General features: G+C 66.9%; 52 protein-coding genes and 1 other RNA gene (1 of these 53 running past the window's edge). 35 read left to right on the top strand and 18 right to left on the bottom strand.

Features of this window, described 5'->3' with window-relative positions:
• The 4 genes from FFS49_RS03755 to FFS49_RS03740 form a co-directional block, all read right to left on the bottom strand.
• Positions 1–1,131 carry the 5' portion of a DegT/DnrJ/EryC1/StrS aminotransferase family protein gene (locus tag FFS49_RS03755; RefSeq protein ID WP_039366965.1) on the bottom strand. It extends 21 nt beyond the left edge of the window, so 1,131 of the gene's 1,152 nt are visible here — the first part of the coding sequence; it begins with the start codon at positions 1,129–1,131; its stop codon lies off the left edge, out of view.
• 133 nt (positions 1,132–1,264) lie between these two features.
• Complete coding sequence (locus FFS49_RS03750) at positions 1,265–1,636, bottom strand: EamA family transporter (RefSeq protein WP_011352303.1); 372 nt, start codon at positions 1,634–1,636, stop codon at positions 1,265–1,267.
• A 13-nt stretch (positions 1,637–1,649) separates the two neighbouring features.
• Entirely contained in the window at positions 1,650–3,326 is a 1,677-nt protein-coding gene (locus FFS49_RS03745) for a glycosyltransferase family 39 protein (protein ID WP_039366962.1), read from the bottom strand.
• Between the two features lie 123 nt (positions 3,327–3,449).
• Positions 3,450–3,824 carry an Mth938-like domain-containing protein gene (locus FFS49_RS03740; RefSeq protein WP_012328660.1) on the bottom strand — a complete coding sequence of 125 codons (375 nt, stop codon included), beginning with the start codon at positions 3,822–3,824 and terminating at the stop codon, positions 3,450–3,452.
• A gap of 315 nt (positions 3,825–4,139) precedes the next feature.
• Here FFS49_RS03740 and FFS49_RS03735 point away from each other — a divergent pair, with 315 nt between their 5' ends.
• From FFS49_RS03735 to FFS49_RS03710, 6 genes are all read left to right on the top strand, one after another.
• The gene (locus FFS49_RS03735; RefSeq protein ID WP_039366959.1) at positions 4,140–5,378 is read left to right on the top strand and encodes a pyridoxal phosphate-dependent aminotransferase; all 1,239 of its coding nucleotides are present in this window, start codon (positions 4,140–4,142) and stop codon (positions 5,376–5,378) included.
• A 53-nt stretch (positions 5,379–5,431) separates the two neighbouring features.
• Complete coding sequence (locus FFS49_RS03730) at positions 5,432–6,760, top strand: homoserine dehydrogenase (RefSeq protein ID WP_046545878.1); 1,329 nt, start codon at positions 5,432–5,434, stop codon at positions 6,758–6,760.
• A gap of 12 nt (positions 6,761–6,772) precedes the next feature.
• Entirely contained in the window at positions 6,773–8,224 is a 1,452-nt protein-coding gene (gene thrC, locus FFS49_RS03725) for a threonine synthase (RefSeq protein ID WP_047850776.1), read from the top strand.
• Positions 8,225–8,467: 243 nt separating this feature from the next.
• The gene (glp, locus tag FFS49_RS03720; protein WP_071334597.1) at positions 8,468–9,715 is read left to right on the top strand and encodes a gephyrin-like molybdotransferase Glp; all 1,248 of its coding nucleotides are present in this window, start codon (positions 8,468–8,470) and stop codon (positions 9,713–9,715) included.
• A gap of 19 nt (positions 9,716–9,734) precedes the next feature.
• Positions 9,735–9,992, top strand: coding sequence for a molybdopterin converting factor subunit 1 (gene moaD, locus FFS49_RS03715; RefSeq protein WP_105818551.1), 258 nt, complete (start codon positions 9,735–9,737; stop codon positions 9,990–9,992).
• A gap of 10 nt (positions 9,993–10,002) precedes the next feature.
• Entirely contained in the window at positions 10,003–10,479 is a 477-nt protein-coding gene (locus tag FFS49_RS03710) for a molybdenum cofactor biosynthesis protein MoaE (RefSeq protein ID WP_039366949.1), read from the top strand.
• Positions 10,480–10,547: 68 nt separating this feature from the next.
• Here the strand turns inward: FFS49_RS03710 and FFS49_RS03705 are convergent, their stop codons facing one another.
• Complete coding sequence (locus tag FFS49_RS03705; protein ID WP_039366947.1) at positions 10,548–11,108, bottom strand: group III truncated hemoglobin; 561 nt, start codon at positions 11,106–11,108, stop codon at positions 10,548–10,550.
• A gap of 248 nt (positions 11,109–11,356) precedes the next feature.
• Between FFS49_RS03705 and FFS49_RS03700 the strand changes: the two genes are divergently transcribed.
• Together FFS49_RS03700 and clpB are read left to right on the top strand one after the other, a co-directional pair.
• Positions 11,357–11,872 (top strand): Rrf2 family transcriptional regulator, encoded by a 516-nt coding sequence (locus tag FFS49_RS03700; RefSeq protein ID WP_071334594.1) that lies wholly within the window; start codon positions 11,357–11,359, stop codon positions 11,870–11,872.
• Positions 11,873–12,029: 157 nt separating this feature from the next.
• The gene (gene clpB / locus FFS49_RS03695; protein WP_046545871.1) at positions 12,030–14,627 is read left to right on the top strand and encodes an ATP-dependent chaperone ClpB; all 2,598 of its coding nucleotides are present in this window, start codon (positions 12,030–12,032) and stop codon (positions 14,625–14,627) included.
• A 103-nt stretch (positions 14,628–14,730) separates the two neighbouring features.
• Here clpB and FFS49_RS03690 read toward each other — a convergent pair whose 3' ends face one another.
• Both FFS49_RS03690 and FFS49_RS03685 read right to left on the bottom strand, forming a co-directional pair.
• Entirely contained in the window at positions 14,731–15,168 is a 438-nt protein-coding gene (locus tag FFS49_RS03690) for a YidB family protein (RefSeq protein WP_039366939.1), read from the bottom strand.
• Between the two features lie 88 nt (positions 15,169–15,256).
• Entirely contained in the window at positions 15,257–15,856 is a 600-nt protein-coding gene (locus FFS49_RS03685) for a helix-hairpin-helix domain-containing protein (RefSeq protein WP_105818550.1), read from the bottom strand.
• Positions 15,857–16,151: 295 nt separating this feature from the next.
• Here FFS49_RS03685 and FFS49_RS03680 point away from each other — a divergent pair, with 295 nt between their 5' ends.
• A complete protein-coding gene (locus FFS49_RS03680) occupies positions 16,152–16,619 on the top strand; it encodes a MerR family transcriptional regulator (protein WP_039366933.1) in 468 nt (155 codons plus the stop codon).
• Positions 16,603–17,037, top strand: coding sequence for a carboxymuconolactone decarboxylase family protein (locus tag FFS49_RS03675; RefSeq protein ID WP_071334593.1), 435 nt, complete (start codon positions 16,603–16,605; stop codon positions 17,035–17,037). The genes FFS49_RS03680 and FFS49_RS03675 overlap by 17 nt, the downstream gene beginning before the upstream one ends.
• A 19-nt stretch (positions 17,038–17,056) precedes the next feature.
• On the opposite strand, the gene FFS49_RS03670 is transcribed toward FFS49_RS03675, so the two are convergent.
• Positions 17,057–18,973, bottom strand: a complete 1,917-nt coding sequence (locus FFS49_RS03670; protein WP_105818549.1) for a sigma-54-dependent Fis family transcriptional regulator — start codon at positions 18,971–18,973, stop codon at positions 17,057–17,059.
• Between the two features lie 529 nt (positions 18,974–19,502).
• Between FFS49_RS03670 and FFS49_RS03665 the strand changes: the two genes are divergently transcribed.
• From FFS49_RS03665 to lipA, 6 genes are all read left to right on the top strand, one after another.
• Positions 19,503–20,561, top strand: a complete 1,059-nt coding sequence (locus tag FFS49_RS03665; protein ID WP_105818548.1) for an NAD(+)/NADH kinase — start codon at positions 19,503–19,505, stop codon at positions 20,559–20,561.
• A 59-nt stretch (positions 20,562–20,620) separates the two neighbouring features.
• A complete protein-coding gene (locus FFS49_RS03660; protein ID WP_105818547.1) occupies positions 20,621–21,397 on the top strand; it encodes an SDR family NAD(P)-dependent oxidoreductase in 777 nt (258 codons plus the stop codon).
• Between the two features lie 77 nt (positions 21,398–21,474).
• On the top strand, positions 21,475–22,458 hold the full coding sequence (locus FFS49_RS03655; protein WP_105818546.1) for a thiamine pyrophosphate-dependent dehydrogenase E1 component subunit alpha: 984 nt from the start codon (positions 21,475–21,477) through the stop codon (positions 22,456–22,458).
• Between the two features lie 54 nt (positions 22,459–22,512).
• Entirely contained in the window at positions 22,513–23,517 is a 1,005-nt protein-coding gene (locus tag FFS49_RS03650; RefSeq protein WP_089440244.1) for an alpha-ketoacid dehydrogenase subunit beta, read from the top strand.
• 4 nt (positions 23,518–23,521) lie between these two features.
• A complete protein-coding gene (locus FFS49_RS03645) occupies positions 23,522–24,637 on the top strand; it encodes an acetoin dehydrogenase dihydrolipoyllysine-residue acetyltransferase subunit (protein WP_105818545.1) in 1,116 nt (371 codons plus the stop codon).
• Positions 24,638–24,639: 2 nt separating this feature from the next.
• Entirely contained in the window at positions 24,640–25,605 is a 966-nt protein-coding gene (lipA, locus tag FFS49_RS03640; protein WP_105818544.1) for a lipoyl synthase, read from the top strand.
• A gap of 11 nt (positions 25,606–25,616) precedes the next feature.
• Here lipA and FFS49_RS03635 read toward each other — a convergent pair whose 3' ends face one another.
• The 8 genes from FFS49_RS03635 to trxA form a co-directional block, all read right to left on the bottom strand.
• Complete coding sequence (locus FFS49_RS03635) at positions 25,617–26,978, bottom strand: MATE family efflux transporter (RefSeq protein ID WP_046197067.1); 1,362 nt, start codon at positions 26,976–26,978, stop codon at positions 25,617–25,619.
• Between the two features lie 2 nt (positions 26,979–26,980).
• Positions 26,981–28,813, bottom strand: coding sequence for a UDP phosphate-alpha-4-amino-4-deoxy-L-arabinose arabinosyl transferase (locus FFS49_RS03630; protein WP_105818543.1), 1,833 nt, complete (start codon positions 28,811–28,813; stop codon positions 26,981–26,983).
• A gap of 144 nt (positions 28,814–28,957) precedes the next feature.
• A complete protein-coding gene (locus FFS49_RS03620) occupies positions 28,958–29,218 on the bottom strand; it encodes a type B 50S ribosomal protein L31 (protein ID WP_006753671.1) in 261 nt (86 codons plus the stop codon).
• A 157-nt stretch (positions 29,219–29,375) separates the two neighbouring features.
• On the bottom strand, positions 29,376–30,209 hold the full coding sequence (locus tag FFS49_RS03615) for a M90 family metallopeptidase (RefSeq protein WP_071334585.1): 834 nt from the start codon (positions 30,207–30,209) through the stop codon (positions 29,376–29,378).
• Positions 30,210–30,247: 38 nt separating this feature from the next.
• Positions 30,248–31,804 (bottom strand): MFS transporter, encoded by a 1,557-nt coding sequence (locus FFS49_RS03610; protein ID WP_105818542.1) that lies wholly within the window; start codon positions 31,802–31,804, stop codon positions 30,248–30,250.
• A complete protein-coding gene (locus FFS49_RS03605; RefSeq protein ID WP_039360302.1) occupies positions 31,801–32,301 on the bottom strand; it encodes a MerR family transcriptional regulator in 501 nt (166 codons plus the stop codon). The genes FFS49_RS03610 and FFS49_RS03605 overlap by 4 nt, the downstream gene beginning before the upstream one ends.
• 131 nt (positions 32,302–32,432) lie before the next feature.
• Positions 32,433–33,695 (bottom strand): transcription termination factor Rho, encoded by a 1,263-nt coding sequence (gene rho, locus FFS49_RS03600; protein WP_006478662.1) that lies wholly within the window; start codon positions 33,693–33,695, stop codon positions 32,433–32,435.
• Positions 33,696–33,888: 193 nt separating this feature from the next.
• Entirely contained in the window at positions 33,889–34,215 is a 327-nt protein-coding gene (gene trxA, locus FFS49_RS03595) for a thioredoxin TrxA (RefSeq protein ID WP_006402348.1), read from the bottom strand.
• A gap of 405 nt (positions 34,216–34,620) precedes the next feature.
• Between trxA and ffs the strand changes: the two genes are divergently transcribed.
• The 10 genes from ffs (at position 34,621) to FFS49_RS03545 (ending at position 44,209) form a co-directional block, all read left to right on the top strand.
• Positions 34,621–34,719, top strand: an RNA gene (gene ffs / locus FFS49_RS03590) — signal recognition particle sRNA small type.
• A 127-nt stretch (positions 34,720–34,846) separates the two neighbouring features.
• Positions 34,847–37,222 (top strand): DNA polymerase III subunit gamma/tau, encoded by a 2,376-nt coding sequence (locus FFS49_RS03585; protein WP_105818541.1) that lies wholly within the window; start codon positions 34,847–34,849, stop codon positions 37,220–37,222.
• A 92-nt stretch (positions 37,223–37,314) separates the two neighbouring features.
• The gene (locus tag FFS49_RS03580) at positions 37,315–37,641 is read left to right on the top strand and encodes a YbaB/EbfC family nucleoid-associated protein (protein ID WP_006482124.1); all 327 of its coding nucleotides are present in this window, start codon (positions 37,315–37,317) and stop codon (positions 37,639–37,641) included.
• A 31-nt stretch (positions 37,642–37,672) separates the two neighbouring features.
• Positions 37,673–38,269, top strand: a complete 597-nt coding sequence (gene recR, locus FFS49_RS03575) for a recombination mediator RecR (RefSeq protein ID WP_006478665.1) — start codon at positions 37,673–37,675, stop codon at positions 38,267–38,269.
• A 48-nt stretch (positions 38,270–38,317) separates the two neighbouring features.
• The gene (locus FFS49_RS03570; RefSeq protein WP_039360293.1) at positions 38,318–39,523 is read left to right on the top strand and encodes a CaiB/BaiF CoA-transferase family protein; all 1,206 of its coding nucleotides are present in this window, start codon (positions 38,318–38,320) and stop codon (positions 39,521–39,523) included.
• 222 nt (positions 39,524–39,745) lie between these two features.
• Positions 39,746–40,507, top strand: coding sequence for a 5'/3'-nucleotidase SurE (surE, locus tag FFS49_RS03565; RefSeq protein WP_105818540.1), 762 nt, complete (start codon positions 39,746–39,748; stop codon positions 40,505–40,507).
• Positions 40,504–41,436, top strand: a complete 933-nt coding sequence (locus FFS49_RS03560; protein WP_105818678.1) for a protein-L-isoaspartate(D-aspartate) O-methyltransferase — start codon at positions 40,504–40,506, stop codon at positions 41,434–41,436. Before surE ends, FFS49_RS03560 begins: the two co-directional genes overlap by 4 nt.
• 5 nt (positions 41,437–41,441) lie before the next feature.
• Positions 41,442–42,329 (top strand): peptidoglycan DD-metalloendopeptidase family protein, encoded by an 888-nt coding sequence (locus tag FFS49_RS03555; RefSeq protein ID WP_039360286.1) that lies wholly within the window; start codon positions 41,442–41,444, stop codon positions 42,327–42,329.
• A gap of 11 nt (positions 42,330–42,340) precedes the next feature.
• Positions 42,341–43,429 carry an RNA polymerase sigma factor RpoS gene (gene rpoS, locus FFS49_RS03550; protein ID WP_105818539.1) on the top strand — a complete coding sequence of 363 codons (1,089 nt, stop codon included), beginning with the start codon at positions 42,341–42,343 and terminating at the stop codon, positions 43,427–43,429.
• Positions 43,430–43,432: 3 nt separating this feature from the next.
• On the top strand, positions 43,433–44,209 hold the full coding sequence (locus FFS49_RS03545; RefSeq protein WP_039360281.1) for a 3'-5' exonuclease: 777 nt from the start codon (positions 43,433–43,435) through the stop codon (positions 44,207–44,209).
• A gap of 33 nt (positions 44,210–44,242) precedes the next feature.
• Here the strand turns inward: FFS49_RS03545 and FFS49_RS03540 are convergent, their stop codons facing one another.
• On the bottom strand, positions 44,243–45,097 hold the full coding sequence (locus FFS49_RS03540; protein WP_105818538.1) for an endonuclease/exonuclease/phosphatase family protein: 855 nt from the start codon (positions 45,095–45,097) through the stop codon (positions 44,243–44,245).
• A gap of 223 nt (positions 45,098–45,320) precedes the next feature.
• Here FFS49_RS03540 and rlmD point away from each other — a divergent pair, with 223 nt between their 5' ends.
• The gene (gene rlmD, locus FFS49_RS03535; protein WP_083417770.1) at positions 45,321–46,718 is read left to right on the top strand and encodes a 23S rRNA (uracil(1939)-C(5))-methyltransferase RlmD; all 1,398 of its coding nucleotides are present in this window, start codon (positions 45,321–45,323) and stop codon (positions 46,716–46,718) included.
• 61 nt (positions 46,719–46,779) lie between these two features.
• Here the strand turns inward: rlmD and FFS49_RS03530 are convergent, their stop codons facing one another.
• On the bottom strand, positions 46,780–47,478 hold the full coding sequence (locus tag FFS49_RS03530; RefSeq protein ID WP_039360273.1) for a Bax inhibitor-1/YccA family protein: 699 nt from the start codon (positions 47,476–47,478) through the stop codon (positions 46,780–46,782).
• Between the two features lie 249 nt (positions 47,479–47,727).
• Here FFS49_RS03530 and ndk point away from each other — a divergent pair, with 249 nt between their 5' ends.
• The 8 genes from ndk to FFS49_RS03485 form a co-directional block, all read left to right on the top strand.
• Positions 47,728–48,153, top strand: a complete 426-nt coding sequence (ndk, locus tag FFS49_RS03525) for a nucleoside-diphosphate kinase (protein ID WP_006478674.1) — start codon at positions 47,728–47,730, stop codon at positions 48,151–48,153.
• A 55-nt stretch (positions 48,154–48,208) separates the two neighbouring features.
• On the top strand, positions 48,209–49,348 hold the full coding sequence (rlmN, locus tag FFS49_RS03520) for a 23S rRNA (adenine(2503)-C(2))-methyltransferase RlmN (RefSeq protein ID WP_046545853.1): 1,140 nt from the start codon (positions 48,209–48,211) through the stop codon (positions 49,346–49,348).
• Positions 49,349–49,512: 164 nt separating this feature from the next.
• Complete coding sequence (locus FFS49_RS03515) at positions 49,513–50,538, top strand: helix-turn-helix domain-containing protein (protein WP_105818537.1); 1,026 nt, start codon at positions 49,513–49,515, stop codon at positions 50,536–50,538.
• Between the two features lie 112 nt (positions 50,539–50,650).
• Complete coding sequence (gene ispG, locus FFS49_RS03510; protein WP_039360263.1) at positions 50,651–51,955, top strand: flavodoxin-dependent (E)-4-hydroxy-3-methylbut-2-enyl-diphosphate synthase; 1,305 nt, start codon at positions 50,651–50,653, stop codon at positions 51,953–51,955.
• A gap of 16 nt (positions 51,956–51,971) precedes the next feature.
• Positions 51,972–53,312, top strand: coding sequence for a histidine--tRNA ligase (hisS, locus tag FFS49_RS03505; RefSeq protein WP_039360260.1), 1,341 nt, complete (start codon positions 51,972–51,974; stop codon positions 53,310–53,312).
• A 55-nt stretch (positions 53,313–53,367) separates the two neighbouring features.
• Complete coding sequence (locus FFS49_RS03500) at positions 53,368–53,997, top strand: tetratricopeptide repeat protein (protein ID WP_039360256.1); 630 nt, start codon at positions 53,368–53,370, stop codon at positions 53,995–53,997.
• 41 nt (positions 53,998–54,038) lie between these two features.
• The gene (bamB, locus tag FFS49_RS03495; protein WP_039360253.1) at positions 54,039–55,184 is read left to right on the top strand and encodes an outer membrane protein assembly factor BamB; all 1,146 of its coding nucleotides are present in this window, start codon (positions 54,039–54,041) and stop codon (positions 55,182–55,184) included.
• 247 nt (positions 55,185–55,431) lie between these two features.
• On the top strand, positions 55,432–56,090 hold a 659-nt coding region (locus FFS49_RS03485), incomplete at its 3' end, for a GTPase (RefSeq protein WP_137950995.1).

Raw genomic sequence — 56,090 nt, 5'->3', positions numbered from 1 at the left:
AATCTGGTTGATGGCGTCGACCACGCGACGCACGTCGCCTTCCGTCATCTGCGTGAAGAGCGGCAGCGTGACGGTCGACGCGCCGTACCGTTCGGCGTGGGGGAACATGCCCTCCTTGAAGCCGCGTGCACGGTACAGCGTAAAAAGATGGATCGCCGGGTAGTGGATGCCCGTGCCGATGCCGCGTTCCTTCATCTGCGCCATGAACTCGGCGCGCGTGATCGTCAGGCGCTCGAGCGGCAGCGTGATCAGGAACATGTGCCAGTTGCCGTTCTCGAATTCGGCGATCGGCAGGCCGACGCCGAGCTTCACGGCTGCACTGCCGTCGAATTCGGCGAAGTATGCACGCGCCAGCGCGCGGCGCTGCGCGGTGAAGCGTTCGATGTGCGGCAACTGGCCGAGGCCGACGCGCGCGGCGACGTCGGTCAGGTTGTACTTGCCGCCGAGCACGTCGCAGTCCATCCCGTCGAAGCCCGTGCGCGTGATGCCCTGCAGCCGGTACTTCTGCGCGAGCGTCGCTTCTTCCTCGTTGTTCAGCACGAGCGCGCCGCCTTCGATCGTCGTCAGGTTCTTGTTCGCGTGGAAGCTGAACGACACGATGTCGCCGATCGCGCCGATGCGCTTGCCGTTCCACGTCGAGCCGAACGCCTGCGCCGCATCCTCGATCACGCGCAGCTTGTGTGCGCGTGCGATCGCGTACAGGCGGTCCATGTCGACCGGCAAGCCGGACAGGAACACCGGAATGATCGCCTTCGTGCGCGGCGTGATCGCCTGCTCGAGCTTGTCGAGGTCGATGTTGCGCGTGACGGGATCGATGTCGGCGAACACGGGCGTCGCGCCCGTCTCGAGGATCACGTTGCTGGTCGAGACCCACGACGCCGGCGTCGTGATCACTTCGTCGCCGGCGCCGACGCCCGCGATGCGCAGGCCGATCTCGAGCGTGCAGGTGCCCGAATTGAACGCGCGGACCGGACGGCCGCCGCAGTACTCGGACAGCGCCGCTTCGAATTTCTGGCACTGCGGGCCGGTGGTGATCCAGCCCGAGCGCAGTACGTCGACGACGCCCTGGATGGTTTCCTCATCGATCTCGGGGCGGGTGAACGGCAGAAACGGAGCGGTAGTCTGGCTCATGTACGCTTTGGCCTGTAATGGCGTGTAATAAAAGGGTCGGGCGATCCGTCCGAAACCGGCATTAAACACCGGTTGGCCGATTCGCACCGTGATTTTTTGTAGGCGGACGCTTAATGTGCACGGCGGGGCGTGCTCAGCTGCGCGCGAGCACCAGCACACCGATCAGGATGATGCCGATGCCGACGAGCCGCTGGACCGACAGCACTTCGCCGAACAGGTACCAGGCCGCGAACGCATTGACGACGTAGCCGAGCGACAGCATCGGGTACGCGATCGACACGTCGACCCGCGACAGCCCGACGATCCAGACCACGACGCTCAGCACGTAGCAGCCGAGGCCGCCGATGATCGGCAATTGGGTCGCGATCTTCAGGCCGACCGGGATGATGTTCGCACGGCTGAATTCGAAGTGTCCAACGGCGTTGACGCCGGCTTTCAGCAGAAGTTGCGCACAGGCGTTGAGCATCACGCCGGTGATGATGCAGACGAACGAAACGGGATTCATGCAGCGGGCGTCCTTACGATTGCGGTTTCTCGACGATCACGCGGCGGTTGTCGCGTGCAATCACGCGCATCGGCACGCCTTGCTTGACCAGGGCGTCGTATTGTCCGGGCGGCATGATCGCGAGCGCATGGGTTTCCTGCTTCCAGCGCGTGATCCACTCGTCGACGGTCGGAATCCACTTGTTCGGCTCCATCGAGATCCCGAACGCGAGCTCGTCCTGGCGCTGGACCATGATCGTCGTGTGGCCCATATAGAACGGGAACGTGTGATCGAGCATCTCGATCGAGTAGAACGGCGTGTCGGCCGGCAGTTTCGCCAGCTCGGCGCGCACGGCCGGCGCGAGGAGCGCGCCCGAGCTGTAGCGGCCGAATTCGTCGTGGCCGGTGCCGCCGATCGTGCCGAACGCGAGCCAGGCGGCGCCGAATGCGGCGAGCGCGGCAGCCACGCCCGTGCGGCGGTTCAGCCAGGCGGCCGCGAGCGTCAGCACGGCTGCGACCGCGAGGCCCGCGTACAGCCACATCTGGAAAGCGCGGTACAGCGCGTTCGGCGTGCGGGCATCGCCCTGGTACGCAAGGAAGATGACCCCGAACGCCGCGACGACGAGGAACACGAGATAGCCGAGCAGGTGGCGGCGGAACCGGTCGGCGCTCATCAGCGGCAGGTACGCGCCGATGATCAGTGCGAGCGCCGGCGCGACCGGCAGCACGTACGAGATCAGCTTCGAGTGCGACGCGCTGAAGAACAGGAAGATGAATGCGCTCCAGATCAGCAGCACGAGCATCGGCGAGAAGCCGTTCGGCTGGCGCGGCATCCGCAGCGCATGGCGAATGCTCTGCCACGCGACCGACAGCCACGGCAGGAAGCCGACCAGCAGCACGGGCACGAAGTAGTAGAGCGGGCCCGGGCGGTTCTGTTCCGGGGTCAGGTACCGGCGGAACTGCTGGACGATGAAGAAGAAGTTGAAGAACTCGGGGTTGCGCTGCTGGACGAGCACGAACCACGGGGTGACGATCGCGAAGAAGATCACGAGGCCGCTCACCAGGTACAGGCGCTTCCACAGCGCCCAGTCGCGCGCGATCAGCGTGTAGAGCACGAGCACGGCGCCGGGCAGGATCAGGCCGACGAGGCCCTTCGACAGCACCGCGAACGCCATCGCGGCCCAGCATGCCCACATCCAGCCCCGTGCGGCGGCCGGGCGCAGCCCGGGCCGCTGCGCGAGCAGCAGCGAGCACAGCGACAGCGCCATCCAGAATGCGAGCCCCATGTCGAGCGCGTTGAAGTGGCCCATCAGGTTCCAGTACGGCGCGCTGGCGAGCACGACGGCTGCGAGGAAGCCCGACAGCGGGTTGAACAGGCGCGCGCCGGTGTAGCCGACCAGCAGGATGCCCGCGAAGCTCGCGACGGCCGTGTAGAGGCGCGCCTGCCATTCGCCGATGCCGAACCACGCGAACGTGAGCGCGTTCAGCCAGGTCTGCAGCGGCGGCTTCTCGAAATACTTGTAGCCGTTGTAGCGCGGCGTGATCCAGTCGCCGGTGACGAACATCTCGCGCGCCATTTCCGCGTAGCGGCCTTCGTCGCTCGGGATCAGGTGGCGCAGCCCGAGCGGCGCGAACCAGACGATCGCGAGTGCGACGACGAGGAGGACGAGCGTGATGCGATTGAGCGGTAGCCTCGACGGCGTATCGTTCATGGATTTTCAGCCTGTTGGTTATTGTGACGGGCCGCCGGCGGGTTGCGCCGGGGGCGGGCGGCCCGGCCGGACCGATCCGGGGATCGACCCGCTGCGCCGGCCCGAGTTTTACCGCATCGGGGATTAACGTTCAATTAAGAGCGCGGCGGCGACTTTGCGGCCCTCGGCCATCAGGATGTTGTAGGTGCGGCAGGCGGCCTGGAAATCCATCGTCTCGACGCCGATCCGCTTCGCCGTGAGCGCCGCGACGAGCCGCGGGTGCGGAAAGCGCAGCCGCGCGCCGCTGCCGAAGATCACGAGTTCGGGTGTCGGGTCGAGCAGCATCGCGAAATGCTCCGGCGCGAGCGCGTCGAACGACGACACGGGCCACGCCTGGACCGGCGCGCCGGGCAGCACGATGACGCTCGTTTCATGGCGTTCGAGATTGACGTCGACATAATCGGGGCCGTAGCCGGTGACGGTGTTGAGCGCGCCGCTCGTATCCTGGTGCAGTTTCAAATCGGTATTCCGCGGTTCCGTAGGGGAATGTATCGCAGGGCCACACGGGCCCGGATGGCCGGTTTCGCTTGCCCGAGCACGCGGGACGCCTGAAGGCGCGGGCCCGGCGCGGCCATGGTGCATTGCGAAAGTCAGCCAAAATCCGCTAAATTATAACTTTTTGGTCGCCCCCGGGCGCCAATTGCGTCGCGCGTCGCCACAAGCCGCGCCCGACCGCCCGCTTTTTCCCAGTCTAGACAGCGCGCACAGACCGGCCGCTCTCCAGTTTTGATCCCGTCCCCCCGGCCGCAAGGCCAACCCAGGAACCGTGTCGTCGTGAAACCGATTCAGAAGTCGAACAAGCTGCTCAACGTCTGCTACGACATCCGTGGCCCGGTGCTCGAGCACGCGAAGCGCCTCGAGGAAGAAGGCCACCGCATCATCAAGCTGAACATCGGCAACCTCGCGCCGTTCGGTTTCGACGCGCCGGACGAGATCATCCAGGACATGATCCGCAACCTGCCGACATCGTCCGGCTATTCGGATTCGAAGGGCGTGTTCTCGGCGCGCAAGGCCGTGATGCACTACACGCAGGAAAAGGGCGTCGTGGGCGTCGGGCTCGACGACATCTACATCGGCAACGGCGCGTCCGAGCTGATCGTGATGGCGACCCAGGCGCTCCTGAACGACGGCGACGAAGTGCTGCTGCCCGCGCCCGACTACCCGCTGTGGACGGCGGCGGTCAGCCTGTCGGGCGGCACGCCGGTGCATTACATCTGTGACGAACAGAACGCGTGGATGCCCGATCTCGACGACATCCGCCGCAAGATCACGCCGAACACGAAGGCGATCGTCGTGATCAACCCGAACAACCCGACGGGTGCGCTTTATTCGGACGAATTGCTGCTCGAGCTGCTCGAGATCGCGCGCCAGCATGGGCTGATCGTGTTCGCCGACGAGGTGTACGACAAGATCGTCTACGACGGCCTCGAGCACACGGCGCTGGGTTCGCTGTCGGAGGACGTGATCACCGTCACGTTCAACAGCCTGTCGAAGAGCTATCGCTCGTGCGGCTACCGCGCGGGCTGGATGGCCGTGTCGGGCCTCGGCGGCGACAACCGCCGGCACGCGAAGGATTATCTCGAAGGGCTCGGCATCCTGTCGTCGATGCGCCTGTGCGCGAACGTGCCCGGGCAGTTCGCGATCCAGACGGCACTCGGCGGCTACCAGAGCATCAACGAGCTGATCGTGCCGAGCGGGCGCCTGTACAAGCAGCGCGAGCTCGCGTACGACATGCTCACGTCGATCCCGGGCGTGACCTGCGTGAAGCCGCAGGCCGCGCTGTACATGTTCCCGCGCCTCGACCCGAAGCTTTATCCGATCCAGAACGACCAGCAGTTCATTCTCGACCTGTTGCTCGAGGAACGCGTGCTGCTCGTGCAGGGCACGGGCTTCAACTGGGTCGCGCCGGACCACTTCCGCGTGGTCTTCCTGCCGAACCTCGACGACCTGACCGATTCGATCAACCGGATCGCACGCTTCCTCGACGGCTACCGCAAGCGCCATTCGGCCTGAGCGGCACGGCCACACGGCACTCACTCATTCTTACTCATTCGATCACACGCAGCATGGAACCGATCAAAGTTGGCCTGTTGGGCTTCGGCACGGTGGGCAGCGGCACCTTCACGGTGCTGGGCCGCAACCAGGAAGAAATCAAGCGACGCGCGGGGCGCGGCATCGAGGTGACGCGCATTGCGGTGCGCAACCCGGCCAAGGCGCTGGCAGCGCTCGGCGGCGACGCCGGCGCCGCGCAGATCACCGACGATTTCAATTCGGTCGTCGATGATCCGTCGATCGCGATCATCGCCGAGATGATCGGCGGCACGGGCATCGCGCGCGAGCTCGTGCTGCGCGCGATCGCGAACGGCAAGCACGTCGTGACGGCCAACAAGGCGCTGCTCGCGGTGCACGGCACCGAGATCTTCGAGGCCGCGCGTGCGAAGGGCGTGATGGTCGCGTTCGAGGCGGCCGTCGCCGGCGGCATCCCGATCATCAAGGCGCTGCGCGAAGGCCTGACCGCGAACCGCATCCAGTACATCGCGGGCATCATCAACGGCACGACCAACTACATCCTGTCGGAAATGCGCGATCGCGGGCTCGACTTCGCGACCGCGCTGAAGGCCGCGCAGGAGCTCGGCTACGCGGAAGCCGATCCGACCTTCGACATCGAAGGCGTCGACGCCGCGCACAAGGCGACGATCATGAGCGCGATCGCGTTCGGCGTGCCGGTGCAGTTCGAGCGTGCGTACGTTGAAGGCATCAGCAAGCTCGACGCGACCGACATCCGCTACGCGGAAGAGCTCGGCTACCGGATCAAGCTGCTCGGCATCACGCGCCGCGCCGAAAACGGCATCGAGCTGCGCGTGCACCCGACGCTGATCCCGGAGAAGCGCCTGCTCGCGAACGTCGAAGGTGCGATGAACGCGGTCGTCGTGCACGGCGACGCGGTCGGCACGACGCTGTACTACGGCAAGGGCGCGGGCGCGGAGCCGACCGCATCGGCCGTGGTTGCGGATCTCGTCGACGTCACGCGCCTGCACACGGCTGACCCGGAGCATCGCGTGCCGCATCTCGCGTTCCAGCCGGACAGCCTGTCGAACACGCCGATCCTGCCGATCGAGGAAGTGACGAGCGGCTATTATCTGCGCCTGCGCGTTGCCGACCAGACCGGGGTGCTCGCCGCCATCACGCGCATCCTCGCCGAATCGGGCATCTCGATCGACGCGCTGCTGCAGAAGGAGTCGGAGCAGGTCGACGGTGCGAACGGCGAAACCGACATCATCCTGATCACGCACGAAACGGTCGAGAAGAACGTCAATGCGGCGATCGCGCAAATCGAGAGCCTCGCGACGGTCGTGTCGAAGGTGACGAAGCTGCGCATGGAAGCGCTGAACTGAGCTGAGGACGACATGAACTACATCTCCACGCGCGGCGCCGGCATCGGCGAGCGCCACACGTTCTCCGACATCCTGCTCGGCGGTCTCGCGAAGGACGGCGGGCTCTACCTGCCGGCGGAATATCCGAAGGTGTCCGCCGACGAGCTCGCGCGCTGGCGCGCGCTGCCGTACGCGGATCTCGCGTTCGAGATCCTGTCGAAGTTCTGCGACGACGTGCCGGCCGACGACCTGCGCGCGCTCACGCGCCGCACGTACACGGCCGACGTGTACCGCAACACGCGCCATGGCGAGAACGCGTCCGACATCACGCCGCTGAAGACGCTCGGCACCGAGAACGGCGCGCCGATTTCGCTGCTCGAACTGTCGAACGGCCCGACGCTCGCGTTCAAGGACATGGCAATGCAGCTGCTCGGCAACCTGTTCGAGTACACGCTCGCGAAGCACGGGCAGACGCTGAACATTCTCGGCGCGACGTCCGGCGACACGGGCAGCGCAGCTGAATACGCGATGCGCGGCAAGGCCGGCGTGCGCGTGTTCATGCTGTCGCCGCACAAGAAGATGAGCGCGTTCCAGACGGCGCAGATGTTCAGCCTGCAGGACCCGAACATCTTCAACCTCGCGGTCGAAGGCGTGTTCGACGACTGCCAGGACATCGTGAAGGCCGTGTCGAACGATCACGCGTTCAAGGCGCAGCAGAAGATCGGCACGGTCAACTCGATCAACTGGGCACGCGTCGTCGCGCAGGTCGTGTACTACTTCAAGGGTTACTTCGCGGCCACCCGGTCGAATGACGAGCGCGTGTCGTTTACGGTGCCGTCGGGCAACTTCGGCAATGTCTGCGCAGGCCACATCGCGCGGATGATGGGGCTGCCGATCGCGAAGCTGGTGGTCGCGACCAACGAGAACGACGTGCTCGACGAGTTCTTCCGCACGGGCGCGTATCGCGTGCGCAGCGCGGAGAACACCTATCACACGAGCAGCCCGAGCATGGACATCTCGAAGGCATCGAACTTCGAGCGCTTCGTGTTCGACCTGCTCGGCCGCGATCCGGCGCGCGTGATGCAGCTGTTCCGCGACGTCGAGGAGAAGGGCGGTTTCGATCTCGCGGCGAGCGGCGATTTCGCGCGCGTCGCCGAGTTCGGCTTCGTGTCGGGCCGCAGCAGCCACACGGACCGCATCGCGACGATCCGCGACGTGTTCTCGCGCTACGACACGATGATCGATACGCACACGGCCGACGGCGTTAAGGTCGCGCGTGAGCATCTCGACGCGGGCGTGCCGATGGTCGTGCTCGAGACGGCGCAGCCGATCAAGTTCGGCGAGACGATTCGCGAGGCACTCGATCGCGAAGCTGAGCGTCCGGCTGCATTCGACGGGCTCGAGGCGCTGCCGCAGCGTTTCGAGGTCGTGAAGGCCGATGCGCAGCAGGTGAAGGACTTCATCGCCGCCCATACGGGCGCATGACGCATGGCCGGGCCGCGGGCCCGGCTGCGCAGGACGGCCGGAACGCCGATTCGTCGAACGGATCGGGGTTCCGGCCGTTTCGTTTGGCAATTGCCAAGCGGCGGTCGTCGCAACTCGTACGAAACAAGTGTCAGACCGGCGCGTTCGCGCCGATCACAGTTTCCGCATGACCGCCATATCGCGCGCCTGCGCGACGGCGTCGCTACAATGACGTATTGAATCCAACGATCCCCGATTCCATCGATGTCGAACCCGAATCCCGCGGCGCCGCGCGCGCCGATGCTGTCGACCGCCGAGGCGCTCGCCGCGCTGCTCGATGCCGCGAAGCCGTTGCCCGGCGCCGAAACCGTCGCCACGCTCGACGCGCTCGGCCGCGTGCTGGCGGCCGACGTGAGCTCGCCGCTCGACGTGCCGCCGATGCATACGAGCGCGATGGACGGCTATGCGGTGCGCGTCGCCGACCTGCTGCATGGCGAGCGGCGCTTGCCGGTGTCGCAGCGCATTCCGGCCGGTCATCCGGCCGCGCCGCTCACTGCCGGCACGGCCGCGCGGATCTTCACCGGCGCGACTGTGCCGCCCGGTGCCGATGCCGTCGTGATGCAGGAACAGACGTCGGCGGACGGCGATGCGGTCGAGATCCTGCACACGCCGAAGGCCGGTGAATGGATCACCGCGCAGGGCGCGGATATCCGGCAGGGCTCGGTGATCCTGCCGGCCGGCACGCGGCTCACGCCGCAGGCGCTCGGCCTGGCCGCCTCTGTCGGCTGCGCACAACTGGCGGTTGCGCGGCGGATTCGCGTCGCGGTCTTCTTCACCGGCGATGAACTGACGATGCCGGGCGAGCCGCTGAAACCCGGCGCGATCTACAACTCGAACCGGTTCACGCTGCGCGGGCTGCTGGAGCGGCTCGGCTGCCACGTGACCGACTACGGGATCGTGCCCGATTCGCTCGCCGCGACCCGCGACACGCTGCGCGCGGCCGCGCGCGATCACGACGTGATCCTGACGAGCGGCGGCGTGTCGGTCGGTGACGAGGACCACGTGAAGCCGGCCGTCGAGGCCGAAGGGCGGCTCGCGCTTTGGCAGATCGCGATGAAGCCCGGCAAGCCGCTTGCGTACGGCGCGGTGCGCCGCGGCGACGATCGCCCCGACGCGCACTTCATCGGGCTACCCGGCAACCCGGTGTCGAGCTTCGTCACGTTCCTGCTGTTCGTGCGGCCGTTCCTGCTGCGCCTGTCCGGCGTGCGCGACGTCGCGCCGCGCGCGCTGTCGCTGCGCGCCGACTTTTCGCAAAACAAGGGCGACCGGCGCAACGAGTTCCTGCGTGCGCGCGTCAACGCGGCCGGCGGCCTCGATCTGTTCCCGAACCAGAGCTCGGCGGTGCTGACGTCGACGGTGTGGGGCGACGGCCTCATCGACAACCCGCCGCAGCACGCGATCAGCGCCGGCGAGACCGTGCGTTTCATTCCGTTTTCCGAACTGCTGTCGTAACGCGACGGCTCTCCGAACCATGAAGATTCAACTGAAATTTTTTGCAAGCGTCCGCGAGGCCCTGGGTGTCGCCGACGAGCAGGCCGACGTGCCGGACAGCGTCACGACCGTGGGCGACGTGCGCGCGTGGCTGCGCGTGCGCGGCGGCGCGTGGGCCGAGGCGCTCGCGGACGGGCGCGCACTGCGCATGGCGTGCAACCACGAGATGACCGACCCCGACACGCGGCTCACCGAAGGCTGCGAAGTCGCGTTCTTTCCGCCGGTCACGGGCGGTTGAGGCGCTGGCGATGGCAACGGTACGAATCCAGACCGAAGACTTCGACCTGAACGTCGAGGTCGCGGCATTGCGCGCACGCAACCCGAAGATCGGCGCGCTCGCGTGCTTCGTCGGCACGGTGCGCGACTTGAACGAAGGTGATTCGGTTGCCGCGATGGCGCTCGAGCACTATCCGGGGATGACCGAGAAGGCGCTCGAGAAGATTGCTGCCGAGGCCGGCCGGCGCTGGCCGGGCATCGACGTCGCGATCGTGCATCGCGTCGGCACGCTCCTGCCGCTCGACCAGATCGTGATGGTCGCAACGGTCGCGTCGCACCGCGGCGATGCGTTCGCGTCGTGCGAGTTCGTGATGGACTACCTGAAAACCGAAGCGCCGTTCTGGAAGAAGGAAACCACGCCGGACGGCGAGCGCTGGGTCGATGCGCGCAGCACTGACGATGCCGCGCTTGCGCGCTGGGGGATCGAATCGGGCAATACGCGGCGCTGAGCGCGGCGTCCGGGTAGCATGTGGCGCGATGCCGCATGCGCACAAGCGTCGCGCGCGCCGGCTACCCGTTATGCGTCCGGATCGCTGCTGCGCCCGATGATCTTCGTCGGAAACGGCTCGCCGCGAGCGCGCGACGGCAACGCGTGCGGATCGTCGCCTGCATCGCGACGGCGCGGCGCGATCGCGTCGAGCAGCGCCTGCTGCTCGGGCGGAATCCGATAGTCCCAGCCGAACCGGCTCAACTGGAGGCTCTGCGCGATCCGCAGCGCCGGCTCCATGAAGCGGATCGCCGCAGGCGGCGCGTAGCGCGCCTCGACGGTCTTCAGGAACAGCGACAGCCAGCGGCTGAAATGGGCCGGCTCGATCCCGTCGAGCGGCTGGTGCGCCTGCTGCACGTTGCCGCGATAGCCCTTGGTGCCGAGCACGAGGCTGGACCAGAACGTGACCATCTTCGGCAGATGGTCGTCCCAGCGGCCGGCCAGCTTTGCGTCGAACACCGGCCCGAGCAGCGGATCGGCGCGCACGCGGTCGTAGAACGCGTAGACGAGATCGCGGATGTTCTCTTCGGTCGGCTCGGTGTCGCGAGGACGGGCCGGTGCGGTATCGGGCGAGGCGGGCAGGACGGTCATGGCAAAAGGGCCGGCAGAAATAGACAACGACAGGGGCGGCGCGGGCATCGAGTAGGACGCCGATCGAATTTTGACGCAAAATAGCGTCCAACACCCCTGAAAAACCTGTAAATGTCACGCATCTTATTGCACGCGCGCCATCGCGGCAAGCCGGGGCCACGGAGCAGGGCCGCCGACCGGCCCCGCGCGCATCCCGATCGGCCCGGCTCGCGTAATCGGGGCACGATTGATCTTTTCCGTATTCGCCCATGAGACTCACCGACTACACCGACTATTCGCTGCGCGTAATGCTGTACCTTGCCGTGCGCGGCGAGGGGCTCGCTACGATCCAGGAGATCTCGGACGCCTACGGCATCTCGAAGAACCATCTGATGAAAGTCGTGCAGCAGCTCGGCGAGCTGGGGTGGGTCGACACCGTCCGCGGCCGCAACGGCGGGCTGCGGCTGTTCCCCGAATCGCTGCAACTGACCGTCGGCCAGGTCGTGCGTGCGACCGAGAGCGATTTCGCGCTGGTCGGCTGCTTCTCGGCCGACGGCGAATCGCGCGGCTGCGTGATCGAGCCGCACTGCCGGCTGAAGGGCGTGCTGGCGGCCGCGCGCGATGCATTTTTCGCCGAACTCGATCGTCACACGCTCGGTGAACTGGTCGAACCGGCTTCGCCGCTCGCCGCGTTGCTCGGCATCCACCCGGTCGTGCGCGTGCGCGCCGAGCCTTCGCCGGAAGACGCACCCGCGTCCGTCGAGCCGCCGTCGACGGCCGGCTGATACGCGCTCACCGCGCTTCTCGATCCGGCCGTGGCCCGTCCCGGGGCCGCCTCGAGGATATCCATCGATTTTTGCGCTGAATCAACCCGAATTTCGCTTGAAAGCCGCATAACCATCCTCATCTTGGTGTTAATCGAAAATTGGAGGTCTCGACTAAATGAGAATCGACAAGCTCACCACCAAGTTCCAGGAAGCACTCGCGGACGCGCAAAGCCTCGCGGCAGGCCGCGACAATCAATACATCGAACCCGTTCACGTCCTCGCGGCGCTGGTCGCGCAGCAGGACGGTTCCGCGCGCTCGCTGATGTCGCGCGCGGGCGTTCACATTCAGGCGCTGCAAGGCGCGCTGAACGAGGCCATTTCGCGCCTGCCGCAAGTGACGGGCACGGGCGGCGACATCCAGATCGGCCGTGAACTGGCCGGGCTGCTGAACCAGGCCGACAAGGAAGCGCAGAAGCTCAACGACACGTTCATCGCGAGCGAGATGTTCCTGCTCGCCGTGTCCGACGACAAGGGCGACGCCGGCAAGCTCGCACGCCAGCACGGCCTCACGCGCAAGGCGCTCGAAGCCGCGATCGCCGCGGTGCGCGGCGGCTCGCAGGTGCACAGCCAGGACGCGGAAAGCCAGCGCGAGGCGCTGAAGAAATACACGGTCGACCTGACCGAGCGGGCCCGTGCGGGCAAGCTCGATCCGGTGATCGGCCGCGACGACGAAATCCGCCGTTCGATCCAGATCCTGCAGCGCCGCACCAAGAACAATCCGGTGCTGATCGGCGAGCCGGGCGTGGGCAAGACCGCGATCGTCGAAGGGCTCGCCCAGCGGATCGTCAACGGCGAAGTGCCCGAGACGCTGAAGGGCAAGCGCGTGCTGTCGCTCGACATGGCCGCACTGCTCGCGGGCGCGAAATATCGCGGCGAGTTCGAGGAGCGCCTGAAGGCGGTGCTCAACGACATCGCGAAGGACGAAGGCCAGACGATCGTCTTCATCGACGAAATCCACACGATGGTCGGCGCGGGCAAGGCCGAAGGCGCGATGGATGCGGGCAACATGCTGAAGCCGGCGCTGTCGCGCGGCGAGTTGCACTGCATCGGCGCGACCACGCTCGACGAATACCGCAAGTACATCGAGAAGGATGCCGCGCTCGAGCGCCGCTTCCAGAAGGTGCTCGTCGACGAGCCGAGCGTCGAGGCGACGATCGCGATCCTGCGCGGGCTGCAGGAGAAGTACGAACTGCACCACGGCGTCGACATCACCGACCCGGCGATCGTCGCCGCGGCCGAGCTGTCGCATCGCTACATCACCGACCGCTTCCTGCCGGACAAGGCCATCGACCTGATCGACGAAGCCGCTTCGAAGATCAAGATGGAAATCGATTCGAAGCCCGAAGAGATGGACAAGCTCGACCGTCGTCTGATCCAGCTGAAGATCGAGCGCGAAGCCGTGAAGAAAGAGCAGGACGAAGCGTCGCAGAAGCGCCTGCAGCTGATCGAGGAAGAGATCGAGCGTCTCGGCCGCGAATATGCGGACCTCGAGGAAATCTGGACCGCCGAGAAGGCCGCGGTGCAGGGCAGCGCGCAGCTGAAGGAAGAGATCGAGAAGGTGCGTGCGGACATCGCGCGGCTGCAGCGTGACGGCAAGCTGGAGAAGGTTGCCGAGCTGCAGTACGGCAAGCTGCCGCAGCTCGAGGCGCAACTGAAGCAGGTCACGCAGGCTGAAGAGCAGGAGCAGCACAACCCGACGCGTCCGCGTCTGCTGCGCACGCAGGTCGGCGCCGAGGAAATCGCGGAAGTCGTGTCGCGTTCGACCGGTATTCCGGTGTCGCGGATGATGCAGGGCGAACGCGAGAAGCTGCTGCACATCGAGGAAAAGCTGCATGAGCGCGTGGTCGGCCAGCACGAGGCGATCAGCGCGGTGGCCGATGCGATCCGCCGTTCGCGCGCGGGTCTCGCCGATCCGAACCGTCCGTACGGCTCGTTCCTGTTCCTCGGTCCGACCGGTGTCGGCAAGACCGAGCTGTGCAAGGCGCTGGCGTCGTTCCTGTTCGATTCGGAAGAGCACCTGATCCGCATCGACATGAGCGAATTCATGGAGAAGCACAGCGTCGCGCGGCTGATCGGCGCGCCGCCGGGCTATGTCGGCTACGAGGAAGGCGGTTACCTGACGGAAGCCGTGCGCCGCAAGCCGTACAGCGTGATCCTGCTCGACGAGATCGAGAAGGCGCATCCGGACGTGTTCAACGTGCTGCTGCAGGTGCTCGACGATGGCCGCATGACGGACGGGCAGGGTCGCACGGTCGACTTCAAGAACACGGTGATCGTGATGACGTCGAACCTCGGCTCGCAGGTGATCCAGGCGATGACGGGTTCGCCGCAGGAAGAGATCAAGGACGCCGTGTGGCTCGAGGTGAAGCAGCATTTCCGCCCCGAGTTCCTGAACCGGATCGACGACGTCGTCGTGTTCCATGCGCTCGACCGCAGCAACATCGAGTCGATCGCGAAGATCCAGCTCGCACGCCTGCACGACCGGCTCGCGAAGCTGGACATGGCGCTCGACGTGTCGGAAGCGGCGCTCGAACAGATCGGCAAGGTCGGCTACGATCCGCTGTTCGGTGCGCGTCCGCTGAAGCGCGCGATCCAGCAGGAGATCGAGAACCCGGTCGCGAAGCTCATCCTCGCGGGCCGCTTCGGTCCGAAGGACGTGATTCCGGTCGACGTCCAGGACGGCAAGTTCGTGTTCGACCGCGTCGTTCACTGATCGCAGGCCTCCGGCCGCCGCCCGGTTTGCGCCGGGCGCGCAAAAGCAAACACCCCGCCTCGGCGGGGTGTTTGCTTATGAAGCGTCGCAACGACGCAGCGCGTCAGCCCTGCTTGTTGCCGCCGAACATGCCGGCGATCTGCGACAACGAGCCGAGCACGTTCGACGGGTCGACCTGTGCCTGGCCATCGGCCGGCACCGCGCCGTCCGGCGTCGCGTGGTTGACGACGTGCGGCAGCACTTGCGCGAGGACGGTCGAGGCCGTCGACGGATCGACACCGAACTTGCTCGCAAGCGCACCGATCGCATCCGAGCCCAGCACGTTCTGCAGGGTGTCCGGCGAGATCGGCTGGTTCTGGCCGGTGCCGACCCACGAGCCGATGATGTCGCCGGCGCCGCCGGCCTTGAACTTCTCGATCAGGCCATTCAGGCCGCCCGGCTGGTTGTTGATGAATTCGAGCGCGGTCGTGATCAGCGCGCTTTGCGAGTTGCCGCCGGCCTGGCCGCCGAGCAGACCGCCAACGATGTCGAGGAGACCCATGGTTCTTCACCTTTACCGATAAGGGCGCCACGTCGTGGGCGCCCGTTGAACGAATGCCGCGCGCACGCCGTCGCGCGCGCGGCGCACATCAGGCGCCCGACGCCGCGGCGGCGGAGGCTGCCTTGTCCTTCTTGCTTTTCTTCTTCGAACCCTTCGTCGCTTTTGCCGACGAGGCCGCGGCCGGTGCGCTCGCACCCGCGTCGGCGGATGCCGCCGCCGCTGCGGCCGCTTTTTCCTTCTTCGTCGTGCGCTTGGCCTTGGCCGGCTTCGCCGCCGCATCCGGCGCGCTTGCCGCCGGTGCCGGTGCGGTGGCCGTCGTGCCGGCCGTCGCGGTCGTGGACGTCGACGCGGTGCCGGCCGACGTCGTTGCCGAGGTCGTCGCAGCCGGCTTCGACAGCTTCACGCCCTTCGGTGGCGTCGACGAGCCGCCGATCGTCAGGCCATTTTCCTCGAGATGCCCGACCGATTTCGTGCCGAGGCCCTTGACGCGATTCGCGAGATCGTCCGCGTCCTTGAACGGGCCGTTCTTGGTACGTTCGTCGATGATCGCCTTCGACTTCACGGGCCCGAGACCCTTCACGGATTCGAGCGCGGCCTGGTCAGCCGTGTTGACTTCGACGGCTGCGGCAAGCCCTGCGGCGAGCGACAGCGATAGCGCGACGAACAGCATCAGCAGCTTTTTCAGCATGGCAAAGGCTCCCTGGTTCTGACGGATGAATGGCTGTTGCAACGGACGGCGGGCGACGCCCGGCCGGGCGTCGCCGTTAAGCATAGGACAAATGCGTGCCCTTTTTAAGACAGGCTGACCGAATCTTGCTGAAGGCTTGCGACGCTGTAAAGACCGAAACCTTCGCCGGGTGGCGGTTTTGACCATTCTTTACGGTGTCGCCGGGGTGTCGCCGAGTGTCGCTGAAGATCGCCGCACTGGCTGTTCGACAGGGCTTGACTTAGAGTGAACTCTAACTCCTAACCTTGTTCCTGCCATGTCGAAAACCGTGACCCAACCTTCCTCCGCCTCCGCCGGCCCGCTGACGATCGGCCAGGTCGCCGAAATGACCGGCCTGTCGACGCATACGCTGCGGTACTACGAGCAGGCCGGCCTGCTGCGCGCGATTTCGCGCACGGCGGCCGGGCACCGGCTCTATGCACCGGCCGACCTTGACTGGCTGGCCTTCGTGATGCGCCTGAAGGCGACCGGCATGCCGATCGCGCAGATGCAGGCGTTCGCGGCGCTGCGCGCGCAAGGCGAGTCGACCTTCGGTGCGCGGCGCAGCCTGCTCGTCGCGCATCACGACGCAGTGCGCGCGCATATCGCGGAGCTGCAGGCGAGCCTCGATGTGATCAGCGACAAGATCGTGAACTATGAGGCACAGGAGCGGGATATGGCTCGACGGGCAAGACCTTCTCACTCTCTATCGGAACAGGACGGACACAATGGAACGACTCGTTGAAGACCGCTACACGCGCGGCTGGAACAAACTGAAGGAAATCGACGGCGAAGTGGGCGAGCGCGTGATCGCGGCGCTCGCGCCGATCGCGCCGGATTTCGGGCGGCTCCTGGTCGAGTTCAGCTTCGGCGACATCTATAGCAGGCCGCAGCTCGACCTGAAGGCGCGAGAAATCGCGACGATCGCGGCGCTGGCCGCGCTCGGCAATGCGCAACCGCAGCTGAAGGTGCATATCGAGGCCGCGCTGAACGTCGGCTGCACGCGCGACGAGATCGTCGAGGTGTTCATGCAGATGGCCGTGTACGCGGGGATGCCGGCCGCGCTCAACGCGCTGTTCGCCGCGCACGAAGTGTTCACGCGGCGCGATGAAGCGGCCGGCAACGCGGCAGACGCGAACGAAGCGGCCGGGCAGCCCGCATGACGAAGTGCCCGCCGGCGCGTCACGCGCGGTGCGGCGCGACGATCCGGTGCTTCGCGATGCGCCGGTACAGCGTCGCGCGCGAGATGCCGAGCGCCAGCGCGGCCGCGTCGGGCCGCCAGCGATGCGCGGTGAGCGCCGCGACGATGCGGCTGCGTTCGTCGTCGGGCAGCGTGCCGGGCGACGTGCCGCCAAGCTGCGTGGCGATATCGGCCGGTAGATCTCGCCGCGTCACGCACGCAGCGTCGCACACCGCGCACGCATAGCGCAGCACGTTGCGCAATTGCCGCACGTTGCCGGGCCACGGATACGCGGCGAGCTGTTCGGCGAGCGTCGCATCGAGCGTCAGCACGTGGCCCGTGGCCTGCGCTTCCTCGGCGAATACGGCGGCGATCACGTCGCGCACGTCGGCACGCTCGCGCAGCGGCGGCAGTTCGAACGTCGCGCCACTCAGCCGGTAGTACAGATCCTCGCGGAACGTGCCGTCGGCCACCATGCGCGCGAGATCGCGGTGCGTCGCGCAGATCACGTCGAGATCGACGCGTACGGGTGTATCGCTGCCGAGCGGCACGACTTCGCCATCGGCGAGCACGCGCAACAGGCGCGTCTGCAGCGCGAGCGGCATGTCGCCGATTTCATCGAGGAACAGCGTGCCGCCGTCGGCGAGCGCGATCTTGCCGCGCGCGCCGTGCTTGCGTGCGCCGGTGAACGCGCCGGCCGCATAGCCGAACAGTTCGCTCTCGATCAGCGCCTCCGGGAGCGCGCCGCAGTTGACCGCGACGAACGGCCGCGTACGCCGCGCGCCGGCATCGTGGATCGCGCGCGCGAATACTTCCTTCCCCGCACCGGTTTCGCCGAGCACGAGAATCGGCAGCCGCTTGCTTGCGACACGCAGCGCGAGCTCGGCCTGCTGCGCGATATGCGCATCGCTGCTTTGCAGAAACGGCGTCAGCGCGCCGACGTGGCGTTGCGCGCTTCCCGGGCGGCGCGAGGCCGTTCCGGGCTCGCGGCCGGTGCGCCGTAGCGGCGCACGCAGCCGCGCATAGAGCGGCGCGCCGGTCGCGCGCAGCCGCAGCGCGACGATCGCATCGAGCCGCGCGGCATCGCGCAGCGGCATTTCGGTCGCGTCGAAGATCTCGTCGATATGGCGCGGTTCGCGCAGTGCCGGCAGTGCGTCGCGCGCCTGCCGGTTCGCGGCGACGATGTTGCCGCATTCGTCGAACGCGATCAGCCACTCGGGTTGCGCTTCGACGTAGTGACGATTCGGATGACCAAACAGGATCCAGTGCTGCGCGGTGCTGTGCACGAAGTAGCCGTCCTCGATCAGCGCCGCGCTCTGCCGCACGAGCTGATAGACGAGACGCTGGCTGTCGCGGCCGTCGGGCGAATGAACGGCCGACGCGTCGAGCACGCCGATCAGCTCGCCAGCCGGCGAGAAGATCGGTGCCGCGCTGCAGGTGAGCGTCGTGAAGGCCGCACGAAAGTGATCGGTCTTGTGCACGGTGATCGGCGCGAGATCGGTCAGTACGTTCGCGACGCCACAGGTGCCTTCCTCGCTTTCCGACCAGCACGAGCCGATGTGCAGCCCCGCATGGCGGAAGTCGTTGCGGCGCTCGCGGTCGATCCGGTAGTCGATCGTCACGCCGTGCGCGTCGGTCAGCATCACGCAGTAGTCCGCGACGCGGATCATGTCGTGCAGCCGCGTCAGGCACTGGCCCGACGCGCGCAGGAAGGCCTCCTCCTTGTCGCGTACTTCGCGGAGCTCGGCCGCGGTCAGCACGCGCGGGCCGATCGATGAAGCGGGGTCGAGCCTGTAACGCTCGAGGGACCGCTGCCACGAGGACACGAGGCGCGTGGAGTCGGCCGGCGCGGGCAGGCGTCCGGCGAGCGCACCCAGCACTCGGTCGGCGTGCTGGGCCTGGGGGACGGCGTAGGGCATGGTCGGCTCCGGTTCCGTACGGCGGGGATGCGATGTTCTTGTAGCACATCCCGTTCGACGGATCACACTGCATCGCAGCACGCGGCGGGCCTGAGACGTTCGTCTCACGGTATCGCGGGCTGTCTCGTGTCGTTGAGACGCGTGCATGGGCGACTGGTGGAGATCGTCCGGCATGACGCGGCCTGCGCGGCGCCGCGACAGGGCGGGGTTTGCAGGCAGGGCGGTGCGCTTGCACCGGCGTCACGGCGGCCGTTTCGTCGTATCGACGCCGTGAGACGAGCGGGCCGAACGGCCGCGCACTTCGCCCTTCCGGCAACGAATCCGAAACACCGGCATCCCCGCCGCGTCAGCATTCACAAGGGTTTCACGTTCATCGCAGGCATGGTGGCACGCCGCTTGCAGAGATCACGGGCAAGTCGGCGCGGCTGCGTCGACGACGATCCGCCGCCCGGCGATGGCAGCGGACGAGACAGGCAGGACCTCGGCACGCCAACGCGCCGCGGCCGGCCAACTGGATGGAGACGAACCCGTGACGATGCCCGTTACCGTCGGCGTGATCGCGAACCCCGCATCGGGGCGCGATATCCGCCGCCTCACGACGCATGCCTCCGTGTTTCCGACGGCGGAGAAGGCGAACATGGTCGTGCGCCTGCTGGCCGGCCTCGGCGCGATGGGTGTCGAGCGCGTGCTGACGCTGCGCGACCGTACGGGCATTGCGACGCTGCTGCTGCGTGCGCTCGACACGCACCGTGCGGTCGCGCCGCACGAGCGCTGGCCCGAGGTCGAGTTCGTCGACCTGCCGATCACCGACAGCGTCGCCGATACCCAGGCCGGCGCCGCGTACCTGCACCGGATGGAAGTCGCGCTGATCGTCGTGCTCGGCGGCGACGGCACCCATCGCGCGGTTGCCGCGCACTGCGGCGCGACGCCGCTCGTCGCACTGTCCACCGGCACCAACAACGCATTTCCCGAACATCGTGAAGCCACCGTCGCCGGCGTTGCGGCAGGCCTCGCCGCGACCGGCGCCGTGCCGGCCGACGTCGCGTTCACGCGCAACAAGCGGCTCGTCGTGCGCTGCGTGGCGGGCGCGCAGCCGGGGCGCGAGGAGATTGCGCTCGTCGACGTGTGCGCCGCGCGGCAGCGCTTCATCGGCGCCCGCGCGATCTCGGGGTCCGACGACATCGATTCGCTCTACCTGACGTTTGCGGAGCCGGACGGGATCGGCCTGTCCGCGCTCGGCGGCGCGTGGGCGCCGCTCGAACGCAGTGCGCCGCACGGGCTCGCGATGCGCTTCGCGGCCGAAGGCGAGACGGCCGGCACGCCGCTCGTCGCGCCGATCGCGCCGGGCCGCGTCGATCGCGTCGTGATGCGCAGTTGCGAGCGGCTCGAGCCGGGTGCGTGGCAGACGATTCCGTTCGAGCACGGCACGCTCGCGTTCGACGGCGAGCGCGAGATCGAGGTCGCGCGCGGCGATCGCTACGAGATCTCGCTCGACTGGCGCGGGCCGCTGACGGTCGACGTCGGCCGCACGCTGCGCTACGCGTCGTCACGCCAGTTGCTGCGCGATGCAGGCGACTGGCGCTATTGACGCCCCGCTTTACCGCGTGACATTTCGGCATCCACAACGATCGACAAGGAGACATCGCCATGACAGCCCCACTCGAAGGACAGGTCGCCATCGTCACGGGCGGCGCGCGCGGCATCGGCCGCGGCATTGCCCTGACGCTTGCCGGCGCGGGCGCCGACATCCTGCTGGCCGACCTGCTCGACGACGCACTCGACGCCACCGCGCGCGAGGTACGCGCGCTCGGCCGCCGGGCGGCGGTTGCGAAGATCGACGTCACGCAGGCCGCGCAGGTCGACGCGATGGTTGCGCAGGCGCTCACCGACCTCGGCCGGCTCGACATCCTCGTGAACTGCGCGGGCGTGATCAGCATTCATCCGGTTGGCGAGCTGACCGAGCGCGACTGGGATTTCGTGATGGACGTGAACGCGAAGGGCACGTTCCTCGGCTGCCGCGCGGCGCTCGCGCCGCTGAAGGCGCAGGGCCGCGGGCGGATCATCAACGTCGCGTCGATCGCCGGCAAGGAAGGCTTCCCGAATCTCGCGCACTACAGCGCGTCGAAATTCGCGGTCGTCGGCTTCACGAACGCGCTCGCGAAGGAGGTCGCGCGCGACGGCGTGACCGTCAACGCGATCTGCCCCGGCATCGTGCGGACCTACATGTGGGACCGGTTGTCCGACGAATGGAAGGCCGACGGCGAATCGGTCGAGGCGTCGTGGCAGCGGCACCAGTTGACGCTGATTCCGCAAGGCCGCGCGCAGACGCCGGAAGACATGGGCCGGCTCGCGCTGTTCTTCGCGACGATGGACAACGTGACGGGCCAGGCCGTGAACGTCGACGGCGGCTTCACGTTCCACTGACGGCCGCGGGCCGTGAAATCCGTCGCCACGGCCCGGCCGCGGCGGCATTCGCAGTCAGACCTACTCAGGAGACACACATGACCGCTTTGACACAGCTCAGCAGGGACACGCTGCTGGACGCCTACCGGCTGATGCGCACGATCCGCGAATTCGAGGAGCGCCTGCACGTCGAATTCGCGACCGGCGAGATTCCCGGCTTCGTTCACCTGTATGCGGGCGAGGAGGCGTCCGCGGTCGGCACGATACTGCACCTCGGCCTCGACGACTACGTCGCGACCACGCACCGCGGCCACGGCCATTGCATCGCGAAGGGCGTCGACGTGCACGGGATGATGGCCGAGATCTACGGCAAGAAGACGGGCGTCTGCCACGGCAAGGGCGGCTCGATGCACATCGCCGACCTGGCGATGGGGATGCTCGGCGCAAACGGGATCGTCGGCGCGGGCGGACCGCTCGTCTGCGGTGCGGCGCTCGCGGCGAAGCACAGGAAGACCGGCGGCGTCGGCGTGTGCTTCTTCGGCGACGGCGCGTCGAACCAGGGCGTGATCTTCGAATCGATGAACCTCGCGTCGGTGTGGCGGCTGCCCGCGATCTTCGTGGCCGAGAACAACGGCTATGCGGAAGCGACGTCGTCGAGCTGGTCGGTCGCGACCGACAACATCGCCGATCGCGCGAACGGGTTCGGGATGCCGGGCGTGATCGTCGACGGCTTCGACTTCTTCGCGGTGCACGAAGCGCTCGGCGAGGCCGTCGAGCGTGCGCGCAACGGTGGCGGGCCGACGCTCGTCGAGGTGAAGTTCACGCGCTATTTCGGCCACTTCGAAGGCGATGCGCAAACCTATCGCGCACCCGGCGAAGTGCAGAAGCTGCGCGACGAGAAGGACTGCCTGAAGCATTTCGAAACGCGCGTCGTGCGGGCCGAAGCGCTGACGACCGCCGACCTGCGCGCGGTCGATGCCCAGGTGAAGGCGCTGATCGACGATGCGGTCGCGCAGGCCAAGACCGCGCCGGTACCCGACGCGGCCGACCTGCTGACCGACGTCTACGTGTCGTACCCGTGAGCGCCGCCTGACACTGCGGCCGACACGGCGAACCGAACATTCCAGGAGACAGACATGGCAAGGAAGATCACTTATTCGCAGGCGATCAACGAAGCGCTCGCGCAGGAAATGGCGCGCGACGACAGCGTGATCGTGATGGGCGAGGACAATGCAGGCGGCGCGGGCGCGCCGGGCGAGGACGACGCGTGGGGCGGCGTGCTCGGCGTGACGAAGGGCCTGTTCCACAAGTTTCCGGGCCGCGTGCTCGATACGCCGCTGTCCGAGGGCGGCTACATCGGCGCGGCGGTCGGCGCTGCCGCGTGCGGGATGCGGCCCGTCGCGGAGCTGATGTTCATCGATTTCATGGGCGTGTGCTTCGACCAGATCTTCAACCAGGCCGCCAAGTTCCGCTACATGTTCGGCGGCAAGGCCGTGACGCCGGTCGTGATCCGCGCGATGTACGGCGCAGGCCTTCGCGCGGCCGCGCAGCATTCGCAGATGCTCACGTCGCTGTTCACGCACATTCCGGGGCTGAAGGTCGTGTGCCCGTCGACGCCGTACGACGCGAAGGGGCTGCTGATCCAGGCGATCCGCGACAACGATCCCGTGATCTTCCTCGAACACAAGCTGCTCTATACCCGCGAAGGCGATGTGCCGGAGGAGTCCTATGCGATTCCGTTCGGCGAAGCGAACGTGATGCGCGACGGCGACGACGCGACGATCGTCACGTACGGCCGGATGGTGCATCTTGCGATGGACGCTGCCGCGAAGCTCGCGAAGGACGGCATCCAGGTCGACGTGATCGACCTGCGCACGACGTCGCCGCTCGACGAGGACACGATCCTCGAAAGCGCGGAGCGCACCGGGCGCGTGGTGGTCGTCGACGAGGCGAACCCGCGCTGTTCGATCGCGACCGATATCGCCGCGCTCGTTGCGCAGCGCGCGTTCCATGCATTGAAGGCGCCGATCGAACTCGTGACCGCGCCGCATACGCCCGCGCCGTTCGCAAGCGTGCTGGAAGACCTGTATATCCCGTCCGCCGATGCGATTGCGCAGGCGGTCCTGAAGACGAGGAGCTGACACGATGTCGATTCACATGATCACGATGCCCAAGTGGGGGCTGTCGATGGAGCAGGGGCAGGTCAACGGCTGGCTGAAGTCGCTCGGCGAACGCGTGACGAAGGGCGATGAAGTGCTCGACGTCGAGACCGACAAGATCTCGTCGGGCGTCGAATGCGCGTTCGACGGCACGCTGCGCCGGCAGGTCGCGCAGGAAGGCGAGACGCTGCCGGTCGGCGCGCTGCTCGGCGTCGTCGCGGCCGCCGACGCGAGCGATGCCGACATCGACGCGGCGATCGCCGAATTCCAGCGCGATTTCGTGCCGAGCGCGAGTTCCGACGAAGCCGCGGGCCCGCAGCCCGAAAAGGCGCAGATTGGCGGCCGCACGATCCGCTTCCTGAAGCTCGGTGACGGTTCGGGCACGCCTGCGGTGCTGATCCACGGCTTCGGCGGCGACCTGAACAACTGGCTGTTCAATCACGCGGATCTCGCCGCGCACCGGCCGGTGTGGGCGCTCGATTTGCCCGGTCATGGCGAGTCGGGCAAGGCGGTCGAGACGGGCAGCCTCGACGAGCTGGCCGACGCGGTGCTCGCGCTGCTCGATGCGAAGGGCATCGACAAAGCTCACCTGATCGGCCATTCGATGGGCGGTGCAGTCGCGATGACGGCGGCCGAGCGCGCGCCGCAACGCGTCGCATCGCTGACGCTGATCGCGAGCGCCGGGCTCGGTACCGACATCAACCGCGCTTACATCGACGGCTTCGTTGCGGGCAACAGCCGCAACACACTGAAGCCGCACCTCGGCGCGCTGTTCGCGGACAACGCGCTGGTCACGCGGCAGCTCGTCGAGGATCTGGTCAAATACAAGCGGCTCGAAGGCGTGCAGGCCGCGCTCGAGAGGATCGCGAATGCCGCGTTCGACGGCGCCGCGCAGCGGCGCGTGTTCCGCGACCGGCTCGCGACGCTTGCGCCGCGCACGCTCGTCATCTGGGGCGAGCGCGACCAGGTGATTCCGGCGCAGCACGCGCAGGGTTTGCCGGAAGGCGTGCGGGCCGAGGTGATCGCCGGCAGCGGGCACATGGTGCAGATGGAGGCGGCCGCCGACGTGAACCGCCTGATCGTCGCGTTTCTCGGAGACTGACGATGGCCGCCGCGCTCGAACGACCCAGCCTCACGGCGCTCGGCCAGCCGGGCGCGAGAAGCCGTGACAAGCTCGCGCGCATTCCGGTGCGCGTCGAGCCCGCGGCCGGTGCGTCGTTGCCGAAGCCGCCGTGGCTGCGCGCGCGGCCGATGATGAGCGCGGCGGTCGCCGACGTGGCGGCCGTGTTGCGCGAGCATCGGCTGCACTCCGTCTGCGAGGAGGCGATGTGCCCGAACATCGGCGAATGCTTCGCGCAGCGCACGGCGACCTTCATGATCATGGGCGGCCTGTGCACGCGGCGCTGCCCGTTCTGCGACGTTGCGCACGGCCGTCCCGAGCCGCTCGACGCCGACGAGCCCGCGCGGCTGGCGGATGCGGCCGCGGCACTCGGGCTGCGCTACGTCGTGATCACGTCGGTCGACCGCGACGACCTGCGCGACGGCGGCGCCGCGCATTTCGCCGCGTGCATCGCGGCGGTGCGCGCGAGCGTGCCGGGCATCGGCGTCGAAGTGCTGACACCGGACTTCCGCGGCCGCGTGACCCGCGCGCTCGATGCGCTGTCGACGGCCTGGCCCGACGTGTTCAACCACAACATCGAGACCGTGCCGTCGCTGTATCGCGCGGCGCGGCCGGGCGCCGACTATCGCGGCTCGCTCGAACTGCTCGCGCAGGCGAAGCGGGCACGGCCGGGACTGGTGACGAAATCGGGGTTGATGCTCGGGCTCGGCGAGTGCGACGACGAAGTGCGCGACACGCTGCGCGACCTGCGTGCGCATGACGTCGACGTGCTGACGCTCGGCCAGTACCTCGCGCCGTCCGCGCACCATCTGCCGGTGCGGCGATACGTCAGCCCGGACGCGTTCGCCGCGTGGCGCGACGAGGCGCTGTTGCTCGGTTTCAGGGAAGTCGTCGCCGGCCCGCTCGTGCGATCGTCGTATCACGCGGCCGACGTGCTGGAGGAGACGTAGCGGGCAGTGCGTCAGGCGGACGTGGAAGCGGCGGCATGCGCATGACTGACGCGGCGCAGGTACAGCACGAGCCCGGCGCCCGCGAGCATCAGGCTGATCGTGTTCGCGAACCAGAAGCCACGCGCGCCGGTCAGCCACGCGGGCGCGATCCCGCCCACGTCGAAGCCGAGCACGTAGCCGCCGCTGAGCCCGACGCCCCACAGCGCGACCGCGTAGATCACGGTCGGCACGACCGCGACCTTGTACGCGCGCAGCACGAACGCCGACGTGACCTGCAGCGCGTCGAAGACGTGGTAGCACGCGACGATCGCGACGAGCGGCATCGCGGCCGCGGCGACGGCCGGGTTCGGCGTATAGCCGCCGATGATCAGCGGGCGCAGCACGAACACGAGCAGGCCGTAGGTCGCGGCGATGCCGCACGCGAAGATCACGCTGTGGCGGCCGAGCAGCCGGGCTTCCTCGGGGCGTCCGGCGCCGAGCGCGCGCGCGACCAGCGTCGACGCCGCCACGCCGATCGACAGCGGCGTCATGTACAGCACCGCGCCGATGTTGCCGGCGATCTGGTGGCCGGCGAGCGTCGTCGTGCCGAACTGCGCGATGAACAGCGCCATGCACGTGTACGACGTGACCTCGATCAGGTACGACAGGCCCATCGGCACACCGAGTTTCAGGATCGCCTTCTGGCGTTCCCAGACCGGCCAGCAGAAGCGCGAGAAGATCGCGAGCGGCGCGAACACGTCGAGCTTCGCGAGCAGCGTGTAGCCGATCAGCGCGAGCGCCCAGTTGATCAGCGTGCTCGCGAGCCCGCAGCCGGGGCCGCCGAGGGCCGGCACGCCGAACCCGCCGAAGATGAACCACACGTTCAGCGGAAACTTGAGCAGCAGCGCGCCGATCTGCAGGATCATCGCGAGGCGCGGCTTGCCGGCCGCGTTGGTCAGCGCGTTGTAGATGCGGAAGACGAGGCTGGCGGGCAGCCCGTAAGACAGGATGCGCAGGTAGTCGACGGTGCGGTCGTGCAGCGCGGCGGGCGTGTGCGCGACGCGCAGCAGCGGTTCGGGAAAATGCAGCAGGAGAAAGCCGGGCACCGCGAGCAGCAGCGCGAGCCACAGCGCCTGGCGCACTTCCTCGCCGATCTCGGCATAGCGGCGCGCGCCGTACAGCTGCCCGGTGATCGGCTGCAGCGCCGACAGGATGCCCGTCAGGCCGATATAGATCGAAATGTAGATCGACGAGCCGAGCCCGAGTGCGGCCAGATCGACGGCCGAATAGCGCCCGACCATCGCGGTGTCGATCACGCCGAACGCGATGATCGCAAGCTGGCCGACGAGCACCGGCCATGCGAGACCGACGATCCGGCGGATGTCGCCGAACATCGTCAATCGGCCGGCTGGCGGCGCGGCGGACGCCGCTTGACGGGCGTCTTCGGCCGTTCGATGCGCTCGTACAGGCGGAAGCGCTCGTCACGGTCGGCGGCGCGGCGGCCTTCCCACACGAGACGCCACACGTATTGCGACATCGAGCTCGGCTCGCCGAAGTCCGAGCGGTCCTGGCGCAGGATCACGTCGCAGTCGCCGGAAAAGTCAAAGCGCATGTTGCCGAAATACGCGAAGGTCGCGATCTGCGCGTCGCCGAGCCGCACCGGCGAGATGCACTCGTAGTCGGACGGCAGGTGCACGGCGATCTGCTGCGCGACGTCGCGATAGGTCCGGCCGTAGTTGACGATCGGCAGCCACAGCGTCATCAGCAGCACCCACATCAGCGTGGTGCCCGCACCCGACAGCACGACGCTGCGCCACAGCACTTTCGGCTGCCGCGAGATGCGCCAGCGCACGAGGAAGCACCAGCACACGGTGGCGATCACCGCGCAGATGAACGACAGGATCTTGAAGTGCGGCTCGTAGCCGGGCACGAGGCGGGCGAGGTTGCGCGCGAGCGGATGCGGGAAGCCCGTGAGCGAGGCGAGCCACACGAGCCACACGAAGGTGCCGAGGATCGTGAAGCTCAGCACCGCGAACCAGTCGATCGCGTTGATCGCGCCGCGCTTGAGGGTCGGCAGCGCGAACGTCGCGAGTACCGCGAGCGGCGGCAGCAGCAGCATGTACATGCGGTTCGACTGCTGGCTCTGCAGAATCACGAGCGCGACGAGCGGCACGGCGACCGACAGCGGAATCGCGACGTGCGCACGGCGGCGCATGCCGGCCCAGCTCCACCATGCCCAGATCGCGAGCGGCCATGCGGGCCACGTGAACAGCGGGAGGTTCTTTGCCGCATAGCCGAGCACGGCGGTCGGCGGCCCCGAAAAGCGCATCAGGCTGCCGTGGATCCACTGGTTGAAGAACCATGCGGCGTCGTCGGGCGCCGCGACGAACGCGGCCAGCGGCCACAGCGCGAAGATCGCGGCCGCGAGCGGTACGCCGACCAGCGGCAGGCGCAGGTTGCGCATCTCGGGCGTGACGAGCCACAGCACGGCCGTGCCGGCGAGCAGGGCGACGACCAGGACCGGATTGCCGGACAGTGCGACGAGGCCCATCGCGAGGCCCCACCACAGCGCGCCCTGCATCGGCTTGTCGATGCTGCGCACGATCCCGTACACGAGCATCGCGATCCACGCGAACTCCGCAAGCTGCGGCGTCGTTTCATGCCCGCGCTCCGCGAGGCCGAAGCAGGCGACGAGCACCAGCAGCGCGCCATCGGCGAGCGTGCGGCCGTAGTCGCGCGGCTCGGGCTCGCCGCCGAATGCGTATTTGAACGGCTGGACCTCGGCACGCCGGCCGAGCAGGTAGGCCGCGTACCAGACGAATGCGCACGCGACGCAGAACAGGATGCCGGTATCGACGCGCGACGCGTTGCTCGCGTCGACCCACGGGCCGAGGCCGCGGATCGACAGCGCGCCGAGCCAGTAGCCGAGCGGCCCGTCGGTCGTGATGAACTTGCCGACCAGGTTCGGCAGCAGCCAGTCGTGCCAGCCGCCCTTGGCCATCGTCCACATCACGCCAAAGCCCGCCGCGTCCTCGTTCTTCCACGGGTCGCGGCCGAACAGGCCGAACGCGGCGTAGACGAAGCAGAGCGTGAGCAGCAGCCAGCGCGGTAGCGCGCGCGTGGCGGAGGCGGTGAGACGGACGACAGGCTTCATGCAGATGAGCGATTTGTTATGGGCGGGTGGCCGGCGCGGATGCGCGCGGTCGAGCCGGTTTCGAGCATCCGGCATTGTAGACGCGCCCGCTGTTGCGCGTCAGGTCGATGCCCGGGCGCCGGCTGGCGCCTGCCGGGCGAGCAGAGACAAAAAAGGGCAGCCTGGGCTGCCCTTTTGTGCGGTACCGGTGCAATGCAACCACCGGATGCAGTGCGAAGCTTACTTCGCCTTGCCGCTGGCGCGAACGCCGAACTTGTTCTTGAACTTCTCGACACGGCCTGCCGTGTCCATGATCTTTTGCTGACCCGTGTAGAACGAGTGCGATTCCGACGACACTTCGATCTTGGCGAGCGGGTAGGTCTTGCCGTCGAGTTCGATGTTTTCGCGCGTCTGGATCGTCGAGCGCGTGATGAACTTGAAGCCGTTCGACATGTCTTGGAAGACGACTTCGCGGTAGTTCGGGTGGATGCCTTCTTTCATGGTCTTTCCTTGGTGAGAGCGGTAGCCAACCCGCCGCTTGTCGTACCGGAACGCGCACATTGCGCAAACCAGACCACGCCAAGCCCGGCGCGAGCCACTTGCCTAAGGTCGAAAAACGGCGATTATGCCAGAAAATCAGATGGTTGACGAATAATTTTCACGGTGCGTCGAGCGCGCCGGTGCCCGCCGGATCCTGCCGGTAGTAGCGCGCGAGCAGCCGGTACAGCTCCGGAAATTCGGACTCGAACGCTTTCGGCCGGACGAACAGCGCTTCGCTGCATACCGCGAAGAATTCCGACGGGTGGTCGGCCGCATAGGGATCGATCAGCGAATCCCGCTCGAAGCGCGCCCACGCACGGTCCGGCACCGCGTCGACGCGCGCGCAGAACTGGTCGTACGCGTGTTCGAACACGTCGGCCCAGGCCTGCGCATCGAGGTGCGGTGCGTGCCAACGCCGAAATAGGGGCGGATAGCCATCGGCCGCGCCGTTGACCATGTCGATCTTGTGCGCGAACTCGTGGATCACGACGTTGTATGCGTCGTGGCCGTCCGTCATCTGCGCGTCTTCCCAGGACAGGATCACGGGGCCGCCTTCCCAGGCCTCACCGCTCGCATCCTGCTCCACTTCGTGCACGACGCCGTCCTCGTCCTGCACCGTCTTGCGGATCACGAATTCACCCGGATACACGACGACGCCGACCCAGCCGTCGTACAGCGACAGGTCGAGATTCAGCACGGGCAGGCAGGCCTGCGCGGCGATCGCGACGATCATCGCGTCTGTCAACTCGAGCCCGTGTGCGGTCGAGAACGATTTCTTCGCGATGAACAGGCTCGTCAGTTCGCGCAGACGGCCGAGCGCGTCGGGCGGCAGTGCCGCGAGAAACGGCAGGCGCTCGACGGTGTCCTGCCACAGCGCGTCGGGAATCGGGTGGCTGCGCAGCGCGCGGTTGCGGCGGCGGTCGTCGAACCAGCGGGTCAGTTTCGAGAGCATGAAGGCGGCTCGCGGAAATCCAAAGCCTGTCTTTTAACTCAATCGATCTCTTTTTGCCATGCCGCAAAGAGGCCGCCGACGAGCGCCACGCCCGCCAGGAAGTAAAAGCCGTCGAGCGACGCGAGGAACGACGCCTGTTGCGCGACCGTGCGCGCGATCGACGCGATCGCGAGTCCGTGCGCCTCGTTCAGCGCGTGGCCGGCGGCGGCATAGCTGCGCGTCAGCGCATCGACTGTCTGCTGGAAGAGCGGGTCGAACACGTTCGCGCGCTCGACGAGCCGCGTCTGATGCACGGCCACGCGGTGCTGTTCGACGATGATCACCGACGACGTCGCGAACGAGATCGTCAGTTGCCGCACGATGTTCTTCAGCCGGTAGCCGTGCGTATATTCGTCGATCGCGAAGATCCGGAACGTCAGGTTGGCCACCGGCAGCACGATGAAGAGCAGCAGCAATCCGCGCAGCAGCAGCGGGACGATCAGCGCGGCCTCGCCGACCTGCGGCGTCATCCGCGTCATCCACAGCGCGGCCGTGATGGCGATCGCGAACCCCGGCACGACGAACCACTTCTTGTGGGTGACGAGTTTCGCGTAACGCAGGTAAGCGAACAGCGCGGTGGCCGAAATCAGCGACATCGTGCCCACCAGCCGCCCGGCGTTCTCGACCGGATAGCCGAGCCCGCTTTCGAGAAAGCGCGACGTCAGGTAACTGAAGCCCGTCGACTCGTAGTAATAGAACATGTAGAGCAGCAGCCCGACCTGGAACGTCCGTTCGCGGAACGCTTGCAGGCGCACGAGCGGCGTCGGGTGGTTCCACTGGTGATACGCGAACCACGCAAGCGCGCCGATTCCCGCGATCGTCAGCAGGATCAGCATGGGCGAGCCGCTGTAGAGCTGGTAATGCACCTGCTGCAGCACGATCTGCAGCGCGCCTTGTGCGAGCGCGAACACGACATACGGCCAGAAGTGTCCGGAGCCGCGTTCGTCGTCGGGTGTCCGGCCCGAATCGGGCAGCGTGAGCAGCGCGAGGATCGCGAACGCGATGCCGGCCGGCGCCGAGCACGCGAACAGCGCGCGCCACGTCGAATGTGCGACGAGCAGGCCGCCGACGATCGGCGCGAGCGCGCTGCCGAGCAGGATCATGATCAGGAACGCGCGTGTCGCGGGCGGCCGTTCCTGCGGCTTGAAGCTGATCTGGATCAGGATCCGGCACGCGCCCATCATCGGGCCGATGAAATATCCCTGAAAGCCGCGCGCGAATGCGAGTTCGAGCGACGTGTCGGCGAGCGCGGCGGCGATCGCGCCGAACGAGAACATCAGCATGCAGCCGGCGACGTAGCGGCGATGGCCGAGCCGGTCGACCCACCATTGCTGCTGCAGGATGCCGAGCACGGCCGTGACCGCATAGGCACTCGACGACCACACGAGCTCGTCGGGCGATGCGTTGATGCCGCCTGCGATGTAGCTCGCGAAGAACGAGAAGACCGCGTTGTCGAAATAGTCGATGCCGGTGACGAGCGCAAGCGCCCAGGGGAACAGGTCCGCGCGCAGGTTCGCGCGGCTCCACAGCGGCGAGCGACCGGGCATCGCGTTCACTCGCGCGCCTTGCGTGCGCGCCGCGTGCCGGCTTCGGCCTGCCGCTGCGCGATCAGCGCATCGGCGTTTTCGCCGGCAAGGCGCCGATCGACGTAGTCGATGTCGTGCTGCAACTCCTTGCGCAGCGCGACGGCTTCCTTCAGTTCGCGCTGGACGGCCGCGATCCGCCTGTCGAGTGTGTCGATCTGCTCGGCGAGGCCGGTGCGGATGTCGCGCAGCGACGCGTCCGAATAGCGGCGCCGGCCGTCGCCCGTTTCTTCCAGCGGGCGTTTCAGCATTTCCGTGATGCCGTGTAGCGAGAAGCCGAGCGCCCGCAGCCGCAGGATACGCGCGAAGCGCTCGAGGTCGGTCTCGTCGTAGAGGCGGTAGCGGCCTTCGCTGCGCGACGGCGTGACGAGCCCGCGCTCTTCGTAATACTTCAGCGTGCGCGGTGTGACGCCGAGCCGTGACGCCGCATCGCTCACGGTCAACAGCGGGGTGGAGGTGTCGTTCGGCATCGGGGGAGGAACGGGTTTGGGTGATGCCGCGATTATAGATCAACCTGTACGTTCACGTTCAGGTTGATACCGAAAAACGGCCGCCGGGCAGGATGCGCGGGCGGCCGTCTTGTTGGTGCGGGGCGGGGCGATTATCCGCCGCGGCGCATCAGGTCGAAGAACTCGGAGTTGCTCTTCGTCTGGCGGATCTTGTCGAGCAGGAATTCCATCGCTTCGACTTCGTCCATGTCGTGGATGAACTTGCGCAGCACCCAGATCTTTTGAAGGATCTCGGGCTTGATCAGCATTTCTTCGCGACGGGTGCCCGACTTGTTCAGATTGATCGACGGATACACGCGCTTTTCCGCGAGACGGCGCTCGAGGTGCACTTCCATGTTGCCGGTGCCCTTGAACTCTTCGTAGATGACGTCGTCCATGCGGCTGCCGGTTTCGATCAGTGCGGTGCCGATGATCGTCAGCGAACCGCCTTCCTCGATGTTGCGCGCCGCGCCGAAGAAGCGCTTCGGACGTTGCAGTGCGTTCGCGTCGACACCACCCGTCAGCACCTTGCCCGATGCCGGGATCACGGTGTTGTACGCGCGTGCGAGGCGCGTGATCGAGTCGAGCAGAATCACGACGTCGTGCTTCATTTCGACGAGGCGCTTGGCCTTCTCGATCACCATTTCGGCGACCTGCACGTGGCGCGTGGCCGGTTCGTCGAACGTCGAGGCGATCACTTCTCCGGCGACCGAGCGCTGCATTTCGGTCACTTCTTCAGGGCGTTCGTCGATCAGCAGCACGAACAGGATCACGTCCGGGTGGTTCTGCTTGATCGCGTGTGCGATGTGCTGGAGCATCACGGTCTTGCCCGACTTCGGCGACGCGACGAGCAGGCCGCGCTGGCCCTTGCCGATCGGCGCGATCATGTCGATGATGCGGCCCGTGACGTTTTCCTCGCCGCGCATTTCGCGTTCGAGCGACAGCGGCTTGTTCGGGTGCAGCGGCGTGAGGTTCTCGAACATGATCTTGTGTTTCGAGGCCTCGGGCGGCTGCCCGTTGACTTTGTCGACCTTCACCAGCGCGAAGTAGCGTTCGCCGTCCTTCGGCGTGCGGACTTCACCTTCGATGGTGTCGCCGGTGTGCAGGTTGAAGCGGCGGATCTGCGACGGGCTGATGTAGATGTCGTCGGTGCTCGCGAGGTACGACATTTCCGGCGAGCGCAGGAAGCCGAAGCCGTCCGGCAGCACTTCGAGCGTACCGTCGCCGAAGATCGTCTCACCCGTCTTGGCGCGCTTTTTGAGAATGGCGAACATCAGCTCCTGCTTGCGCAGGCGGTTCGCGTTTTCGATCTCCAGGCCATTGGCCATTTCGATCAGTTCGGAGACGTGCAGAGACTTGAGCTCGGATAAATGCATACGGAGAACCCGCCAGGGAGGAGACGACGAAAGAAATAAAGGGAGGAGGGCGAGCGGAAGCGCTCAGAGACTTAAATGCGTCTTGTAGACGTTTTTTAATTCTAGCATAGGCCGATTCGCGCTTGAGCGAGCGATCGGCGGCTTGTCGACGGACGTGTTGCCGGCTGACAACACGTCCGCGGAACTGCCCGTATTACAGGTGGCTGTCCAGGAATGCGGTGAGCTGCGACTTCGACAGCGCGCCGACCTTCTGCGCGGCGGCCGCGCCGTTCTTGAACAGGATCAGCGTCGGGATGCCGCGCACGCCGAACTTCGCGGGCGTTGCCTGGTTGTCGTCGACGTTGATTTTTGCGATCTGCAGCTTGTCGCCGTAGTCCTTCGCGACTTCGTCGAGGATCGGGGCGATCATTTTGCACGGGCCGCACCATTCGGCCCAGAAATCGACGAGCACGGGCTTGTCGGATTTGACGACGTCCTGTTCGAACGATGCGTCGCTGATGTGTTTGATCTGTTCGCTCATTGGGTCAATACCTCTTACGGTTCGGGGACTGCCTGCTTGCGCGTTGCGGCGAACCGGCTGCCGTTGGCTGCCGGCCGCTGCGGCAGGTCACTCCGCTCTCCGGAAAGGAGGGGTGTAAGCGCTGCATGCCGCGGCTCGCGGGTCGTTCGGGCGTCATATTAGCCTAAATTGCTATCTGCTGCGGGCGGCGATAGTAGCCGCTACGCGAGTAGGGGTACGACGCGACGTTCGACCATCGTGTCCAGCAGGTGGAGGCCGGCTCGCAAATTACAAGGGGTGGACGCGCAGGCCCTTCGCGTCGGGAGGGCTTCGTGGAGCCCGATGTGCGTCGGTTTGTCTGGTCAAATTCGCTTTGGTGCGAACAAACGGTCGCATTCATCCGGAAGCGGTGATAGAATATGCCGTGACGGGCCTCCTCGCATGGTGGGGCGGTGAACCTGGTCAGGTCGGGAACGAAGCAGCCACAATCGTTTTCCGCCAGTGCCGAGGGTCGGGCTCGTCACCTTCCTTCTCGCCCCGTTCGCCGGGCGTTTTTTATTTCTGCACCACACTCCGTTTTACCTGCGCGTTGCCTGTCTTCCGCACCGTTTCGCGTGTCGGCGCGACGCAGCGTTACTGATACAATTTCCCGATGACCTATCAAGTTCTCGCACGCAAGTGGCGTCCGAAGGATTTCGCTTCGCTCGTCGGCCAGGAGCACGTCGTCAGGGCGCTTACGCACGCGCTCGACGGCGGGCGTCTCCATCACGCCTATCTGTTTACCGGAACCCGCGGTGTCGGCAAGACGACGCTGTCGCGGATCTTCGCCAAGGCACTCAATTGTGAAACCGGCGTTACGTCGCAGCCGTGCGGCGTGTGCCGTGCCTGTCGCGAGATCGACGAAGGGCGATTCGTCGATTACGTCGAGATGGATGCCGCGAGCAACCGCGGCGTCGACGAAATGGCCGCGCTGCTCGAGCGTGCGGTGTACGCGCCCGTCGATGCGCGCTTCAAGGTCTACATGATCGACGAAGTGCACATGCTGACGAATCACGCGTTCAACGCGATGCTGAAGACGCTCGAGGAGCCGCCGCCGCACGTCAAGTTCATCCTCGCGACCACCGATCCGCAGAAAATCCCCGTGACCGTGCTGTCGCGCTGCCTGCAGTTCAACCTGAAGCAGATGCCGGCCGGGCACATCGTGTCGCATCTCGAACGGATCCTCGGCGAAGAGCAGATCACGTTCGAGCCGCAGGCGCTGCGCCTGCTCGCGCGTGCCGCGCAGGGCAGCATGCGCGACGCGCTGTCGCTCACCGACCAGGCGATCGCCTATTCGGCGAACGAGGTGACCGAGTCGGCCGTGTCGGGCATGCTCGGCGCGCTCGACCAGACTTACATGGTGCGTCTGCTCGACGCGCTCGCCGCAGGCAGCGGCCCGGAAATCCTGGCGATTGCCGACGAGATGTCGCTGCGCAGCCTGTCGTTCTCGACCGCGCTTCAGGATCTCGCGAGCCTGCTGCATCGCATCGCGTGGGCGCAGTTCGCGCCGGGCTCGGTGCTCGACGAATGGCCCGAAGCGGGCGACCTGCGCCGCTTCGCCGAGACGCTGAGCCCCGAGCAGGTCCAGTTGTTCTATCAGATCGCGACGGTCGGTCGTGCCGAGCTCGGCCTGGCGCCGGACGAGTACGCCGGTTTCACGATGACGCTGCTGCGGATGCTCGCGTTCGAGCCGGCGGTTGCCGCCGGCAGTGCGCCGGGCGGCCAGCCGTCCGCGCCGCGTGCGGTGCCGGGCCCGCGCGTGGCGGCGGCATCGGCCGCTGCGGCGAAGCCGGTATCGGCTAAACCTGCCGAAGCAGTGCGGCCGCAGGCTATTGCTCCGGCACCGCCCGCGGCACCGGTTGCGCGTGCAGCGCCGGTACAGTCCGGCGACGAAGCAGACCGGCCGGCCGTGACGCCGGCCGCCGTCGAAGCAGCCGCGCCGGCCCCGATTGACGCGCCAGTCGTCGAAGTGCCGCAGTCGCAGACGGCTGCGGCACCGCAAGCGGAGCCGGCCGGCGACAACCCGGCACCGGTACGCAAGGAACCCGAGCGGCCTGCTGCCCCGCCTGCTGCCGTTGCGCAGCGAAGCGACGAGCCGGCTGCGCCGGCCGAACCGATGCCGCGCGCTGCGCCGCCTGAGCCCGCCGCGCGTCCGGCGGCGCGTTCCGGCGGAGCCGCTGCCGCGCTCGACGTGTTGCGCAATGCGGGGATGCGCGTGTCGTCCGACCGCGGGCGCGCAGGCGCCGCCGCGGCGAAAACGGCTGCCCAGCCGGCCGCCGAGAAGCCGGCCGCACCGCGTCCCGCCGCCGTCCAGGTGCCGACGCCGCGCGCTGCCGCTCGTGCACCGCAGGCGGCCGATTCGCGCCAGGCTTCGCCGCCGTGGGAGGACATCCCGCCCGACGACTACGTGCCGCTCAGCGCCGACGAAATGTTCGGCGGCCCGCCCGACGATGGCTTCGTGCCGGTATTCGACAGCGGCCCCGACGATGTGCGCGTGGCGCCGAGGCCGGCGGAAACCCGTCCGTCCGCACCGGTCGACACGCGTCCGTTGCCGCCTGCGATCGCACTCGATCCGGTCGGCTTCGACGGCGAATGGCCGGCGCTCGCCGCGCGGCTGCCGCTCAAGGGCGTCGCGTACCAGCTCGCGTTCAACAGTGAGCTGACGGCTGTCGATGCGACGACGTTGAAGCTTTCCGTACCGGTGCCGCAATATGCGGACGCCGCGCAGGTCGCGAAGCTGAAGGCCGCGCTGGCCGACGCGCTCGGCAAGCCGGTCGAGGTGGCGGTCGAGGTCGGGCCCGCGCGGCGCACCGCGGCGGCGCTCGACGCGGCCGCGCGCGCGGCACGCCAGCGCGAGGCCGAGCAGGAGATTCACGGCGACCCGTTCGTCCAGCAGCTCGTGCGCGATTTCGGCGCGCGCATCGTAGAAGGTTCGGTGCGCCCGCTCGCCGATGCGGCGCCGGACGGCCCGCCGCCGACACTGCATTGAACTGACCGCCCCGCGACAGGCACAATCACGCCCACACATAGGCCGGCACGCGCCGCGTGCCGGTTTTCACACGATCAAGAAGGAGTATTCCCATGTTGAAAGGCAACCTCGCCGGACTGATGAAGCAAGCGCAGCAAATGCAGGAAAACATGAAGAAGATGCAGGAGCAGCTTGCGCTGATCGAAGTCGAAGGGCAGTCGGGCGCCGGCCTCGTCAAGGTGACGATGACGTGCCGCAACGAAGTGCGTCGCGTGTCGATCGACCCGAGCCTGCTCGCGGACGACAAGGACATGCTCGAGGACCTCGTTGCGGCTGCGTTCAACGATGCCGTGCGCAAGGCCGAAGCGACGTCGCAGGAAAAGATGAGCGGCATGACGTCGGGCCTGCCGCTGCCCCCGGGCTTCAAGCTGCCGTTCTGAGCACCGCGCCCGTGCCACTTTTTGCCCCCGTATGAAACAGCCGTCCGCCCTGTCCGCTCTCGTCGAAGCGTTGCGCGTGCTGCCCGGCGTCGGGCCGAAATCCGCGCAGCGCATGGCGGTCCACCTGATGCAGCACGATCGGGAGGGCGCGGAGCGGCTCGGCCGGTCGCTGCTGTTCGCGACCGAGCACCTGCAGCACTGCGAGAAGTGCAACACGTTCACCGAAGCGCAGATCTGCGAGGTCTGCAGCGACGAAGAGCGTGATCCGACGCTGCTGTGCGTCGTCGAGACGCCTGCCGACCAGATCATGCTCGAGCAGACGATGACTTACCGCGGGCTGTATTTCGTGCTGATGGGTCGGCTGAGCCCGCTCGACGGGATCGGTCCGAAGGAAATCCATTTCGATCGCCTCGTGCGGCGCGCGTCCGACGGTGTCGTCAAGGAAGTCGTGCTCGCGACCAACTTCACGAACGAAGGCGAAGCCACCGCGCACTACCTCGGGCAGACGCTGAAGGCGCGCGGGCTCGCGGTCACGCGCCTCGCACGCGGTGTGCCGGTGGGCGGTGAGCTCGAATACGTCGACGCGGGCACCATCGCCCGCGCGATGCTCGACCGCCGCACGATGTAAGCCGGGCGCCGCCGGCAGGCGGCGCCGTTCCTCATGCCAGGGAGACACATGAGCACCAGCCAGGGTCCGCTCGCGGGCGTCAAAGTGCTCGAATTCGGAACGCTGATCGCGGGGCCGTTCGCGTCGCGGCTGTTCGCCGAATTCGGCGCGGAAGTGATCAAGATCGAGGATCCGAACGGGGGCGACCCGCTGCGCAAGTGGCGCAAGCTCCATCCGGAGCAGGGCGGCACGTCGCTGTGGTGGTCCGTTCAGGCGCGCAACAAGAAATCGGTCACGCTCAACTTGAAAGCCGACGCCGGCAAGGCGATCGCGCGCCAACTTGCGCGCGAGGCAGACATCGTGATCGAGAATTTCCGCCCGGGCCTGCTCGAAAAGCTCGGGCTCGGCTACGACGTGCTGTCGGCCGACAACCCGGGCCTCGTGATGGTGCGTCTGTCCGGTTACGGACAGACCGGCCCGTACCGCGACCGGCCCGGCTTCGGCGCGATCGCCGAATCGATGGGCGGGCTGCGTCACATCACCGGCTATCCCGAACTGCCGCCGCCGCGCATCGGCATCTCGATCGGCGATTCGATCGCCGCGCTGCACGGTGTGATCGGCGCGCTGATGGCGCTGCATCACCGCAAGGTCAACGGCGGTGCGGGGCAGGTGGTCGACGTTGCGCTGTATGAAGCCGTCTTCAACATGATGGAAAGCGTGGTGCCCGAATACGGCGTGTACGGGATGGTGCGCGAGCGCACCGGCGCGTCGCTGCCGGGCATCGTGCCGTCGAATACGTATGCGTGCCGCGACGGCAGCATCGTGATCGGCGGCAACAGCGATCCGATCTTCAAGCGGCTGATGAAGGCGATCGAGCGCGACGACCTCGCCGACGATCCCGCGCTCGCGCAAAACGACGGGCGCGTGCCGCGCACGCAGGAGATCGACGACGCGATTGCCGCGTGGCTTGCGCCGCGCACGATCGAAGAAGCGCTCGTCGTGCTCAACGCCGCCGACGTGCCGGCCGGGCGTATCTACAGCGCGGCCGACATGTTCACCGATCCGCAGTTCGTCGCGCGGCAGATGATCCAGCGCTTCAAGCTGGCCGACGGCACCGACATTCCGTTGCCGAACATCACGCCGAAGCTGTCCGACACGCCGGGCGAAACACGCTGGCTCGGGCCCGAACTCGGCGAGCACACGGACGAGGTGCTGCGCGGTCTCGGCTACGACGCGCAGGCGATTGCCGCACTGCGCGACGCGGGCGCGATTTGATTCCCCTCGGGCCTGTCGCTTCGCGCCAGGCTCCTGGAGCGGCGCATTCCCCAAGGGGGCTCCGCTGGCGGGGGAAAACCCGGGGCGACGCGGTGTTTTCCCGAGCACGCAGAACGCCGCAGCGCAACGCGGCGGCGCGGCGTGTCCGGGGGGCCGCAACCGTCCATCCGTAGTCGCCGGACTGTCGCTCTCGCGCCATCTTTCCTCGGTTACAATCGCCGGATGCGAATCCTACTCAGCAACGACGACGGCTATCTCGCCCCCGGTCTCGCCGCGCTCAGCGACGCGCTGCAGCCGCTGGCCGAGCTCACGGTGATCGCGCCCGAGCAGAACTGCAGCGGCGCGTCGAACTCCCTCACGTTGTCGCGGCCGCTGTCGGTGCAGCGCGCGGCGAGTACGGGTTTCTTCTACGTGAACGGCACGCCGACCGATTCGGTTCACGTCGCGTTGACGGGGATGGCCGAAGCCAGCCCGGACCTCGTCGTTTCCGGGATCAACAACGGCCAGAACATGGGCGAAGACACGCTCTATTCGGGGACAGTTGCGGCCGCCACCGAAGGCATCATGTTCGGCGTGCCGGCCATCGCATTCTCGCTGGTCGACAAGGGCTGGGCCCATCTGGCCGACGCCGCGCGCGTCGCCGCGGAGATCGTCGAGCACTATCTCGCGCATCCGCTGCCGGGCCAGCCGCTGCTCAACGTCAATATTCCGAACCTGCCGTACAACGAACTGAAAGGCTGGAAGGTCACGCGCCTCGGCAAGCGTCATCCGTCGCAGCCGGTGATTCGCCAGACCGACCCGCGCGGCGAACCGATCTACTGGATCGGCGCGGCAGGTGAAGCGCTGGACGCCAGCGACGGCACCGATTTTCACGCAGTGGCAAACGGTTTCGTGTCGATCACGCCGCTGCAACTGGACCTCACGCATACGCAGATGCTGCCCGCGACGCGCGAATGGGCGCGCGCCGGAGGGCGGGCTTCATGAGCGGCGAGCGCGCGAAGCGGTTCCCGCTCGCGCTCGAAGATCTCAAGCGAGCGCCACGCAAGTCGGAAGGTCGGGCCGGCGAACGCCATGCGGCGGTCGCGGTATCGAAGGCCGCCGACAAGCCTGCAGCCGTGCTGAAACCGGTTGCGGTGAAGCCTGCCGTGGTGCGGACGGCATTGCCCGGCTCCGCCGCGGCGAAGCCCGCGACCGTTCCGAAGCCGACCGCGCTGAAGCCCGCCATGCCGAAGCCGGCCGCGCCGAGCGTCGCGCCGGCCGGCGCGTTCGCGCTTACGTCGGAACGCGTGCGCGAACGGATGGTCGAACGGCTGCGCGCGAACGGTGTGACCGACGCGCGCGTGCTGGAAGCGATGGCCGCGGTGCCGCGACACATGTTCGTGGATCCGGGGCTCGCGACGCAGGCTTACGAGGATTCGGCGTTGCCGATCGGCCACCAGCAGACCATATCAAAGCCGTCGGTCGTCGCGCGCATGATCGAGCTCGCGATGGCCGGCCGCACGCTCGAGCGCGTCCTCGAGATCGGCACGGGCTGCGGCTATCAGGCCGCCGTGCTGAGCCACGTGGCGCGCGACGTGTATTCGATTGAACGCATCAAGCCGCTCTACGAGCGCGCGAAGCTGAACCTGCGGCCGCTGCGCGTGCCGAACATCCGTCTGCACTACGGCGACGGGCGTGTCGGCCTGCCGTCCGCGGCCCCGTTCGACGCGATCGTGATCGCGGCGGCGGGGCTCGACGTGCCGCAGGCGCTGCTCGAACAGCTCGCGATCGGCGGGCGGCTCGTCGCGCCGGTCGGCGCGCAGAGCGGGCAGCACCAGGTACTCACGCTCGTCGAGCGCGTCGCGCACGCGCAATGGCGAGCGTCACGGCTTGATCGCGTTTTCTTTGTCCCTTTAAAATCCGGAGTAATTTGAAACCGATGAGTATGTTGCGCGCGATGCAAAACAACCGTTCCAGGGAACCGCTCACGCTCGCCCAGCGGGCGATCTGCGTAGCTGCGTTCTCCACGCTTCTGGCCGCCTGTGCGACGCGGCTCGACAACGCGCCCGTCGTCGATCGCTCCGGTTCGCTCGGCACGACCGGCGCCGCGCAGCCCGCGGCGCCGCTCCCGCCGGCGCCGCCGGGTTACTACCGGGTGAAGCCGGGCGATACGCTGTACCGGATCGCACTCGAAAACGGGCAGAACTATCGCGACATCGCCGCGTGGAACAACCTGGCGAACCCGAACCAGATTGAAGTCGATCAGCTGCTGCGCGTTTCGCCGCAGGCCGGTGCCGCCGTTGCGGGCACGCAGGTCGCCGCGCCGATCGCGGGCGCCGCCGTTGCGACCGCGCCGCTCAGCAGCGGTCCGGCAACGCCGGCCGCCGGTACGTCGTCGTCGGTCGCGACGCCGCCTGCCGCAGCAGCCGCATCGAGCGATACGGCAGCCGCGCCGAGCGGCCCCGTGACGTTCGCATGGCCCGCGCGCGGTCCCGTGCTGAACGGTTTCGACGACGCGAAGAACAAGGGCGTCAATATCGGCGGGTCGGCCGGCGAGACCGTGAAGGCGGCGGCCGACGGCCGCGTTGTCTACTCCGGTAATGGTCTGCGCGGCTACGGCAACCTCATTATCATCAAGCACGATGCAACTTACCTCACGGCGTATGCACACAATCGCGCTTTGATGGTAAAAGAGGGGGACGCGGTAACGAAGGGGCAGAAGATCGCCGAGATGGGGAACAGCGATTCCGACCGCGTGATGCTGCATTTCGAGGTTCGCCGGCAGGGTAAACCTGTCGATCCGCTGAAGTATTTGCCGCCTCAATAACCGAGACGACCATGCCGAAATCGAAGCGCCACGAGCCGCAAGCCGAGTCTGAGAAGATCAGTCGTGCCACGCAAGCATCGGTGGGGCGAGCTGGTGCTTCGACGGACGACGAAGACGATGTCGCGGAAAACGAGCGTGACCTCGAGGCACGCGACTCTGACGCGGAAGGCGGCGACGACGAGCGCGAAGGCCGCGCCGAGGTGGCGCCCGACGTCGACGATTTCCGCACGCTGCTGCAGGCCGAGCTCACGGCCGACACGATCCAGCATTACCTGAACCGCATCAGCGTGAAGCCGCTGCTCACCGTCGAGGAGGAGCAGCGCTATTCGCGTCTGGCCAAGGCCGGCGAATTCGAGGCGCGGCAGGTGATGATCGAGCGCAACCTGCGTCTCGTCGTCAGCATCGCGAAGGGTTACCTGAACCGCGGCGTGCCGCTGCTCGATCTGATCGAGGAAGGCAACCTCGGCCTGATGCATGCAATCGAAAAATTCGACCCGACGCGCGGCTTCCGCTTCTCGACCTACGCGACGTGGTGGATCCGGCAGAGCATCGAGCGCGCGATCATGAATCAGGCCCGCACGGTGCGCCTGCCCGTGCACGTGATCCGCGAACTGAACCAGGTGCTGCGCGCGAAGCGCCACCTCGAAAAGAACTCGATGTCGACGGGCGAGGCGGCCGAGCGCCGTGAAGCCAGCATCGACGACATCGCCTATCTCACCGGCAAGACCGCCGAGGAAGTCACCGACATCCTCGCGCTCAACGAGCACACGGCGTCGCTCGATGCACCGCTCGACCTCGATCCCGCGAGCAGCCTGCTCGATCTGCTGCCCGACGACCAGAGCCAGTCGCCCGACGCGGAGGTGCAGCACCGCGAGCTCGAGACGCTGACGCGCGCGTGGCTGTCGCGGCTGTCCGACAAGCATCGGCATGTGATCGAGCGCCGCTTCGGCCTGAACCACATCGAACCGGCAACGCTCGAGGAGCTGGCCGACGAGATGGGGCTTACACGCGAGCGCGTGCGCCAGATCCAGCAGGAAGCGCTGGTGCGCCTCAAGCGGTTTTTTGCCTCCAACGGTGTGCGCAAGGACGCCGTTCTGTAACTGATGACTCCGATTCTTGTTTTTGACATCGAGACGATTCCCGATGTCGACGGCATTCGCCGTCTGGAAGACCTGCCCGCGACGCTCGACGATGCCGCGGTGGCCGAACATGCGTTCGCGGCCCGCCGCGAGAAGACCGGCGGCGATTTCCTGCCGCACCACCTGCAGCGGATCGCGGCGATTTCGTGCGTGTTTCGCGACAACAACGGGTTTCGCGTGCGCTCGCTCGGCACGCCGCAGGACAACGAAGCGACGCTGATCCAGTCGTTCTACCGCGTGATCGAGAAATACACGCCGCAGCTCGTGTCGTGGAACGGCGGCGGCTTCGATCTGCCGGTGCTCCATTACCGCGCGCTCGTGCACGGCATTCCCGCGAGCCGCTACTGGGACCTCGGCGAGGACGACCGCGATTTCAAGTGGAACAACTACATCTCGCGTTACCACTCGCGGCATACCGACCTGATGGATGTGCTCGCGATGTACCAGGCGCGCGCGAACGCGCCGCTCGACGCGCTCGCGAAGATGTGCGGCTTTCCGGGCAAGCTCGGCATGGACGGCAGCCAGGTTTGGCCGGCGTTCCAGGCCGGGCGGATCGAGGAAATCCGCAACTATTGCGAAACCGACGTCGTCAATACCTACCTGCTGTATTGCCGGTTTCAGTTGATGCGCGGCGGCCTGACGCCGAGCGAGTATGCGGACGAGATCCTGCTCGTGAAGAACTCGCTTGCGCAGGAGCCTGCGTCGCACTGGGCCGAATACCTGGCCGGCTTCGACGCGTAGCGCGGGCGAGGTGCGCCGCGGACGGTGGCGCGATCATCCCAGTTCGAGCAGCACCGGCTGGTGATCGGACGCGCGCACGTCGCCGTCGATCTCGCAGCGCGTGACGCGTGGCACCAGCGTTTCGGTCACGAACACGAAGTCGCACGTGAGCGGCCCCTCCGACCATTGCACCGTATCGTAGACCCCCGCCGTCGGCGGTGGCGGCCGGCCGGGGTGTCGTGCGACCCATGCGTCGACGAAGCGCGGCGCCTCATCGATCGGCTCCAGGAATCGGCGATAGGCGTCGCTGCCGAATGGGCTGTTGAAGTCGCCGCAAACGATCGCATCGCACGGCTGGCCGGTCGCGCTGAACGGCCCCTCGGCGGTTTCGGCAGGCGCCGGTCGTGCCGCGTGCGTGCAGGCCTCGCGGTGCCGGTCGCGCAATGCGTCGACCTGGGCGAGCCGCTGGCGCGCCGAATAATATTCCAGATGCGTGGTGACCACCCGCAGTGGCCCGACGGGCGCCTGCAACTCGACGTCGAGCGCGACGCGTGGCATCGACGGCGCGCCGGCGTCGGCCGGCCAAGGCAGCAACTGGCGGAGCACGCGCCTGACCGGCAGCCGGGTTGCGATCGCGTTGCCGAACTGGCGGCGCGGTGCGCCGGTTTCGATGGGCGGCAAGTCGGCGCCGATCGCTTCGGCGATCGTATATCCGGGCAGCAGTGCCGCGAGTTCGGCGAACTGGTCGGCACCGGGCCCGCCGGGCAGTGCACCAAAGCCGCGCGTGACTTCCTGCAGGCAAAGCACGTCGAAGTCGCCGAGCGCGTGGATCGCGGCGACGGTGCGTGAAAGATCGACGCCGCCGTCCGCGTCCCGACCCCATTGGATGTTCCAGTCGATCAGCTTCATGGTCGAATCTCCTGTCGGGCGGATCCCGGGCCCGGAGCCGCTTGTGAGTCGGCGCGACGGGCCACGCGCGGCCACGGGTGCGCCCGGGCCGTCCGTCTGGCCGTTTCGGTGCAATGGCGGGCCGGCTATGCTTAAGTATCGACGCTTGGCGCATGCAAAGCGGGCGATGCGGGCCTGCGTCGTCTACAATCTCGCCTTCTTCAACGTTTGTCAGGAAAAGCTGGTGTCCGAAGCCGTCCCCACTTCTGCGCGCAAATCAAGAAATGCGCCCGTCGCGCCCGGAATCGCCCCGGTCCTCGAGATCGAATCGCTCGACATGGAAGCGCGCGGTGTCGGCCGCACGATTACCGAGGACGGCGAGCCGGGCAAGGTCATCTTCGTCGAGGGCGCGCTGCCGGGCGAGCGCGTGACCTATTCGAGCTTCCGCCGCAAGCCGAGCTACGAGCAGGCGACGGTTGTCGACATTCTGCGCCCGAGCGTGATGCGCACGAAGCCGAAATGCGCGTTCTTCGGCACCTGCGGCGGCTGCTCGATGCAGCATCTCGACATGCGCGCCCAGGTGGCGGTCAAGCAGCGCGTGCTCGAAGACAACCTGTGGCACCTGGCGAAGCTGCGCGCGGAAACGATGTTCGCGCCGATCCATGGCCCGTCGTGGGGCTATCGCTACCGCGCACGCCTGACCGTGCGCAACGTCGCGAAGAAGGGCGGCGTGCTGGTCGGATTCCACGAGAAGAAGAGCAGCTACGTCGCCGACATGACGAGCTGCGAAGTGTTGCCGCCGCACGTGTCGGCGATGCTCGTGCCGCTGCGCAGGCTCGTCGAGGGGCTGTCGATTCGCGATCGGATGCCGCAGATCGAACTCGCGGTCGGTTCGGAAGTGACGGCGCTCGTGCTGCGTGTGCTGGAGCCGATCAACGCGGACGACGAAGCGCTGCTGCGCGCGTTCGCGGACGAGCACAAGGTGCAGTTCTGGCTGCAGCCCAAAGGCCCTGATACGGTGGCGCCGTTCTATCCGCTCGACGTGTCGCTCGATTACACGCTGCCGGAATTCGGCATCCGCATGCCGTTCAAGCCGACCGACTTCACGCAGGTCAACCATCAGATCAACCGCGTGCTGGTGGGCCGCGCGCTGCGCCTGCTCGCCCCGTCGCGCGACGACCGCGTGCTCGACCTGTTCTGCGGGATCGGCAACTTCACGTTGCCGCTCGCACGGTTGTCGCGCGAGGTGATGGGCATCGAAGGCAGCGACACGCTGACGACGCGCGCGCTGGCGAATGCGCGCGAGAACGGTGTCGACGGCCACACGACGTTCGCGTGCCGGAACCTGTTCGAAGTGACGGGCGACGACATCCGGGCGCTCGGCGCGTTCGACAAGTTCCTGATCGACCCGCCGCGCGAAGGCGCGCTCGCGGTGTCGAAGGCGCTGGCCGAGATCGCGCAGAGCGGTGAAGGCCCGCTGCCGAAGCGCATCGTCTACGTGTCGTGCAACCCGTCGACGCTGGCACGTGACGCGGGCCTGCTCGTGCACGAGGCCGGCTACCGCCTGAAGGGCGCCGGTGTCGTGAACATGTTCCCGAATACGTCGCACGTCGAATCGATCGCGCTGTTCGAGCGCGACTGAGTCGGGCGGCGGACGCAAAAAACCGGCCCGCGGGCCGGTTTTTTCATGGGGGTAGCGAACGTCAGTTGCGGTTGCCGCCAAAGATGCCGAGCAGCGCGAGCAGGTTCGTGAACACGTTGTACAGGTCGAGGTAGATCGCGAGCGTTGCCGAGATGTAGTTCGTCTCGCCGCCGTTCACGACGCGCTGGACGTCGAACAGCATGTACGCGGAGAAGATCGCGATCGCAAGTACCGACACGGTGAGCATCAGCGCCGGGAGTTGCAGGAAGATGTTCGCGACCGATGCGAGCAGGATCACGATCACGCCCATGAACAGCCACTTGCCGAGCCCCGAGAAGTCGCGCTTGCTGACGGTGGCGATCGTCGCCATCGCGGCGAAGATGATGCCGGTGCCGCCGAACGCCAGCATGATCAACGACGGGCCGTTCGAGAAGCCGAGGATGAAGCTCAGCAGCCGGGACAGCATCAGGCCCATGAAGAACGTGAAGCCGAGCAGCACGAACACGCCGACCGAGCTGTTTTTGGTCCGCTCGATCGCGAACATGAAGCCGAACGCGATCGCGAAGAACGCGAGCAGGCTCATCATCGGGCTCGTGGCCGCGAACAGCGAGAAGCCCGTCGCGACGCCGACCCAGGCGCCCAGCACGGTCGGCACCATCGACAGCGCGAGCAGCCAGTACGTGTTCCGCAGCACGCGGTTGCGGACCTCGGCGGTGCTGACGGAACCGCCACGGCCGAAATTGTACGGATAGTCGTTCATGGTTTCTCCTAACATTGAACGCATGGGCGTCCGGGGCCGGTTCGGCGCGCGCGGTGTGCGGCGCAGCAAACCGGAGCAGCTATGGCTAAGATACGTTCCGTGCCGGGAGGTTTCAATGGCCGGGCGGCACAAAACATATGGATTCTGAACCTTTCATGCGTGTAAGGGTTCAATCGCAATGATACACGGGATCGTGCTACAATAGCGGATTCATTTGAACCTGTAACTTCTTAATTTTTTGGAGTTTTTATGGCAATCGAGCGCACCCTGTCGATCATCAAGCCGGATGCGGTGGCAAAGAACGTGATCGGTCAGATCTACAGCCGTTTCGAAGGCGCCGGCCTGAAGATCGTCGCATCGCGCATGGCACACCTGTCGCGTGCAGACGCAGAGAAGTTCTACGCGGTTCACGCAGCGCGTCCGTTCTTCAAGGACCTCGTCGATTTCATGATCTCGGGCCCGGTGATGATCCAGGTTCTGGAAGGTGAAGGCGCGATCCTGAAGAACCGCGACCTGATGGGCGCAACGGATCCGAAGAAGGCAGAAAAGGGCACGATCCGCGCCGACTTCGCCGACAGCATCGACGCGAACGCCGTGCACGGCTCGGACGCTGCTGAGACGGCAGCGGTCGAAATCGCGTTCTTCTTCCCGGAAATGAACGTTTACTCGCGCTAAGCCCTGGCTGGCAGCAAGTAGGCAGGATTCAGCGCACGCGGCAAGGCAGCACATCATGACGAGCGAAACTTCCGTCAATCTTCTCGACTTCGATGCCGAGGGTCTTGTCGCGTACTGCGGCAGCCTCGGCGAGAAGCCGTTCCGCGCCAAGCAGTTGCAGCGCTGGATCCACCAGTACAACGCTGGCGACTTCGACGGCATGACCGATCTCGCGAAGTCCTTGAGAGAAAAACTCAAGGGCCGCGCGTCGATCGGCATGCCCGAGATCGCCAGCGATCACGTTTCCGCCGACGGCACGCGCAAGTGGCTGATCGACGTCGGAAACGGCAATGCGGTCGAAACCGTGTTCATCCCGGAAGAGACGCGCGGCACGCTGTGCGTGTCGTCGCAGGCCGGATGTGCGGTCAACTGCCGCTTCTGTTCGACGGGCAAGCAGGGCTTTTCCCGCAACCTGTCGACAGCCGAAATCATCGGCCAGCTCCGGATGGCCGAATTTGCATTGCGAGCGTCCCTGGGTCGCGCGCCCGGTCCGAACGGCAAGGCCGAACGGGTCGTCACTAACGTGGTGATGATGGGCATGGGCGAGCCGTTGCTGAATTACAGCGCGGTCGTGCCGGCGATGCGGCTGATGCTCGACGACAACGCATACGGGCTGTCGCGCCGTCGCGTCACGCTGTCGACGTCTGGCGTGGTGCCGATGATGGACCGCCTCGGCGCCGAGCTGCCGGTCGCGCTGGCCGTGTCGCTGCACGCGCCGAACGATCCGCTGCGCGACGAGCTGGTGCCGCTCAACAAGAAGTATCCGCTGCGCGAGCTGATGGCGGCTTGCCAGCGTTATCTGAAAGTCGCGCCGCGCGACTTCATCACTTTCGAATACTGCATGCTGGACGGCGTCAACGACACCGAAGCGCATGCGCGCGAACTGCTGGCCGTCACACGCGACGTGCCGTGCAAGTTCAATCTGATCCCGTTCAATCCGTTTCCGGAATCGGGCCTCATCCGCTCGAAGCCGGAGCAGATCAAGCGCTTTGCACAGGTCCTCATCGATGCGGGTGTCGTCACGACCGTGCGCAAGACGCGCGGCGACGACATCGATGCCGCGTGCGGCCAGCTGGCCGGCGCAGTGAAGGACCGCACGCGCCTCGCGGAACGGACGGGCGCAGCAGGAAAGATCATCGAAGTTCGGGCGATTTGACAGGGATGCCTGGCCGGGGATGCCAGGGCCTTTAAGCGGTACAACACGCGAATAGCGATCGGTCGCGGCGCCTCGGCGTCGCGCATGGTAAGGACAGTTGCGGGTGCCGGCCGGCGTGAACCGGTGGCGGCCGCCAGTGAAGAAGAATCGACGCGAGGACAAGGATGAGTGAGCCGCAGCCGTCTAACGGCGCAGAGACGAATGGCGCGAAGCCGGCACCGGCGGGGTTGGAATCGCTTGCGGCAGTCGGCAGCCGACTGGCGCAGCTTCGGGAAACAAGGGGTTGGACCGTCGATGACGTGTCGGCGCGACTCAAGGTCGCACCGCAGAAGCTTCGGGCACTCGAGGCCGGCGACATCAGCCATTTGCCCGGCGTGACGTTCGCGCTCGGTGTCGTGCGCAGCTACGCGAAGATGCTCGGCGTCGATCCGGAGCCGTTCGCGCAGGCGTTGCGCCGTGAGCGCGGGGTGCCGGAAGTCGATCTGTCGATGCCCGCGTCATCGGGCACGGATCTGCCGCGCGGCCGCGTGTCGATTCCGCTGGGCGGGTCGTCGCGGCACCACCCATGGCTTTGGGGCACGGGGATCGTCGTCGTCGCGGTAGTTGCCGTACTGATGTGGCACACTGGCGGCGATTCGTCGAGCCTGCTCGCGCGCTTCAAGAGCGGCGATGCTGAGCATGCGTCGGCCGCGAGCGCGCCGGCGGCATCGTCGTCATCCGTCGAAGAGGCCGCCTCGAGCGGCGCGTCTGCCGTAGTCGCGAATGAGGTTCCGGCCCCGGCCGTTGCGTCTGCAGCGCCGGCGCCGGCAGTTGCGTCGGCTGCTCCGGCGCCTGCGCCCGTGGCGCCGGTCGTGACGGCAGCCGCGTCGCAGCCCGCCGTGGCAACGGCGACGGCAAGCGCCGCAGTACCGGCCCAGCCGGCGAGCGTCGTGGTTGCGGCCGGCCAGTCGATGATCGAACTGAAGGTCAAGCAGGACAGCTGGTTCAGCGTGCGCGACAAGAGCGGCAAGGAGCTGTTCTCCGGGCTGGTGCACGGCGGCGAGGCGAAGCAGGTCGCCGGCGACGGCCCGTTCAAGGTCACGATCGGCAACAAGGCGGGCCTCGACGCGATCGCGTTCGACGGAAAACCTGTCGATCCGGCAAAATATTCGGCAGCGCGGGGTAATGTGGCGCGGTTCACGTTGCCCTGACGTCAAGCGCCGTGGCGAAGGCCTGTCGACGATATCGGCAGGCCGTGAGGGCACGGCGCTTTTTCAATTCATGCGCCGCGTTGAGGCGCATTCCGCGTAAATGGATCTATCGATGCAATCCGAAGCTCAATCCCCACGCAGCAGTCAGATTTGTTCAACCGAGCCGGTGTTCGGCGGGCACAAGCCGCGCCGTGTATCGCATGCGGTGGATGTCCGCTGGGGCGGGCAACTCGTGACGATCGGCGGCGACGCGCCGGTGCGCGTGCAGTCGATGACGAATACCGACACGGCCGACGCGATCGGCACGGCAATCCAGATCAAGGAACTCGCGAACGCGGGCTCCGAACTGGTGCGCATCACGGTCAACACGCCCGAGGCCGCGGCCGCCGTGCCGGCGATCCGCGAGCAGCTCGATCGCATGGGCGTGACCGTGCCGCTCGTCGGCGATTTCCACTACAACGGCCACCTGCTGCTGCGTGACTACCCGGGCTGCGCCGAGTCGCTGTCGAAGTACCGGATCAACCCGGGCAACGTCGGCCAGGGTGCGAAGCGCGATACGCAGTTCGCACAGATGATCGAGGCTGCGGCCAAGTACGACAAGCCGGTGCGGATCGGCGTGAACTGGGGCAGTCTCGACCAGGACCTGCTCGCGCGCATGATGGACGAGAACGGTGCGCGTGCGCAGCCGTGGGACGCGCAGAGCGTGATGTACGAGGCGCTGATCCAGTCGGCGATCGGCTCGGCCGAGCGTGCGGTCGAACTGGGCCTCGGCCGCGACCGCATCATTCTGTCGTGCAAGGTCAGCGGCGTGCAGGACCTGATCGCCGTGTACCGCGAACTCAGCCGCCGCTGCGGCTTCGCGCTGCACCTCGGGCTGACCGAGGCCGGCATGGGCTCGAAGGGCATCGTCGCGTCGACGGCTGCGCTCGGCGTGCTGCTGCAGGAAGGGATCGGCGACACGATCCGCATCTCGCTGACGCCGGAACCGGGCGCGTCGCGCACGGGTGAGGTGATCGTCGGCCAGGAAATCCTGCAGACGATGGGCCTGCGTTCGTTCGCACCGATGGTGATCGCGTGCCCGGGCTGCGGCCGTACGACGAGCACGCTGTTCCAGGAACTCGCGATGCAGATCCAGACCTACCTGCGCGAACAGATGCCGGTCTGGCGCAAGGCGTATCCGGGCGTCGAGAAAATGAACGTCGCGGTGATGGGCTGCATCGTCAACGGCCCGGGCGAATCGAAGCACGCGAATATCGGCATCAGCCTGCCGGGCTCGGGCGAGAACCCGGCCGCGCCTGTCTTCATCGACGGCGAGAAGGTCAAGACGCTGCGCGGCGAGCGGATCGCCGAGGAATTCCAGCAGATCGTCAGCGACTACGTCGAACGCAACTACGGCCGCGCTGAGGCCACGAACTAATTCGTCCACACACACGATGACTGAACAAAAACGCAAGATCGAGAAGCTCACCGGCGTCAAGGGCATGAACGACATCCTTCCGCAGGATGCCGGCCTTTGGGAGTTCTTCGAAGCTACGGTGAAATCGCTGCTGCGCGCATACGGTTACCAGAACATCCGCACGCCGATCGTCGAGCACACGCAGCTCTTCACGCGCGGCATCGGTGAGGTCACCGACATCGTCGAAAAAGAGATGTACAGCTTCACCGACGCGCTGAACGGCGAGAACCTGACGATGCGCCCGGAAAATACCGCGGCCGTCGTGCGCGCGTCGATCGAGCACAACATGCTGTACGACGGCCCGAAGCGCCTGTGGTACATCGGCCCGATGTTCCGTCACGAGCGTCCGCAGCGTGGCCGCTATCGCCAGTTCCACCAGGTCGGCGTCGAGGCGCTCGGCTTCGCGGGCCCTGATGCGGATGCCGAGATCATCATGATGTGCCAGCGCCTGTGGGACGACCTCGGCCTGACCGGCATCAAGCTCGAGATCAACTCGCTCGGCCTTGCCGAAGAGCGTGCCGCGCATCGCGTCGAACTGATCAAGTACCTCGAGCAGTTCGCCGACGTGCTCGACGAGGATGCGAAGCGCCGCCTGTATACGAACCCGCTGCGCGTGCTCGACACGAAGAACCCCGCGCTGCAGGAAATCGCGCAGAACGCGCCGAAGCTGATCGACTTCCTCGGCGACGAGTCGCGCGCGCACTTCGAAGGGCTGCAGCGCCTGCTGCTCGCGAACAACATTCCGTTCAAGATCAACCCGCGTCTCGTGCGTGGTCTGGACTACTACAACCTGACCGTGTTCGAGTGGGTGACCGACAAGCTCGGCGCGCAGGGCACGGTCGCAGCCGGCGGCCGCTACGATCCACTGATCGAGCAGCTCGGCGGCAAGCCGACCGCTGCATGCGGCTGGGCGATGGGCATCGAGCGGATCCTCGAACTGCTGAAGGAAGAGGATCTCGCGCCCGAGCAGGAGGGCGTCGACGTGTACGTCGTGCACCAGGGCGAGACCGCGCGTGAACAGGCGTTCATTGCGGCCGAGCGCCTGCGCGACACGGGCCTCGACGTGATCTTCCACTGCAGTGCCGACGGCGCGCCGGCGAGCTTCAAGTCGCAGATGAAACGGGCCGACGCAAGCGGCGCCGCGTTCGCGGTGATCTTCGGTGAAGAAGAGGTTGCAAACGGCACGGTGGGCGTGAAAGCGCTGCGCGGTGCGGGCGGAGATGGGGAAAAGAACGTTCAGCAGACCGTACCGGTCGAAGGCTTGACCGAATTCCTAATCAATGCGATGGTTGCATCCGCCGAAGACGGCGACGACTGATCGCGCTGGCATCCGCTCGACAAGAAAAGCCTGAACAGGAAGGAATCGCTCGCCGATGAGTTATCACGACGAACAAGAATCGATTGAAAGTGTCAAGGCGTGGTGGGCCCGCTGGGGCAACCTCACCACGTGGATCGTGCTCGCGGCGCTCGTCGTCGCGGCCGGTTTCAACGGCTGGAACTACTGGCAGCGCCGTCAGGCTGCCGAGGCGTCCGGGCTGTACGAACAGGTCCAGAAGGCCGCCGCCGCGAACGACAAGGCGACGATCGCTCGCGCCGCCGCCGACATGGAAGACAAGTTCGGCAGCACGCCCTATGCGCAGATGACTGCACTCTCCGCTGCGAAGACGCTGTACGCAGCCGGCGACTCGGCCGGTGCGAAGGCGCAGTTGCAATGGGCCGTCGATCACGCCAAGGACGACGAGTACAAGCAGATCGCGAAGCTGCGTCTCGCGTCGCTGCTGCTCGACGAGAAAGCGTACGATGCGGGCCTCGCGCTGCTGTCGGGTACGCCGGTCGATGCATTCAAGGGCCTCGTGGCCGATCGTCGCGGCGATCTGCTTGCCGCGCAAGGCAAGACCGACGACGCGCGCGCGGCTTACAAGCTCGCGCTCGACGGCCTGTCGAAGGACGACCAGTCCGCGCGTCAGCTCGTGCAGTTCAAGCTGGACGCGCTTGGCGGCTGAACCCCGGTCCCCTCAACCTCTTAACTCTGCTTCGCTAACCGATGAATTTGCTGAAACGTTACGCTGTGCCCGTTGCCTGCGCGGCGGCTGTCCTCGCACTGGCGGCCTGCTCGTCGTCGAAGGACGCGCGCCGCGTGCCGACGCCGCTCACCGAGTTCAAGCCCGTGATGGACGTGCAACAGGTCTGGAAGGCGAGCGTCGGCAAGGGCGGGCGCTACCTGTTCTCGCCGGTGGCCGTGGGCGACGCCGTCTACGCAGCGGGCGAGAACGGTTCGGTCGAGAAGATCGACGCGAAGACGGGCCAGACGCTCTGGCGCGCGAAGGTCGGCTCCGACCTGTCGGCCGGTGTCGGCAGTGACGGCAACCTGACCGCGGTCGGCGCGCTGAAGGGCGGCGTGTTCGTGCTGGGCCCGGACGGCAAGCAACTGTGGAAGACCAGCGTGCAGGGCGAGATCTTCTCGCCGCCGCTCGTCGGCAACGGCCTCGTGGTCGTCCGCACGATCGACGGCCAGGTGATCGCGTTCAACGCGCAGACGGGCGAACAGAAGTGGAACTACCGCAACCGCGCGGTGCCGCTGAACCTGCGCGTGTCGGCCGGCATGACGTTCGCGGGTGACGCAGCGGTGCTGGCGGGCTTCCCGGGCGGCGGGCTGGTCGCGATCAACCTGCAGACGGGCGAGCCGTTCTGGCAGACCCCGGTGTCGTTCCCGAAGGGCGTGACCGAAGTCGAGCGCATCAACGACGTCAGCGGTCCGCCGACGCTCGTGGGCGCGGAGGCCTGCGCGGTGACGTTCCAGGGTCAGCTTGGCTGCTTCGATGCGAACTCGGGCCGCCCGCTGTGGGAAAAGGCGTTCTCGAGCCGCAGCGGTCTCGCGCAGGACGATTCGGTGGTCGCCGGCGGCGACGACTGGTCGGTCGTGACTGCGTACGACGCTGCGTCGGGCAACCAGCTGTGGCGTAACGACAAGCTCAAGAGCCGTGACGTCGGCGTGCCGTATCTGCTCGGGCACGCGGTCGTGTTGGGCGATTACAAGGGCTTCGTGCACTTCCTGTCCCGCGAAGACGGCAGCTTCATCGCACGGATGAAGACCGACGGCAGTGCGATTACGGCGGCGCCGGTCCTCGCGGGCAACACGCTCGTCGTGCAGACGAAGGACGGCGGCCTGTACGGATTCCGTCCGCGCTGACGCGCAGGAAACATGCGCGGCCGTGGCGCGACGGGCTTGTCCCGCGCGCCGCGGCCGCGCGACTTGAAGGCGGCCGGTGCTCCCGGCCGCTCGGTATTTGAAAGGCAGTTCGAGACGAAAGACGACGGCGCGCAACGCGCGCCAGGCGCGCGCATCCGGCGCGGCGCGAATTCGTGATATTTTCATTCAGCGCAGCCGCCCGCAGCAGCGGGCCTCCCGCTGCTGCGCTTCACCGTAGAAAACACAGATGAAACCGGTCATTGCCCTCGTTGGGCGCCCCAATGTGGGGAAATCCACGCTGTTCAACCGGCTCACGCGCTCGCGCGATGCGCTGGTCGCCGACTTGCCGGGCCTGACGCGCGATCGCCATTACGGCGAAGGGCGCGTCGGCGAGCGGCCGTACCTGGTCGTCGATACCGGCGGCTTCGAGCCCGTCGCGAAGGACGGCATCCTGCACGAAATGGCCCGCCAGACGCGGCAGGCGGTCGAGGAAGCCGACGTCGTCGTGTTCATCGTCGACGGCCGTAACGGGCTCGCGCCGCAGGACAAGTCGATCGCCGACTACCTGCGCAAGACCGGCCGGCCGATCTTCCTCGTCGTCAACAAGGCCGAGGGGATGAAGTACACGGCGGTCGCGACGGACTTCTACGAGCTCGGCCTCGGCGATCCGCGTGCGATCTCGGCTGCGCACGGTGACGGCGTCACCGACATGATCAACGAGGCGCTGGACGTCGCGTATGCGGACCGTCCGGAGGAAGAGGACGAGAACGATCCTTCGCGCGGCATCAAGATCGCGATCGTCGGCCGTCCGAACGTCGGCAAGTCGACGCTCGTGAACGCGCTGATCGGCGAGGATCGCGTGATCGCGTTCGACATGCCGGGCACGACGCGCGATTCGATCTACGT

It is taken from the genome of Burkholderia sp. 4NA327C6 (assembly GCF_005502655.1).
GTDB lineage: Bacteria > Pseudomonadota > Gammaproteobacteria > Burkholderiales > Burkholderiaceae > Burkholderia > Burkholderia contaminans.
The sequence above is the reverse complement of the archived record's forward strand: the minus strand, read 5'-3'. Positions and strand labels throughout refer to the sequence as shown.

Excerpts from the sequence above, each read along its gene's own strand:
- FFS49_RS03750 (WP_011352303.1), bottom strand. The coding sequence starts at position 1,636 with ATGAATCCCGTTTCGTTCGTCTGCATCATCACCGGCGTGATGCTCAAC.
- FFS49_RS03745 (WP_039366962.1), bottom strand. The coding sequence starts at position 3,326 with ATGAACGATACGCCGTCGAGGCTACCGCTCAATCGCATCACGCTCGTC.
- FFS49_RS03730 (WP_046545878.1), top strand. The coding sequence starts at position 5,432 with ATGGAACCGATCAAAGTTGGCCTGTTGGGCTTCGGCACGGTGGGCAGC.
- thrC (WP_047850776.1), top strand. The coding sequence starts at position 6,773 with ATGAACTACATCTCCACGCGCGGCGCCGGCATCGGCGAGCGCCACACG.
- glp (WP_071334597.1), top strand. The coding sequence starts at position 8,468 with ATGTCGAACCCGAATCCCGCGGCGCCGCGCGCGCCGATGCTGTCGACC.
- moaD (WP_105818551.1), top strand. The coding sequence starts at position 9,735 with ATGAAGATTCAACTGAAATTTTTTGCAAGCGTCCGCGAGGCCCTGGGT.
- FFS49_RS03710 (WP_039366949.1), top strand. The coding sequence starts at position 10,003 with ATGGCAACGGTACGAATCCAGACCGAAGACTTCGACCTGAACGTCGAG.
- FFS49_RS03705 (WP_039366947.1), bottom strand. The coding sequence starts at position 11,108 with ATGACCGTCCTGCCCGCCTCGCCCGATACCGCACCGGCCCGTCCTCGC.
- FFS49_RS03700 (WP_071334594.1), top strand. The coding sequence starts at position 11,357 with ATGAGACTCACCGACTACACCGACTATTCGCTGCGCGTAATGCTGTAC.
- clpB (WP_046545871.1), top strand. The coding sequence starts at position 12,030 with ATGAGAATCGACAAGCTCACCACCAAGTTCCAGGAAGCACTCGCGGAC.
- FFS49_RS03690 (WP_039366939.1), bottom strand. The coding sequence starts at position 15,168 with ATGGGTCTCCTCGACATCGTTGGCGGTCTGCTCGGCGGCCAGGCCGGC.
- FFS49_RS03685 (WP_105818550.1), bottom strand. The coding sequence starts at position 15,856 with ATGCTGAAAAAGCTGCTGATGCTGTTCGTCGCGCTATCGCTGTCGCTC.
- FFS49_RS03680 (WP_039366933.1), top strand. The coding sequence starts at position 16,152 with ATGTCGAAAACCGTGACCCAACCTTCCTCCGCCTCCGCCGGCCCGCTG.
- FFS49_RS03675 (WP_071334593.1), top strand. The coding sequence starts at position 16,603 with ATGGAACGACTCGTTGAAGACCGCTACACGCGCGGCTGGAACAAACTG.
- FFS49_RS03670 (WP_105818549.1), bottom strand. The coding sequence starts at position 18,973 with ATGCCCTACGCCGTCCCCCAGGCCCAGCACGCCGACCGAGTGCTGGGT.
- FFS49_RS03660 (WP_105818547.1), top strand. The coding sequence starts at position 20,621 with ATGACAGCCCCACTCGAAGGACAGGTCGCCATCGTCACGGGCGGCGCG.
- FFS49_RS03655 (WP_105818546.1), top strand. The coding sequence starts at position 21,475 with ATGACCGCTTTGACACAGCTCAGCAGGGACACGCTGCTGGACGCCTAC.
- FFS49_RS03650 (WP_089440244.1), top strand. The coding sequence starts at position 22,513 with ATGGCAAGGAAGATCACTTATTCGCAGGCGATCAACGAAGCGCTCGCG.
- FFS49_RS03645 (WP_105818545.1), top strand. The coding sequence starts at position 23,522 with ATGTCGATTCACATGATCACGATGCCCAAGTGGGGGCTGTCGATGGAG.
- lipA (WP_105818544.1), top strand. The coding sequence starts at position 24,640 with ATGGCCGCCGCGCTCGAACGACCCAGCCTCACGGCGCTCGGCCAGCCG.
- FFS49_RS03635 (WP_046197067.1), bottom strand. The coding sequence starts at position 26,978 with ATGTTCGGCGACATCCGCCGGATCGTCGGTCTCGCATGGCCGGTGCTC.
- FFS49_RS03630 (WP_105818543.1), bottom strand. The coding sequence starts at position 28,813 with ATGCCGGATGCTCGAAACCGGCTCGACCGCGCGCATCCGCGCCGGCCA.
- FFS49_RS03620 (WP_006753671.1), bottom strand. The coding sequence starts at position 29,218 with ATGAAAGAAGGCATCCACCCGAACTACCGCGAAGTCGTCTTCCAAGAC.
- FFS49_RS03615 (WP_071334585.1), bottom strand. The coding sequence starts at position 30,209 with ATGCTCTCGAAACTGACCCGCTGGTTCGACGACCGCCGCCGCAACCGC.
- FFS49_RS03605 (WP_039360302.1), bottom strand. The coding sequence starts at position 32,301 with ATGCCGAACGACACCTCCACCCCGCTGTTGACCGTGAGCGATGCGGCG.
- rho (WP_006478662.1), bottom strand. The coding sequence starts at position 33,695 with ATGCATTTATCCGAGCTCAAGTCTCTGCACGTCTCCGAACTGATCGAA.
- trxA (WP_006402348.1), bottom strand. The coding sequence starts at position 34,215 with ATGAGCGAACAGATCAAACACATCAGCGACGCATCGTTCGAACAGGAC.
- FFS49_RS03585 (WP_105818541.1), top strand. The coding sequence starts at position 34,847 with ATGACCTATCAAGTTCTCGCACGCAAGTGGCGTCCGAAGGATTTCGCT.
- FFS49_RS03580 (WP_006482124.1), top strand. The coding sequence starts at position 37,315 with ATGTTGAAAGGCAACCTCGCCGGACTGATGAAGCAAGCGCAGCAAATG.
- recR (WP_006478665.1), top strand. The coding sequence starts at position 37,673 with ATGAAACAGCCGTCCGCCCTGTCCGCTCTCGTCGAAGCGTTGCGCGTG.
- FFS49_RS03570 (WP_039360293.1), top strand. The coding sequence starts at position 38,318 with ATGAGCACCAGCCAGGGTCCGCTCGCGGGCGTCAAAGTGCTCGAATTC.
- surE (WP_105818540.1), top strand. The coding sequence starts at position 39,746 with ATGCGAATCCTACTCAGCAACGACGACGGCTATCTCGCCCCCGGTCTC.
- FFS49_RS03560 (WP_105818678.1), top strand. The coding sequence starts at position 40,504 with ATGAGCGGCGAGCGCGCGAAGCGGTTCCCGCTCGCGCTCGAAGATCTC.
- FFS49_RS03555 (WP_039360286.1), top strand. The coding sequence starts at position 41,442 with ATGAGTATGTTGCGCGCGATGCAAAACAACCGTTCCAGGGAACCGCTC.
- rpoS (WP_105818539.1), top strand. The coding sequence starts at position 42,341 with ATGCCGAAATCGAAGCGCCACGAGCCGCAAGCCGAGTCTGAGAAGATC.
- FFS49_RS03545 (WP_039360281.1), top strand. The coding sequence starts at position 43,433 with ATGACTCCGATTCTTGTTTTTGACATCGAGACGATTCCCGATGTCGAC.
- FFS49_RS03540 (WP_105818538.1), bottom strand. The coding sequence starts at position 45,097 with ATGAAGCTGATCGACTGGAACATCCAATGGGGTCGGGACGCGGACGGC.
- FFS49_RS03530 (WP_039360273.1), bottom strand. The coding sequence starts at position 47,478 with ATGAACGACTATCCGTACAATTTCGGCCGTGGCGGTTCCGTCAGCACC.
- ndk (WP_006478674.1), top strand. The coding sequence starts at position 47,728 with ATGGCAATCGAGCGCACCCTGTCGATCATCAAGCCGGATGCGGTGGCA.
- rlmN (WP_046545853.1), top strand. The coding sequence starts at position 48,209 with ATGACGAGCGAAACTTCCGTCAATCTTCTCGACTTCGATGCCGAGGGT.
- FFS49_RS03515 (WP_105818537.1), top strand. The coding sequence starts at position 49,513 with ATGAGTGAGCCGCAGCCGTCTAACGGCGCAGAGACGAATGGCGCGAAG.
- ispG (WP_039360263.1), top strand. The coding sequence starts at position 50,651 with ATGCAATCCGAAGCTCAATCCCCACGCAGCAGTCAGATTTGTTCAACC.
- hisS (WP_039360260.1), top strand. The coding sequence starts at position 51,972 with ATGACTGAACAAAAACGCAAGATCGAGAAGCTCACCGGCGTCAAGGGC.
- FFS49_RS03500 (WP_039360256.1), top strand. The coding sequence starts at position 53,368 with ATGAGTTATCACGACGAACAAGAATCGATTGAAAGTGTCAAGGCGTGG.
- bamB (WP_039360253.1), top strand. The coding sequence starts at position 54,039 with ATGAATTTGCTGAAACGTTACGCTGTGCCCGTTGCCTGCGCGGCGGCT.